Here is a 46,018-nt window from a genome sequence, read left to right on the forward strand (position 1 = left end):
TTAGTCGCCGCGATAACGATGATACCTTCGTTACCTTCGAAGCCGTCCATCTCAACCAGCATCTGGTTCAGGGTCTGCTCACGTTCATCGTGACCACCGCCCAGGCCTGCGCCACGCTGGCGGCCGACGGCGTCGATTTCATCGATGAAGATGATGCAAGGCGCGGCTTTCTTAGCCTGTTCGAACATGTCACGCACACGAGAAGCGCCCACACCGACGAACATTTCGACGAAGTCAGAACCGGAAATGGTAAAGAACGGTACCTTCGCTTCACCAGCGATCGCTTTCGCCAGCAGCGTTTTACCGGTACCCGGAGGGCCGACCATCAGGACGCCTTTCGGGATTTTACCGCCCAGTTTCTGGAAGCGGCTCGGCTCACGCAGGTATTCTACCAGCTCGCCGACTTCCTCTTTCGCTTCGTCACACCCGGCAACGTCTGCAAAAGTGGTTTTGATCTGGTCTTCCGTCAACATACGGGCTTTGCTTTTGCCGAAGGACATCGCGCCCTTCCCGCCGCCGCCCTGCATTTGCCGCATAAAGAAGATCCAGACGCCGATCAGCAGCAGCATTGGGAACCAGGAGATGAAGATGGAAGCCAGCAGGCTCGGCTCTTCTGGTGGTTCGCCAACAACTTTGACGTTTTTAGTCAACAGGTTATCGAGCAGCTTCGGATCGTTAACCGGAATGTAAGTCGTGTAACGGTTACTATCTTTCTTGGTAACGTTGATCTCACGTCCGTTGATACGCGCTTCGCGAACCTGGTCCTGATTGACCTCTTGCAGGAAGGTAGAATAATCCACCTTGCGGCCATTCGACTCGCTGGGCCCAAAGCTCTGGAATACTGACATCAGCACAACGGCAATGACCAGCCAGAGTATTAGGTTTTTCGCCATGTCACTCAAGGGATTAACCTCTTATTACAACTGTGTTAAAAACAGCGTCAGGATACTCTATATCCAGTTTCTTTCAAACTTTCGTTTGAAATCTGCCGGTTATGGTTTACGCCCGGTCGCTACAATATACACTTCACGCGAACGAGCGCGGGAAGAGTCCGGCTTACGAACTTTGACCTTCGTAAACAGGGAGCGAATTTCTCGAAGATACTCATCGAAGCCTTCGCCCTGGAACACCTTCACTACAAAACTACCACCTGGCGCTAATACATCACGAGACATTTCAAGCGCCAGTTCTACCAGATACATAGCCCGGGGAATATCCACCGCCGGTGTTCCGCACATATTCGGCGCCATATCGGACATGACAACTTGGACTTTACTGTCGCCCACTCGCTCAAGTAACGCTTTCAGGACTAATTCATCACGAAAATCGCCCTGAAGGAAGTCCACACCAACGATTGGATCCATTGGTAAAAGATCGCAAGCGATGATGCGGCCGCTGTTGCCGATCTGCGTGACCGCATACTGCGACCAGCCACCGGGAGCAGCACCGAGGTCGACTACCGTCATCCCCGGCTTAAAAATTTTGTCACTTTGCTGTATTTCATCAAGTTTAAACCAGGCACGGGAACGTAACCCCTTTTTCTGTGCCTGTTGAACATATTTATCGCTAAAGTGTTCCTGAAGCCAGCGGCTTGAGCTGGCAGAACGCTTTTTACCTGTCATTTAACATTCCCGTTCGGGTTCATCGTACTTTACTGCGTAAAAATCGACGCGGTAGTTTGGCGATATATGGGAGATGGCGGTAGAATGACCCGTTTTCAATCCCAACGTAAGCAAAAAAATACGATGAATCTGAGTACTAAACAAAAACAGCACCTGAAAGGTCTGGCACATCCGCTCAAGCCGGTAGTTATGCTTGGCAACAATGGTTTGACCGAAGGGGTACTGGCCGAGATCGAACAAGCGTTAGGGCACCATGAACTCATCAAGGTGAAGATCGCCTCAGAAGATCGCGAAACAAAAGCCTTGATCGTGGAAGCCATCGTACGCGAAACCGGCGCCTGTAACGTACAGGTCATCGGTAAAACGCTGGTTCTGTACCGCCCAACGCCAGAGCGTAAAATCTCGCTGCCACGCTAAGAATATCCTGAATCTCGACACAACTTTGTGTAAAACGAGGGATTTCTGCGGCCAGGCGAGCAAAATGCCATGCTCCTGACGTTGATAAAAGGCCGCTATGCGGCCTTTTTCCTTTCTTTACAATCTATAAACATCGTAGCGGGAAATACGCCTTACAGGTATTCAACCTTGGTAATTTCGTATTCCACTTCCCCACCCGGGGTACGGATAGTCACGACGTCATCCTGCTCTTTGCCGATCAGACCGCGGGCGATCGGCGAGTTCACGGAGATCAGATTCTGCTTAAAATCAGCTTCGTCATCGCCCACGATGCGGTAGGTCTGTTCCTCGTCGGTATCGAGGTTCAGCACGCTGACGGTAGAACCAAAAATCACCCGGCCGTTGTTCGGCATTTTGGTGATATCGATAACCTGCGCGTTAGACAGCTTCGCTTCGATATCCTTGATACGCCCCTCGCAGAAACCCTGCTGCTCACGCGCGGCGTGATACTCGGCATTCTCTTTCAGATCGCCGTGTTCACGGGCCTCAGCAATAGCGGCAATGATTTCAGGACGACGCACAGACTTCAGATAATCCAGTTCTTCGCGCAGTTTTTCAGCGCCACGTAAGGTCATCGGAATCGCTTGCATTAGTTATACCTCTTTATCATTCCTTCAGGGAACGGATAGCTCCGCTCCGCCACCTGTCCTGCCCACGGGCAGGACACGAGCAAAAAGAAACCGACCCGGGAAACACTCCCCAGGTCAGCAGCAATTTTTCATTTGATGGGTATTTTACCCCGAAGTTCATTATGGGTCATCGTTTACTTTACTGGGCGTTGCACCGTAGTATGACGGCCTGGCTTCAGGTTGTTAGCGCGAGATTATGCGATTTCCCAGATTTATCATCGGATTGACCGCCGGTATAGCGCTTAGCGCTCAGGCGGCGAATATTGACGAGTACATCAACCAGCTTCCCGCCGGTGCGAACCTTGCCTTTATGGCGCAAAAGGTCGGCGCATCGACGCCGGAAATCGACTATCACAGCCAGCAAATGGCGCTCCCGGCCAGTACGCAAAAGGTCATCACCGCGCTGGCGGCTCTGCTGCAACTGGGGCCCGATTTTCGCTTTACCACCACGCTGGAAACCAAAGGTTCCCTTGACGGCGGCGTGCTGAAAGGCGACCTGATTGCACGCTTCGGCGGCGATCCGACGCTTAAACGGCAGGATATTCGCAATATGGTGGCGACGCTGAAAAAAGCCGGCGTGCAGCGTATCGAAGGCAATGTGCTCATCGATACCTCGGTCTTCGCCAGCCATGACAAAGCGCCCGGCTGGCCGTGGAACGACCTTACGCAGTGCTTCAGCGCCCCGCCGGCGGCGGCGATTGTCGACCGTAACTGCTTCTCTGTCTCGCTGTATAGCGCGCAGAAACCGGGCGATGTCGCCTTCATTCGCGTTGCATCCTATTATCCGGTCACCATGTTCAGCCAGGTGCGAACGCTAGCGCGTGGCTCATCGGAAGCGCAGTATTGCGAGCTCGACGTGGTGCCGGGCGATCTCAATCGCTATACTCTCACCGGCTGCCTGCCGCAGCGTAGCGAGCCGCTGCCTCTGGCCTTCGCCATTCAGGATGGCGCCAGCTACGCCGGAGCGATCCTCAAAGCCGAGCTGGCCCAGGCGGGGATCACCTACAGCGGCACGCTGCTGCGCCAGACGCTGGCCAATGAGCCCGGCACCGTGCTGGCAACCAGCCAGTCGGCTCCGCTGCACGATCTGCTGCGGATCATGCTGAAGAAGTCAGACAACATGATTGCCGACACCGTCTTTCGCACCATCGGCCACGCCCGGTTCGGCGTACCTGGCACCTGGCGGGCGGGCTCCGATGCCGTACGGCAGATCCTGCGTCAACAGGCTGGGGTCGATCTCGGCAACACTATCATCGCCGACGGCTCTGGCCTGTCGCGCCACAACCTGATCGCCCCGGCGACCATGATGCAGGTGCTGCAGTATATCGCCCAGCACGATACCGAGCTCAACTTCATCTCCATGCTGCCGCTGGCGGGCCATGACGGATCGCTGCAGTATCGCGCCGGTCTTCATCAGGCGGGCGTCGATGGTAAAGTCTCGGCGAAAACCGGGTCGCTCCAGGGGGTTTACAACCTCGCAGGCTTCATCACTACCGCCAGCGGACAAAAGGTGGCCTTCGTGCAATATCTCTCCGGATACGCCGTGGAGCCAGCTGATCAGCGCAATCGCCGCATCCCACTGGTCCGCTTTGAAAGCCGCTTGTATAAAGATTTGTACCAGAACAATTAAAACAAAAGGGCCGCATCAGATGCGGCCCTTTTTGATCCAGAGAAGTCAGGATTAGCGTTTGTAGATGAATTCGACGCCTTCTTCGTCGTCCTCATCCCAGTCGTCATCCCAGTCTTCGTCATCTTCTGCTTCGGCTTCGGCCTCTTCAAGCTGCTGACGGTGATAGTCGTCCCACATAAACTCGACTTTCTCCGGCTTCTGCTCTTCTTCCGCCTGCACGATCGGGTTTTCGATGATGAAGGTCATCACGTCCCAGCACAGCTCTTTCACGCCCTGCTGGCTGGCCGCGGAGATCAGGTAGAATTTCTCTTCCCAACCCAGCGCTTCAGCAATCGCTTTGGCTTTGGCTTCGGCTTCGGCCTTGTCCATCAGGTCAATCTTGTTGAAAACTAACCAGCGTGGTTTGGAGGCTAGCTTCTCGCTGTATTTCTCCAGCTCGCCGATGATAATGCGCGCATTCTCAACCGGATCGGAGCCGTCGATCGGATCGATATCGATGAGGTGCAGCAGTACGCGGCAGCGCTCGAGGTGCTTGAGGAAGCGGATACCGAGGCCTGCCCCTTCCGCTGCGCCTTCAATCAGCCCCGGGATATCGGCAACTACGAAGCTCTTTTCATTGTCCATACGCACCACGCCCAGGCTTGGCACCAGGGTGGTAAACGGATAGTCAGCCACTTTCGGCTTGGCGGCGGAGACCGCACGGATGAAGGTGGATTTGCCGGCGTTCGGCATGCCCAGCATCCCGACATCGGCCAACAGCATCAGCTCCAGCTGCAGGTCGCGTTTATCACCCGGGGTACCCATGGTTTTCTGACGCGGCGTACGGTTAACGGATGATTTGAAACGGGTGTTGCCCAAACCGTGCCAGCCGCCTTTCGCCACCATCAGACGCTGACCGTGTTTGGTCATATCGCCCATGGTCTCGCCGGTGCCCTGATCGATAACCCGGGTGCCGACCGGCACTTTTACCGTCACGTCTTTACCGCGCTTACCGGTACAGTCGCGGCTTTGACCATTCTGCCCACGTTCGGCGCGGAACGATTTTTCAAAACGGTAGTCGATCAGGGTGTTCAGGTTCTCGTCCGCTTCCAGCCAGACATCGCCGCCATCGCCGCCATCGCCGCCGTCCGGACCGCCTTTCGGAATATACTTTTCGCGGCGGAAGCTTACGCAACCATTGCCGCCGTCACCTGCTACGACCAGGATCGTTGCTTCATCTACAAACTTCATTTTACTCTCCGTAAATCATTCGCCTGAGCGGGGCAGCGGTACTACCGCCTCTCGCTTACGCCAACGTCCCCAAAGACGATGACCGATGGCGGAATACATCGCGCCCGCAACCACGACAAACGCACCGAGATAACCAATCAGGTTTAACATCGGTCTGGCGAAAACATCGGGCCAGGCCATTGATAATAAATCAGAAAACAGTAGCGTAAACAGTGGCGTCAAGGTGATTAACGCGCTGACCTGCGCCGCCTGCCAGCGCGCCATGGCTTCCGCCAGCGCCCCGTAGCCGACCAGGGTATTCAGCCCGCAAAAAATCAGGCATGCCAGTTGCCAACTGCTTAACCGGGAAATCACTCCGGGCTCAGCAAGCGGCAGTAATGCAATCGTACACAAAGTGTACAGCAAAAATAGTATCTGCTGTGATGCCAGACGGCGCAATAACACCTTTTGCGCGACGCCGTAGCTTACCCACACCGTAGCGGCAGCAACGCCGAAAATTACCCCCCACGTGTAGTCCGTCAGGCGGGTAAAGATTTCAATCAGACTGGTATTGAAGAACATCACCAGCCCGCTGAGCAGCATCAACGCGCCCACCACCTGGGTGCCGCGCATGCGCTCTTTCAGAATTACGACGCTAGCCACCATCATCCCCACCGGCGATAGCTGGCCGATGACCTGAGAAGCCGTGGGGCTGAGGTATTGCAGGGAAGAACTAAACAGGATGAAGTTACCGAACAGACCGCCGGTGGCAATCGCTAATAACACCAGCCAGCGCGGCTTGCGAAAAATTCGCATCGGCGGCAGTTTGCCTTTGATCGCGAGGATCGCGCCAAGCCCAATGCTGGCCATCAGGAAGCGATAAAAGACCACCGTAGGCGGCGCCATCACCTCGAGAACCTGTTTCATTGCAATCGGCAACGCTCCCCAACACATCGCGGTGGTAAGCGCCAGAATAATGCCAATCCCAGCCTGCTGCTTCATGCCTGTTTCCCTGCAAAAATTTTCCGGTAGACGAATGTAAAAAGCCCCGCAACGTGTTGCGGGGCTTTCATCCGTTACCGGGACGCGAAAAACTTATTCAGCAACGATGCTGATGAATTTACGGTTTTTCGGGCCTTTAACTTCGAACTTGACTTTACCGTCAGTCAAAGCGAACAGAGTGTGGTCACGGCCGCAACCAACGTTGGTACCAGCGTGGAATTTAGTACCACGTTGACGAACGATGATGCTACCTGCCAGAACTGCTTCACCGCCGAAACGTTTTACGCCCAGACGTTTAGCTTCTGAATCGCGACCGTTACGAGTCGAGCCGCCAGCCTTTTTATGTGCCATTTAAATCTACTCCTCAGGTCTTAGGCGCTGATGCCAGTGATTTTCACATCAGTGAACCACTGACGATGGCCCTGCTGCTTACGATAGTGTTTACGACGACGAAACTTAACGATTTTAACTTTCTCGCCACGACCGTGAGCAACAACTTCAGCTTTGATTACGCCGCCCTCAACGAAAGGAACGCCGATCTTGATTTCTTCACCGTTTGCGATCATCAGCACTTCAGCGAATTCAACAGCTTCGCCAGTTGCGATGTCCAGCTTTTCCAGGCGAACGGTCTGACCTTCGCTTACTCGGTGTTGTTTACCACCACTTTGGAAAACCGCGTACATATAAAACTCCGCTTCCGCGCACCTCTTTATGTGATTCAGAGTGCGCTATAAATATTCACAATAGGGCGCGAATATTACGCAAAACGCGAGCCTTTGACAAGAGCGATTAGCGATCAATGCAGAAAAAAAACACAACTTTCACGACAACGTTTATCTACGGCAATTTTTCAGTACAATCATATCTTCTTTTAATTCTGTCTTAATCCTTCTGTGATCCCACCTGGATTCATGGTAACAGGACATTTGGCCCGGCTTTTGCGATGAATTTAGAAAAAATCAATGAGTTAACCGCGCAAGATATGGCGGGTGTCAATGCGACGATTCTTGAGCAACTCAACTCCGATGTTCAGCTTATCAATCAGTTAGGCTATTACATCGTCAGCGGCGGCGGCAAACGCATTCGCCCGATGATTGCTGTGCTCGCCGCACGCGCGGTGGGCTATCAGGGGAGCGCGCATGTCACCATTGCCGCGCTGATTGAATTTATTCATACCGCCACCCTGCTGCATGACGACGTCGTCGATGAGTCTGATATGCGTCGCGGCAAAGCCACGGCCAATGCGGCGTTTGGCAATGCCGCCAGCGTGCTGGTCGGCGATTTTATCTATACCCGCGCCTTTCAGATGATGACCCAGCTGGGCTCACTGAAGATCCTTGAGGTCATGTCGGAAGCGGTGAACGTCATTGCCGAAGGCGAAGTGCTGCAGCTGATGAACGTCAATGACCCGGATATCACCGAAGAGAACTACATGCGCGTTATCTACAGCAAGACGGCGCGCCTGTTTGAAGCTGCCTCGCAGTGTGCGGGACTGCTGGCCGACTGCACTGCGGAAGAAGAGCGCGCGTTGCAGGATTATGGCCGCTATCTCGGCACCGCTTTCCAGCTAATCGACGATTTACTCGATTATAGCTCTGACGGCGAGCGGCTCGGTAAAAACGTCGGTGACGACCTGAACGAAGGTAAACCCACGCTACCGCTGCTGCACGCCATGCACCATGGCACACCCGATCAATCAGCGATGATCCGCGGTGCGATCGAGCAAGGCAACGGCCGCCATCTACTGGATGCTGTGCTGGAAACGATGGCGACCTGCGGTTCGCTGGAATGGACGCAGAAGCGTGCCGAAGAAGAAGCTGACAAAGCCATTGCCGCGCTGCAGATCCTCCCGGACACGCCCTGGCGCGAAGCCTTGATTGGGCTGGCGCATATTGCAGTCCAGCGCGATCATTAATCCCCCCCTCCTTTCCCGCGCGACGCGCGGGAAAGTTCCAGTAAAATGCCATTTCTCTCCCTAAACTTCCGAATATCTTGATAGATTCTGAATATTCCGGCGCTTTAACAGAACTTGTTAGAACCCTACATAGTACGCGGGTATAGTGTCTCTATCGCCCATGTGGGACGATCTGGACCTTTAACACCAGGAGAATTTATGGATAAGTTCATCGACTGGCATCCCGCAGATATTGTTGCGGGATTACGTAAACGGGGAACATCGCTGGCGGCAGAGTCGCGACGGCACGGACTAAGTTCTTCAACGCTGGCGAACGCCCTGACCCGCCCCTGGCCGAAAGGCGAATTGATTATCGCCACAGCGCTGGAAACGCAGCCGTGGGTCATCTGGCCGTCACGCTACCACGACCCGGTGACTCATGAGTTTATCGACAGAACGCAGATGATGCGTCAGAAGAAGATCGACAAGTGATGTGATTGCTCGACAGCGCCCCGGAACAACGTCCCGGGGCGCTGTCAGGACGCGGTTACTCGCCCTTCACGCGTTGAATATTGGCGCCCAAGGCCTGCAGTTTATCTTCGATACGCTCATAGCCGCGATCGATATGATAGATGCGATCGACGATGGTGGTCCCTTCAGCGATACAGCCGGCCAGCACCAGGCTCGCCGACGCGCGCAAATCGGTCGCCATCACCTGCGCGCCAGAAAGCTGCTTCACGCCGTGACAGATAGCGGTATTGCTCTCGATCTCCGCGTGCGCGCCCATACGGATCAGCTCCGGAATGTGCATGAAGCGGTTTTCAAAGATCGTTTCGGTGATCACGCCGGTCCCTTCCGCTACCAGGTTAAGCAGCGTGAACTGGGCCTGCATATCGGTCGGGAAGCCCGGGTGCGGCGCGGTACGCACGTTGACCGCTTTCGGACGGTTGCCGTGCATATCGAGGCTGATCCAGTCTTCGCCCGTTTCGATGTCAGCCCCGGCGTCGCGCAGCTTCGCCAGTACGGCATCCAGGGTATCCGGCTGCGCGTTACGGCAGAGGATCTTGCCGCCGGAAATCGCCGCGGCCACCAGGAAAGTCCCGGTTTCAATACGGTCAGGCAGCACACGGTAGACGCCGCCGCCCAGGCGCTGCACGCCTTCGATGGTAATGCGATCGCTACCCTGGCCTGTGATTTTTGCGCCCAGCGCGTTCAGGAAGTTGGCGGTATCGACAATCTCCGGCTCGCGAGCGGCGTTTTCAATAATCGTCGTTCCCTCCGCAAGCGTCGCTGCGCTCATGATGGTTACGGTGGCGCCGACGCTCACCTTATCCATCACAATATGCGCGCCTTTCAGGCGACCGCTGACCGAGGCTTTGACATAACCTTCTTCCAGTTTGATCTCGGCGCCCAGCTGCTCCAGACCGCTAATATGCAGATCGACCGGACGCGCGCCGATAGCGCAGCCGCCAGGCAGAGAAACTTGCCCCTGACCGAAACGTGCCACCAACGGGCCCAGCGCCCAGATAGAGGCGCGCATGGTTTTCACCAGATCGTACGGAGCACAGAATACATCGACCGGGCCGGCGTCAATCCATACCGAACCATTGCGCTCGACCTTCGCGCCCAGCTGGCTCAGCAGCTTCATGGTGGTATCGATGTCTTTCAGCTTAGGTACGTTTTGGATCTCTACCGGCTCTTCGGCAAGCAGCGCGGAAAAGAGGATTGGCAGGGCGGCGTTTTTTGCCCCGGAGATGGTGACTTCACCCTGAAGGCGAGTCGGCCCCTGAACACGGAATTTATCCATTGATTCTGTTCTCTATTAAAAATTCACATACGCTGCAGGGGATCCCCCACAGCTTAGAAGCCATTGAGTTTGCGGTCTCGCGCCCACTCCTGCGGAGTAAAGGCCTTGATCAACAGCGCATGGATGCGGTTGTCGGCAATATATTCCATCAGCGGCGCGTAGACGCTCTGCTGCTTTTTCACCCGACTCATGCCATCGAACATCTCACCCACAGCAATAACCTGAAAGTGGCTGCCATCGCCAGAGACGTGGACTTCCTGGAGGGGGAGTGCGTTCATCAGCACGGTCTGAATTTCATGATTTTCCATGGGCTCAAATTTATCTGATAGTGAAAACAGCCCAACATCTTAGAGGAAAGTGGCGCGGTCTTAAACAAGCAAAAAGCCCCGGCGAAAAGATTGCCAGGGCTTTCGGAATAGCTTCAGTGCTAAGGCACTGAAAAGATTATCAGATCAGATCGGCAGGCAGGTTGTAAAGACCGATCAGCGTTTGCAGGTTTTCGCTCTTGCCGACCAGCTGCGCTTCCCGGCCCTGACGGCGAATCAGCGCCATAAAATGCACTAACAGCGCCAGGCCCGCGGTGTCCACGCGCGTGGTCTGACTGAGATCGATGATCGCCGTTCCCGCCGTCGCCTGGGCGCGCGCCTCCCAGAGCGGGACCAGCAGATCCTGATCCAGCTCCCCGTGCAGCGCCAGCGTCTCGCCCTCGCGAGTCCAGCTCAGCTGCCCGCTCATTATTTTTTCTGTTCCAGGGTGATCGGCTGCGCAGAGATCGCTTTCAGCTGCGCGGTCAGGCCATCAACGCCCTTGGTGCGCAGCAGATCGCTCCACTCATTCTGTTTGGTGGTGATCATGCTCACCCCTTCCGCGATCATATCGTAGGCCTGCCAGTTGCCGGTCTGGGTATTTTTACGCCACTGGAAGTCAAGACGTACCGGCGGACGACCGTTCGGGTCGATGATAGTGACGCGGATCGGAACGATGGTTGCGCTGCCCAGCGGCTGCTCCGGAGCAATCTGGTAAGTCTGCCCATGGTACATCGCCAGCGCCTGACCGTAGGCCTGCTTCAGGTATTCACGGAAGGCGGCAAAATAGGCCTCACGCTGCGCAGGGGTCGCTTCTTTGTAATAGCGGCCCAGCACCAGCGCGCCGGCATATTTCACCTGTACATACGGCAATAACTCCTGGTCGACGATGTCGCGCAGATAGTTAGGATTAGCTTTAATCTTCGGCTGTTCATTCTTCAGGCGATCGAAGGTTTTCTGCGCCGCTTCATTCATCAGCTTATACGGATTGGACTGATCTGCAGCCTGGACGGCGGTCAGCGGGGCAATCACCAGCATGGCGACCATGAGTAAGCGTTTAAACATATCGTATTTCTCCTGAAATTAATGCGTCGTGCCGGCTGCCGGCGTCGCGTCAGTATGACCTTCTGCCTCGGCCTTATCATTGCCAGAATTCTGATTGTCGCCGCCCTTACTGTTATAAAGGAACTGACCAATCAGATCTTCCAGCACCATGGCGGACTTGGTGTCCTGGATAGTGCCGCCGTCTTTAAGGATAGTCGTCCCGAGGTCCGGGTCTTCAAAACCGACGTTCAGCGCCAGGTACTGCTCGCCCAGCAGGCCAGAGGTGCGGATCGCCAACGAACTGGTATCCGGGATATGGTTGTAGCGCTCATCGATATCGAGCTCCACGCGTGGCAGATAGGTTTTCGGATCGAGCGTAATGTCCGCTACCCGCCCCACTACCACGCCGCCGATGCGCACCGGCGAGCGCGCCTTCAGGCCGCCGATGTTATCGAAAGTCGCATAAAGGCGATAAGTCGGCTCGGTGCGTAGCGAGGTGACGTTCGCCGCCTTCAGGCAGACAAACAGCGCCGCCAGCAGCGCCACCAGTAAGAACACCCCTACCCAGATTTCAGTTTTTTTCGTTTGCATGAACTCAATTCCCAAACATCAGCGCAGTCAGCACAAAATCCAGCCCCAGAACCGCCAGCGACGCATGCACCACGGTACGCGTTGTCGCCCGGCTAATCCCGGCGGAAGTGGGGATAGCGTCATAACCATTAAATAACGCAATCCAGGTTACCGTAATAGCGAACACCAGACTCTTAATCAGGCAGTTCACCAGATCCATTCGCCAGTCGACGGCATTTTGCATCGCGGTCCAGAAAAAACCACCGTCAATGCCTTTCCAGCTCACACCCACCAGCGCACCGCCCCAGATCCCTACCGCGACGAAGATAATCGTCAGCAGCGGCAGCGAAATGACACCGGCCCAGAAGCGTGGGGAAATGACGCGACGCAGCGGATCCACCGCCATCATCTCCATACTGGAGAGCTGTTCCGTGGCCCGCATCAGGCCAATCTCGGCGGTCAGCGCCGACCCGGCGCGGCCGGCAAACAGCAGCGCGGCGACCACCGGCCCCAGCTCACGCAGCAGCGACAGCGCCACCAGCATGCCAAGACTGGTCTCTGCGCTGTAGGTGGTTAACACCAGATACCCCTGCAGCCCGAGCACCATACCGATAAACAAGCCCGATACAATGATAATCAGCATCGACAGGACGCCGACGTTATAGAGTTGACGAACCAGCAGCGGCGCGTGCTTGCGAAACTCTGGTTTGCCGACAACGGCGTTGAAAAGCATTAATCCGGCGCGTCCAAACGTCGCGGTGGTTTTAATACCGCGATGACCTAGCGCGGCCAGCGCATTAAACAGCATGAGTCGCTCAACTCCCTATGCCTAATAAATCATGGTGATAGTCGCCAGCAGGATAACGGAACGGCACCGGACCGTCGGCAATACCATCAATGAACTGACGAACCCGAGGATCGGTATTCTCCCGTAGCGACTGGGCGCTACCGTGGGCGACAATCTTTTTATCCGCCACGATATACGCGTAGTCCGCAATACTAAGCACCTCGGGCACATCGTGCGAAACCACGATGCAAGTGACACCCAGCGTGCTGTTGAGTTCAGAAATCAGCTTCACCAGCACGCCCATAGTGATGGGATCCTGCCCGACGAACGGTTCGTCGAACATAATCAGATCCGGCTCCAGGGCAATGGCTCTCGCCAGGGCGGCGCGGCGCGCCATCCCACCGGAAAGCTCAGAAGGCATTAACTTCGCCGCACCGCGTAGCCCCACCGCTTCCAGCTTCATCATCACCGTCGTATGCAGCAGCGCAGGCGGCAAATGCGTATGTTCGCGCAGCGGATAGGCAACGTTGTCAAAGACATTGAGATCGGTGAACAGCGCGCCGGACTGGAACAGCATGCTCATCCGCTTACGCACCGTATAAAGACGCGAACGCGTCATCTGCGGCACGTTCTCGCCATCAAACAGGATCTCTCCCCTGTCCGGCGGGATCTGGCCGCCGATCAGGCGTAACAGGGTAGTCTTGCCGATCCCCGAAGGTCCCATGATCGCAGTAATTTTACCGCGCGGCACCGACAGCGAGATGTCGTCGAAGATCACACGATCGCCGCGTGAAAAGCGGATACCGCGCACTTCAACTAAATTCGCCTGAGTTTGGCTCATAAAATCATCCTTACTAAACACCTGACGGGCAAGCATGGCCCTTTCTTGCGCCACAATCACAACATTTTTACAGAATCTTACCTGCACAGGTTAGCGAAAGCTGGCATTTGTTTTACTTTTGGCACACATAAAGTCAAAATTAAGAATTCGTTACGCTGCGTAGGGATAACCCAGCGAGGCGACGATTATACCTGAAGAAAGGACTTTAGATGCTCTTAGCGACGGCTCTGTTAATTATTGGTTTATTGCTGGTTGTCTACAGCGCCGATCGTCTGGTCTATGCCGCCTCCATCCTGTGTCGTATGTTGGGGATCCCGCCCCTGATCATCGGCATGACAGTGGTCAGTATCGGCACCAGCCTGCCTGAGATCATGGTCGCCACCACGGCCTCGCTGCACGGGCAGACCGATCTGGCGGTCGGCACCGCGCTCGGATCTAATATCACCAATATCTTATTGATCCTCGGTCTCGCCGCCTTACTCAGGCCATTTACCGTGCATTCTGATATTCTGCGCCGCGAATTACCGCTAATGTTGCTGGTCAGCGTGCTGGCGGGACTGGTGCTCTACGATGGACAACTGACCCGTCTCGACGGGCTATTTTTACTGGCGTTAGCGCTTCTGTGGCTGCTGTTCACCATCAAAATCGCTCGCCTGGCGGAGCGCCAGGGAAGCGATAGCCTGACCCGCGAACAGCTGGCGGAGCTGCCACGCGAAGGGTCGCTGCCGGTCGCCCTGCTCTGGTTAGGGGTAGCGATGATCGTCATGCCGATGGCGACCCGCATGGTGGTGGATAACAGTACAGTGCTGGCAAACTATTTCGCCATCAGCGAACTGACCGTCGGCCTGACGGTGGTGGCGATAGGCACCAGCCTGCCGGAGCTGGCCACCGCCATCGCCGGGGCGCGGAAAGGGGAAGATGATATTGCCATCGGCAATATCATCGGCGCCAATATCCTTAATATCGCACTGGTGCTGGGTTTACCGGCGCTGATCGCGCCGGGGAGCTTTGCGACCGAAGCCTTCACTCGCGATTATGGCGTGATGCTGCTGGTCAGCCTGATCTTCGCAGTGCTGTGCTGGCGCCGTCAGCAGCAGCCGGGACGACTGGTTGGCGCGCTGCTGGTCGGCGGCTTTGTGGTTTGGTTGGCGATGCTGTTTTGGACAGCACCGCTCTTCGTTGAATGATTCGGGATAACATCATGTCGCAAATAGATTTGCCCACGGATTTTGACTTTCAACAGGCAGGCCGTCAGGTGCTGGAAATTGAACGTGAAGGTCTGGCCCAGCTCGATCAATACATAAATGAAGACTTTACCCATGCCTGCGAAACGATTTTCCGCTGCGGCGGGAAAGTCGTGGTGATGGGGATGGGCAAATCCGGCCACATCGGCCGCAAAATGGCGGCAACCTTCGCCAGTACCGGCACCTCGGCATTTTTTGTGCACCCCGGCGAAGCGGCGCACGGTGATTTAGGTATGGTCACCCCACAGGATGTGGTAATTGCGCTGTCGAACTCCGGCGAATCGAATGAAATCCTCGCGCTGATCCCGGTCCTCAAGCGCCAGCAGGTGAAGCTTATCTGTATCACCAGCCGGCCGGAGAGCAGCATGGCGCGCGCGGCGGATATCCATCTGTGCGTGAAAGTGCCGAAGGAGGCCTGCCCGTTAGGACTGGCGCCCACGTCGAGCACCACCGCCGCGCTGGTGATGGGTGATGCCCTCGCCGTCGCCCTGCTGGAAGCCCGCGGCTTTACCGCTGAGGATTTCGCCCTGTCGCATCCGGGCGGCGCACTCGGCCGTAAGCTGTTGCTGCGGGTCAATGATATTATGCATACCGGTGATGAAATCCCGCACGTCGGCCTGCAGGCGACCCTGCGCGATGCGCTGCTGGAAATCACGCGTAAAAATTTAGGCATGACCGCTATCTGCGATGACGATATGAACATCATCGGTATTTTTACCGACGGTGACCTGCGCCGGGTCTTCGATACCGGCGTTGATATGCGCGATGCCAGCATTGCCGACGTCATGACCCGGGGAGGTATCCGCATCCGCCCCGGCACTCTGGCGGTGGATGCGCTAAACCTGATGCAATCCCGTCATATCACCTGCGTGCTGGTTGCCGATGGCGACCATCTGCTGGGTGTGGTACATATGCACGATCTGCTGCGCGCGGGCGTAGTGTAAGTAAGGAAAAAATAATGAATAATGCTGATGCTCAGTTAGCGACCTGCTACGGGCCGGTAAGCCAGGCGTTTGTCGATCGCGCGGCGAAGATCCGTCTACTGATCCTTGATGTCGACGGTGTATTATCCGACGGGCTTATCTATATGGGTAATCACGGCGAGGAGCTGAAAGCGTTTAACGTCCGCGATGGCTATGGTATCCGCTGCGCGCTGACCTCGGGTATTGAAGTGGCGATTATTACCGGGCGAAAAGCTAAACTGGTAGAAGATCGCTGTCAGACGCTGGGCATTACGCATTTGTACCAGGGGCAGTCGGACAAGCTGCTGGCGTTCCGCGATCTGACGGACAAACTGCACGTGCGGCCGGAAGAAGTCGCCTACATCGGCGACGATCTTATTGACTGGCCGGTGATGGCCGAAGTGGGCCTTAGCGTCGCCGTCGCCGATGCGCATCCGCTGCTGCTACCGCGGGCGAATTATGTCACGCGAATTAACGGCGGACGCGGCGCGGTACGCGAAGTCTGCGATTTGTTACTATTGGCGCAGGGCAAGTTGGATGAGGCCAAAGGGCAATCAATATGAGTAAAACCAGACGTTGGGTTATCATTTTACTGTCGCTGCTCGCGCTGATCCTTATCGGCCTGAATCTGGCGAATACGGACGACACGGCCCAGCCGGAGGTCAATCCTAACGACCCTACGTATAAAAGCGAACATACCGACACCGTGGTATACAGTCCGGAAGGCGCCCTGAGCTATCGGCTGATTGCCGAGCACGTGGAATATTTTTCCGATCAGGAGGTCTCCTGGTTTACCAAACCGGTGATGACCACCTTTGATACTAACAAGGTGCCTACCTGGTCGGTCAGAGCAGACAAAGCGAAGCTGACGAATGACCGGATGCTCTATCTTTACGGGCACGTTGAGGTGAATGCGCTCGCGCCAGATTCTCAACTGCGCAAAATTACGACGGATAACGCCCAGATAAATCTGGTAACGCAGGACGTTACCTCCGATGACATGGTGACGTTATACGGCACCACATTTAATTCCAGCGGCCTGAAAATGCGTGGAAACCTTCGCAGCAAAAATGCCGAGCTGATTGAAAAGGTGAGAACCTCTTATGAAATTCAGAACAAACAAACTCAGCCTTAAGATTGCGCTCGCCGGCGCGTTACTGGCCGCCAGCCTGCCGGCCCTCGCCAAGACGGGCGATACCGATCAGCCGATCCATATCGAGTCCGATCAGCAGTCGCTGGACATGCAGGGCAATGTCGTCACCTTCACCGGTAACGTGGTCGTGACCCAGGGGACGATCAAGATTAACGCTGATAAAGTGGTGGTCACCCGTCCAGGCAACGAGAAAGGCAAAGAGGTGATCGAAGGTTTCGGTAACCCGGCTACTTTCTATCAGATGCAGGATAACGGCAAGCCGGTAAAAGGCCGGGCGTCGAAAATGCGCTACGAGCTGCAGAACGATTACGTCGTGCTGACGGGCAACGCTTATCTGGAACAGCTCGACAGCAACATCAAGGGCGACAAGATCACCTATCTGGTGAAAGAGCAAAAAATGCAGGCCTTCAGCGATAAAGGTCGACGCGTCACCACCGTTCTGGTGCCGTCCGAGCTGCAAGACAAAAGCGGCAACCAGCAAAAGAAGAGTAACTAATCCGTTATGGCAACCTTAACTGCGAAGAATCTCGCTAAAGCGTATAAAGGCCGCCGCGTGGTGGAAGATGTCAGTCTCACCGTTAACTCGGGCGAGATTGTCGGCTTGCTCGGCCCGAACGGCGCCGGTAAAACGACCACCTTCTACATGGTGGTCGGGATTGTGCCCCGCGACGCAGGCAATATCATCATCGATGACGAAGACATCAGCCTGCTGCCGCTGCACGCGCGCGCGCGACGGGGCATCGGCTATCTGCCGCAGGAAGCGTCGATTTTCCGTCGCCTCAGCGTCTATGACAACCTGATGGCGGTCCTGCAGATCCGTGACGATTTAACCAGCGAGCAACGGGAAGATCGCGCTAAAGAGCTGATGGAAGAGTTTCATATTGAGCACCTGCGCGACAGCCTCGGTCAGGCGCTCTCCGGTGGTGAACGCCGCCGCGTCGAAATCGCCCGCGCGCTGGCGGCGAATCCGAAATTTATTCTTCTGGATGAACCCTTTGCCGGCGTGGATCCGATCTCCGTTATCGATATTAAACGCATCATTGAGCACCTGCGCGACAGCGGTCTCGGCGTTCTGATTACCGACCATAACGTCCGTGAGACCCTCGCGGTCTGCGAACGCGCGTATATTGTCAGTCAGGGACACCTTATCGCTCATGGTACACCGCAGCAGATCCTCGAAGATGAGCAGGTTAAGCGCGTGTATCTTGGGGAAGACTTCAGACTCTGATAGGGTAGAGATTACAGACGTTTTAGCCGGAGATATTTACCCTGAACATGAAGCAAGGTTTGCAATTAAGGCTTAGCCAACAGCTTGCCATGACGCCGCAGCTGCAGCAGGCGATTCGTTTGCTGCAGTTGTCCACGTTAGAACTCCAGCAAGAGCTCCAGCAAGCGCTGGAAAGTAACCCGTTGCTTGAGCAAACCGATCTTCACGACGAGGTAGAGGCAAAAGAGGTGGAGGACCGCGAGTCCCTCGATACCGTCGATGCGCTTGAGCAAAAAGAGATGCCCGACGAACTGCCTCTCGATGCCAGCTGGGATGAAATCTATACCGCTGGCACGCCGTCGGGTAACGGCGTCGACTATCAGGACGACGAGCTTCCCGTCTATCAAGGCGAGACCACCCAGACGCTGCAGGACTATCTGATGTGGCAGGTTGAGCTGACGCCTTTCACCGACACCGACCGCGCTATTGCCACCTCTATCGTCGACGCCGTCGACGATACGGGCTACCTCACGATTCAGATTGAAGATATTGTCGACAGCATCGGCGATGACGAGATCGGCCTGGAGGAGGTGGAAGCGGTCCTCAAGCGAATCCAGCGTTTTGATCCGGTTGGCGTCGCAGCGAAAGATCTGCGCGACTGCCTGCTGATCCAGCTGTCGCAATTTGCTAAAGAGACGCCGTGGCTGGAAGAGGCCCGGCTGATTATCAGCGACCATCTTGATCTGCTGGCCAACCATGATTTCCGCACTCTAATGCGAGTCACCCGCCTGAAAGAAGAGGTGCTTAAAGAGGCGGTCAATCTGATCCAGTCCCTGGATCCTCGCCCTGGCCAGTCCATTCAGACCAGCGAACCGGAATATGTCATCCCGGATGTGCTGGTGCGCAAGGTGAGCGGCCGCTGGACCGTCGAGCTCAACGCCGACAGCATTCCACGGTTGAAAATAAATCAGCAGTATGCGGCAATGGGCAACAGCGCCCGCAATGACGCCGACGGCCAGTACATTCGCAGCAATCTGCAGGAAGCCCGCTGGCTGATTAAAAGTCTGGAAAGCCGCAACGATACCCTGCTGCGCGTCAGCCGCTGCATCGTAGAGCAGCAGCAGGCTTTTTTCGAACAGGGTGAAGAGTATATGAAGCCGATGGTGCTGGCCGATATCGCCCAGGCCGTCGAGATGCATGAATCGACGATTTCCCGTGTCACCACGCAAAAATATCTGCACAGTCCGCGCGGTATTTTTGAACTGAAGTATTTCTTCTCCAGCCATGTGAATACCGAAGGCGGAGGCGAAGCCTCGTCGACGGCGATTCGCGCGCTGGTGAAGAAGCTCATCGCCGCGGAAAACCCCGCGAAACCGTTGAGCGACAGTAAGCTCACCTCCATGCTGTCCGAGCAGGGTATTATGGTGGCGCGCCGCACTGTCGCGAAGTACAGAGAGTCTTTATCCATCCCGCCGTCAAACCAGCGTAAACAACTGGTCTGACATAACCGATAAGGAAGACACTATGCAGCTCAACATTACAGGACACAACGTCGAAATTACGCCTGCGATGCGCGAATTCGTTACGGCGAAGTTCAGCAAGCTGGAGCAATTTTTCGACCGGATCAATCAGGTCTATATTGTGTTAAAAGTAGAGAAAGTGACGCAAATTGCGGACGCGAATCTGCATGTCAACGGTGGCGAAATCCATGCCAGTGCGGAAGGGCAGGATATGTATGCGGCTGTCGATGGTCTTATCGACAAGCTGGCAAGACAGTTAACGAAGCACAAAGATAAACTAAAACAACACTAATTGTCCGGGCCCCCTTGCGCCCGCCGCTGGATATCATCGGCGACGGGCGCGGGGGCGCTCAGGTGAAATTATGATGAACAACGATTCGGCTCTACAACTGAGCAACGTCCTGAACCAGGAATGTACCCGTAGCCAGGTGCACTGCCAGAGCAAGAAGCGTGCTCTGGAAATCATCAGCGAACTGGCCGCCAAACAGTTAAGTTTGCCGCCGCAGGTGGTGTTCGAAGCGATCCTCACCCGCGAAAAAATGGGCAGTACCGGGATCGGCAATGGTATTGCCATTCCCCACGGAAAACTGGAAGAGGATACGCTGCGTGCTGTCGGCGTTTTTGTCCAGCTGGAAACCCCCATCGCCTTCGACGCGATCGACAATCAGCCTGTCGACCTGCTGTTCGCGCTGCTGGTGCCGGCCGACCAGACAAAAACTCACCTGCATACGCTCTCCCTGGTGGCCAAACGGCTGGCGGACAAAGCGATTTGTCGTCGCCTGCGCGCGGCGCAGAGCGATGAAGAGTTGTATGAGATCATTACCGAAGCAGGAAGCAGCGATGACGCATAACGGCAGTCGCACCTTATCCTTTATCGTACTGAGGAGAAACGGTACATGGTACTGATGATCGTCAGCGGCCGCTCGGGCTCGGGGAAATCCGTCGCTCTGCGAGCGCTGGAAGATATGGGCTTTTACTGCGTGGATAACCTGCCGGTCGTGCTGCTGCCCGACCTGGCGCGGTCGCTGGCTGACCGTAATATCTCCGCGGCCGTCAGCATCGACGTGCGTAACATGCCGGAATCCCCGGAGATCTTCGAGCAGGCGATGCAGAATCTGCCGGAATGTTTTTCTCCGCAGCTGCTGTTCCTTGATGCCGACCGCAATACCCTGATCCGCCGGTACAGCGATACCCGTCGCCTGCACCCGCTCTCCAGCAAGAATCTTTCGCTGGAAAGCGCCATCGACGAAGAGAGCGATCTGCTGGAGCCCCTGCGCTCCCGCGCCGATCTGATCGTCGATACGTCGGAAATGTCGGTGCATGAGCTGGCCGAGATGCTGCGTACCCGACTGCTGGGTAAACGCGAGCGTGAACTGACGATGGTCTTCGAATCCTTCGGCTTCAAGCACGGTATTCCGATCGATGCCGATTACGTCTTTGACGTGCGCTTTCTGCCCAACCCGCACTGGGATCCGAAACTGCGTCCAATGACCGGCCTGGATAAACCAGTGGCCGCCTTCCTCGATCGGCACACTGAAGTGCACAACTTTATTTATCAGACCCGAAGCTATCTTGAGCTATGGTTACCGATGCTGGAGACCAACAATCGCAGCTATCTGACGGTGGCCATTGGCTGTACCGGCGGTAAACATCGTTCGGTTTATATTGCTGAACAACTGGCTGACTACTTCCGCTCGCGCGGCAAGAACGTGCAGTCTCGTCATCGGACGCTGGAAAAACGTAAATCATGACCGTAAAGCAGACCGTTGAAATCACCAATAAGCTGGGCATGCACGCCCGCCCGGCGATGAAGCTGTTCGAACTGATGCAGAATTTCGATGCCGAAGTACTGCTGCGCAACGATGAAGGCACGGAGGCGGAAGCCAACAGCGTGATTGCCCTGCTGATGCTGGACTCGGCGAAAGGGCGACAGATAGAGGTGGAGGCCAGCGGTCCGCAGGAAGTTGAAGCCCTCGCCGCGGTGATTGCCCTGTTTAACGCTGGCTTTGACGAAGACTAAACGTGACGCTTCCCGGCGACGGACGACTGACGACTGTACCAGCCCCGGCGCCGGAGTAACCTGCTAATAGAGCTTATGCTCGCGCATGAACCCTTTCCCGCCCAGCTGTCGCATCTGGCGTAAGATCCAGGCCTGACGACTGCGCACATAGCCTGACGGCGCATCGGCGCGATAGCGGATCGGGTTCGGCAGCACCGCGGCCAGCAGAGCCGCTTCCCCCGGCGTCAGCTGACTGGCGGGTTTATGAAAATAGCGCTGGGCGGCCGCTTCCACACCAAATATCCCATCGCCGAACTCGGCAATATTCAGGTAGACGGTCAGGATCCGCTTTTTACTCCACACGGTTTCGATCCCGACTGTCAGCCCGGCTTCCAGCCCCTTACGCAGCCAGCTGCGGCCATCCCATAAAAACAGGTTTTTCGCCGTCTGCTGCGACAGCGTTGACGCGCCGCGGATGCGGGTCTCGTGACGTTCATTGTGCGCCAGCGCTTTCTCAATCGCCGACACGTCGAACCCCCAGTGTTCCGGGAACTTCTGATCTTCGGCGGCAATCACCGCCAGCCCCATCCATGGGGAGATCTTATCCATGGCAACCCAGTCGGAATGCGCCAGATAATGGAAATCGCCGGACAGCCAGGCGCTCACCTGCCGCTCAAGCATCACCGCCGAAAACGGCACCGGCAGCACGCTAAACAGCGCGATCCCCCCGCCCCAGAGGACGGCGGCGATCAGCAGCAGACGCAATGCCAGACGTTTCAGCAGCGCAAGGGGCGCAACGCGGAGCCTCATGCGCTCAGCGCCAGCACGCGGGCCACCAGCTTCTCAATTCCGGTGGCGGCTTGCGCAATGTCCTCCGCCAGCATATACGCCGGAGTGGTGACCACTTTGTTGTCTTCATCCACCACGATGTCGTCGACCGGGCAAGGCACGTGCTCTGCCCCCATCTCTTCCACCACATCGGCGGTATCAAGATCGGTCCCAATGGTTATCCGCAGCGGAAACGCAAAGATCTTCGGTAGCATCGCCGGGGCAATGCACATAAAGCCCAGCGGCTTGCCGGTCTGATGCATCGCCAGCGCCAGGGCCCGCAGATCGGGATCCACCTGGCATTCGCTGCCCTCGGCGGCGAAGCTGCTTAGATTTTTCGCCGCGCCGAAGCCGCCAGGGACGATCAGCGCGTCCAGCGTCTCCGCACGCGCCTGCACCAGCGGCAGGATGTCGCCGCGGGCGATACGCGCTGCTTCCACCAGCACATTGCGCTGCTCTGGCATCGCCTCCCCGGTCAGATGGTTGATGACATCGCGCTGCGGTTTATCGGGCGCAAAGCACACTGCCTGCGCGCCGTTGCGCGCGATCGCCAGCAGGGTAATCACCGCCTCATGGATTTCACTGCCGTCGTACACGCCGCAGCCGCCCAGTACCACACCAATTTTTTTCATCGCTTTCGCTCCTCCATGCAACTCGCTGAAACCAGTCAAAAATGTCGATTAACTCGCTATGCTTCACATATTTTACTGATTCATGTAACAAATTAGTTAAGCTTTGCTATCTTAATGAGCGAGCAATCCACTTCTTCGGTTGCGCCACGTAACAACATCACTCAAACAACACTGGCTCAACCACCAGTTCCCTGGTGTTGGCGCAGTATTCGCGCACCCCGGTCTGTCCGGGGTCATTTTTTGCTGGCTTTCGCCACCCACGCCTTCAGTACCGCTACATCGTTTTGCCACTCGGATTTCATCTCTTCAACCCATTCAGCGACATTATCAGACCAGGCAGGCAGATCCGGAGTCTGGATCTGCTGGCCCAGCTGCTGGATGTGGCGCAGTCCGATAGAACCGGCCGCCCCTTTGATCTTATGCCCCTCTTCGACAATCCCTTTTTGGTCGCGGGCGGTCAGATTAGACTCCAGAACGGACATGTAGCCCGGCATCATCTTCTCAAACACCGCGAGACCATCGTTGATAAGCTTCGGTCCCACCAGCTCGATATATTGCTCCAGCATATCGGTATCCAGCACCGCGTCGGCTTTATGCAGATCGGCCGCCGGCGCTTCCTGCGCTTCCTCATCCGGTGCATCCCAGAATTTCTTGATCATGGCCGTTAGCGCTGGCACCGATAGCGGCTTACTCAATACATCGTCCATCCCGGCGTCGAGATACTCTTTTTTATTCTTCAGCACGTTGGCGGTCAGGGCGACCAGCGGCGGTAGCTCGTCAGCGGCAAAGCGCTGTTTCAGTTCCCGGGAAATATCCAGTCCGGTCATGTCCGGTAACTGAATATCCAACAGCACAAGGTCATATTCGCCTGGCTCAAACATCTCCAGCGCGGCTTTCCCGGTCATCGCCACATCAACGCTGTTACCCAGTTTTTCCAGCACTGAACGGGCCACAATAACGTTGAGCTCAATGTCCTCAACCAGCAGCACGTTGAGCGCCGGTAATGGCATGTCGTCTTCCGCCAGCGTATCTTCCACTTCTTCCGCAATGGCAGGCGCATGGACGGTAAGCGTAAAGGTCGCCCCTTTACCCGGCTGGCTGGTAACGCTGATATCACCGCCCATATTACGCGCCAGGCGACGCGAGACGGCGAGACCAATCCCGGTTCCGGTGGCCGGTTTGCCGCCGTGGCTGTCTTTGACCTGGTAATACATGGCGAAAATTTTGTCCTGTTCCGCTTCAGGAATACCAATTCCGGAGTCTTCCACTTCGAAGTGCAGGATATCGCCTTCGTCATAGCGCACGCGGACGTTTACCCCTCCGCCCTGCGGGGTAAACTTCACGGCGTTACTGATAAGATTCCACAGGATCTGCCGCAGGCGGGTCCCATCCGTGATTACCTTATGCGGCAGCGGCAGGCTCGGCTCCAGCACAAAGCGCAGCCCCTTCTGCTGTGCCTGCAGGCCGGATAGGTTTTCAAGGTCGGCAAGGAAGCTGGTGAAGTCCACCGGCTGGTTATCGAGCTGCACCTTGCGGCGCTCCATTTTGTCCATGTCGATAATATCATTGAAGATATTCCCCAGCGTCACCGCCGAGACATGGATAGTTTTCAGGTATTTTTCCTGCTCGCTGGTCAGTTCGGTATCCAGCAAAATTCGGCTCAGCCCGACGATCCCGTTTAGCGGGGTACGCAGCTCATGACTGATGGTGGAAATAAAGGTGGTTTTATCCCGGCTGGCGCGCTCAAGAGCGTCCTGATAGCGTTTACGTTCGGTGATATCGCGGCCGAAGCCCATCAGGCCGCGACGCTTACCGACGCGATCGTAGTAGGGGACCTTGCGGATTTCAAAGCACGCTTTGCGGCCATCGGGATAGTCCAGCCACTGCTCATAGGTCAGCGATACATTATGGCGGAACACCTTCTCGTCGGTCTCCAGTACCTTTTCCGCCGCCTCTTCGCTATAGACGTCCTGCGGTTTGAGGTGGATCAGCTGTTTTTCGCTTTTGCCGGTCAGCAGCTCCATCGCCCGGTTACAGCCTGAAAACTCCTTATCCTCATTGCGATAGAAGACCAGGTCCGGGGAAGCATCAAGGAAAGAGCGCAGAAAGGAGGATTGCTGTTCGAGCTGGATCTGCGTCTCTTCACGCTCTTTCATCTCAATCTTCAACTGCTCGAGGGTGGTCTCGCGCTCGGCTTCCGCTTTTTCACGTTCGCCAATCTCCTGATTCAACTGCGCGATGTTATCTTTCAGTTGGACGTTCAGCTTTAGATCGCGCTCACGCATCTCCTCCAGCTTGTCCACCAGCCGCGAAAGACGCTGACGGGACTCTTCGAGCTGCTCCACCACCACCGAGAGAAAGTAGACCGCCCAAGGCGTGATCAGCAGGCCAAAGAAGATAGAGCGGATAACGTCGATACTTTCAACCTGGCCATGCAGCACCATGGTAACCGCCATCTGTACCACGATGGCCAGTACCACCAGCGCAAGAGCCAACAGCATCGAAAAGCGGACCAGACCCAGCTTCATCATCAGGTCGACATAATACTGCGCCAGCATACGAATTTGCTTCATAGGGGATTCCTTCACGACAACTCCGCACAATAATACTCAATTCTGAGCAATGCGCTGTAAGTTGTGCAAAAAATGCGGGCAGGAGTCGATACGGCGGCCGGCCGCTGAGGCGAACCAGCCGCAAAAGAGGGGGATCAGGAGAGGGATTAACGCTTGCTTAACGCCTCCCAGAGTCCTTTCAGGTAGGTCACGCCGAGGGCGCGGTCGAACAAGCCATAGCCCGGCCGTCCGGTCTCTCCCCAGATAAAGCGACCATGATCCGGGCGAATATAGCCGTCGAATCCGTTGTCATACAGCGCTTGCATCACTTTGTACATATCCAGGGAGCCGTACTCTGACGGATGGGCGCACTCGTAAAAGTCTTTATCCTGCATCAGCTTTATATTGCGGACGTGGGCAAAATGAATTCGCTTACGCCGCGTAAATTCGGCCAGGATGGCGTACACGTCATTATCAGGATCTTCGGCAATCGAGCCGGTGCAGAGCGTAATGCCGTTGGCGGGTGAATCGACGGCCCGGCAGATCCAGTCCAGATCGTCGCGGTTTTTGACCACCCGCGGCAGGCCAAAAATGGAGTACGGCGGGTCGTCCGGGTGGATCGCCATTTTCACCCCAACCTCTTCGCAAACCGGGATCACCGCCTGCAGAAAATAAACCAGGTTCTCCCGCAGCTTCTGATCATCCACCGCGCTATATTTGGCAAACAGGGTCTGCACCTCCGCCAGCCGTTCCGGCTCCCAGCCCGGCAAGGCGAAGCCGTTTGAATTCTCAAGCACCTCCTTCACCACGTCTTCCAGCCGCTTATCGATATCTTTCTTCTCAAACGCCATCGTCAGCGAGCCATCCGGCAGGACGTAGTTCATATCCGTCTTCATCCAGTCGAAAACCGGCATGAAGTTATAGCAGATGACTTTAACGCCAAAGCGGGCAAGGTTGCGGATGGTCTGCTGGTAGTTGGCAATATAGCGGTCACGGGTAGGTAGGCCGATTTTGATGTCGTCATGGATGTTGACGCTCTCGATCACCTCCATTTTCAGGCCTGCGGCATGGGCCTGACCGACCAGACGCTCAATTTTATCCACCGGCCATACTTCGCCCACCGCGACGTCGTAGAGCGCGCCGACCACCCCCTCAACGCCAGGCACCTGGCGAATATGTTCTAATGAAATCTTGTCTTCCTCTGGTCCAAACCAGCGCATTGTCATCTGCATTGTCTTCACCTGCTCAACTTAGTTTAATTTACCCTACTACCATACCAGTAATCATAGATGATTGAGCGTTGGCTGTCGTGATAGCGATCACATTCCTGCCGACCGGCTCGCCAGCGGTGAATGCGTCGGTGCATTCATAATTTTTTTCAATTTATTTCAATAGATTAATCATGCCATGGCTTTTTCTGCCGAGCTTTCTCAAATGTGATCCAGGCCTGATTATGATCTTTTGCATACTTGTATGGTAATAAAAGTAGCGTAATTTGTTCAGAAAAAAGACAATGGAAGGAATCAAAATGAGAAGCGTCGTCGTCAAAGAGCCAGGCCAACTGAACATTGAATCACGTCCGGTTCCAGTTCCGGGCGCCCATGAAGTACGGGTGAAAATTGCTTTTGCCGGGATCTGTGGTTCCGATGTACACATCTATCACGGCCACAACCCTTTCGCGAAATATCCCCGCGTCATCGGCCATGAATTCTATGGCATCATCGACGCCGTCGGCGAGCAGGTATCTCCGGCACGCATCGGCGAGCGTGTCGCGGTGGACCCCGTTGTCAGCTGCGGCCATTGTTATCCTTGCTCGGTAGGAAGGCCGAATGTCTGTACGCAGCTCCAGGTCATAGGAGTTCACCGCGACGGGGGATTTAGCGACTATGCCTGCGTGCCGGCGAAAAATGCCTGGCGCATCCCCGAGGCTATCAGCGACCGTCAGGCAACGATGGTTGAGCCTTTTACCATCGCGGCAAATATTACCGCCCAGCTGCAGCCCACGGCGCAAGATATTGCCCTGGTTTACGGCGCTGGCCCGATGGGGCTGACAATCATTCAGGCGCTAAAGGGGGTATATGGCGTTAAGCAGGTGATCGTCGTGGATCGCATTGCCGAACGTCTGCAGATGGCCCGGGAAAACGGCGCCGATCTGACGCTCGATAACACTGACCAGCCGCTCGCGGAACAGCTGGCGCAGCGGCAGCTTGCCCCCACGCTGGTCATTGATGCCGCCTGCCACCCGGCGATCCTGCAGGAAGCCATTCTCCTCGCCTCCCCCGCCGCCCGCATCGGTATACTCGGTTTCTCCGGCGAGGCCTCGACCCTCACTCAGCAAAGCATCACCAGTAAAGAAATTTCTATTTTCTCCTCCCGGCTGAACAGCGGGCGTTTTCCGCTGGTCATCGACTGGATGGAGAAAGGCCTTATTCGTCCGGAGGCGTTAATCACCCATTGTATGCCGCTGGAGCAGGTGAAAGAGGCCATGGAGATTTTTGCTAACGACCGTAAGACCTGCTGCAAAGTGCTGCTGCAGCTGGGTTAAACCGGCATCGTATAGAATAACGGCCGACGGATATCTGCGTATCCGCCGCGCCTGATATAAATAATATAATGAGCATGGTGTTATCATGGGAAAAAATATCCGCTGGATTATCGTCCTGTTATTATTTTTAGTATATATGATAAATTATCTTGACCGGGTGGCATTATCCATTACGGTCCCGATGATTGAAAAGGACCTTGCACTTAACGCTGAACAATTCGGCATTATTTTCGGCAGCTTTTTCTTCGGCTACGCGGTATTTAATTTTATTGGCGGTTTGGCCGTGGATAAGTTTGGCGCAACGCTGGTAATGGGCCTGGCGGTCGGTCTGTGGTCGCTGTTTTGCGGCTTAACCGCGGTAGCCACCGGCTTTTATTCCATGCTGGTGCTGCGGGTGCTTTTCGGGATGGCGGAAGGCCCGATCTGCGCATCGGCGAACAAGATGATCAACGGCTGGTTTCCTAAAAAGCAAGCGGCTACCGCCGTCGGCTTTCTCAGCGCAGGCTCTCCGCTGGGCGGCGCGGTCGCCGGCCCCATCGTCGGTTACCTGGCCCTGGCATTCGGCTGGCGCCCGGCTTTTATGATTATTTTCGCTATCGGTATTGTATGGATGATAGCGTGGTTTTTCATTGCCGCTAATTCGCCCGAAAAGCACAAAAAAGTCAGCCAGGAAGAACTTAAGCTGATTAATAAAATGAAAGAAGAAGAAGTCGCGCTGGAAACAATAGAAAATCAAACAGCTCACTCGCTGGGTTATTATTTGAAACAGCCAATTATTCTGGTAACGGCATTTGCCTTCTTCTGCTACAACTATATTCTGTTTTTCTTTCTCAGCTGGTTCCCGTCCTATCTGGTACAACAGCACCATCTGGATATTAAACAGATGAGCCTTACCACTATGATCCCATGGATAGTCGGCTTTGTCGGTCTGGCGCTTGGGGGCTATATTTCCGATAAAATTTTTAAACTCACCGGGCGCCTGCTGCTGTCGCGCAAAATTGTGCTGGTGGTATGCCTGCTGATGGCCGCTATCTGCGTGGGACTGGCGGGTACCGTCAGCAGCGTCGTGCCTGCCGTTCTGCTGATGTCGGTCTCCATCTTTTTCCTCTATGTAACCGGGGCGATCTACTGGGCGATTATCCAGGACGTGGTGCATAAATCCCGCGTCGGCGGCGCCAGCGGCTTTATCCATCTTATCGGCAGCGTCTCCGGCATCGTGGGGCCGATTGTTACCGGCTATATCGTGCAGTCTACTGGTAAATTTGACAGCGCTTTCGTACTCGCCGGCACTATCGCCGCGCTTGGCGCCCTGCTGGTGCTGTTCGTGATCAAAACTCCGCGTGTGACGATGAAAGCCAGCCAGGCATAAATGGCAGGAGCGCGATGTCCGGCATTGTTCCGGACATCACGCTCGTACTTCTCACTCAGCCTGGGGAGCAACCCAGCTACGGCCCAGCGCCGAGCCCTGAGCGCCCTGCTGATTCAGATAACGATCCAGTTCAACCATGCCGGTCCAGCGATTTTCACACCACAGCGGCGCCAACAGCGTGGGCCGACGGGCGCTGGCGGAAATACGGTGGTAGATCACCTCCGGCGGCGTATGGCGGATCATCTCTCCAGCGGTGACGGTATACGCCTCCAGCTCAATGCCATCGAGACGCCCGGCCTGCCACGCTTTGGCCATAATGCTGCCTTTCACAATATGCAGTGGATGCAATTTGATCCCATCCACGCCGGTCGCCACTACCTGCTCCAGCGTCTGCAGACAATGCCCCTGGCTCTCTCCGGGCAGACCGACGATCAGATGCGCACAGACTTTCAGCCCCCGCTCTCGCGCCAGGCGCGCGGTACGCTGATAACAGGCGAAATCGTGTCCACGGTTAATGCGATGCAGGGTCTTGTCATGAGCAGTTTGCAGCCCCAGCTCCAGCCATACCTCATACCCTTGCTGATGGTATTCACTCAGCAGGTCAAGGACCGCCTGCGGAACGCAGTCCGGGCGGGTGCCGACGCACAGGCCAACGATATTTGCGGCACTGACGGCCTGACGATACATTGAACGGAGCACCTGCACTTCAGCGAAGGTGCTGGTGTAGGCCTGAAAATAGGCCAGATAGCGCTTCGCACGGTTGACGAGCTGCGCCTGATGAGCGAGCTGTTCGGCGATAGAGCGATGCTGCTGCGCCTCATCGGCAAACGATGCCACGTTACAGAAAGTGCAACCGCCGCGGCCCAGCGTGCCGTCGCGGTTTGGGCAGCTAAAACCGCCGTGCAGCGTTAGCTTATGGACCTTTTCGCCATAGCGACGCATAAGATCCCCACCAAACATATTGACTAATTTCTGTAACTGCATAATCTGATAGACCGCCCTCAACAAAGGGGGCCAAGCCTGCCACTTTTCGTCACCGACGGCGATGACCTGGATCAATCGTCAGCGCGGCGACCAACCCTATTGCATAAACAATCAAGATTACTGCAATTTCATTCAACCACCAGGTGATGAGTTTTCCTTATATTTTATCTTCGCATTGCCCTAATCTGCTTTCTGGTAAAAAACGGTATTAATGTCCAGTAGTTAAAAATATTGCAGTCAAATATGCTAATAATGAAATATATTTCAGCGCATATTGGTAATGCAAAGCCGCGTGCACAGTGAGACAGATCACACTAGCCGCACCACCAGCAGGCGTATTCAAAGCGTAAAAATTGCCATTATTTTCTTTAATAACAATTAGTTAACTTGTGTATAGCACATTTTTGTATTAATAAGATTGCCATTTGACGTAAGTGTGGATTCCCGATAAGTTGGGAATCCGCTGGAAGCTTTCTGGATGAGCACTCTGCTCATCATATTTATGCAGTAATTGAGATTCCCTCTTAACAGCAAGTCCTCAAACTTGTGTACCGATGCGAAAAGGATTTAAAGAGGGCGAATGCGAGGTGTAAACCCCGTCGCCATGCTCTTTCTGTGCCTGTGCGCAATCGGTATCGGAGGGTGTCCGTAGAGCCTGGGGAGGTTCACTGATATGTTGTACGACAAATCCCTTGAGAGGGATAACTGTGGTTTCGGCCTGATCGCCCACATAGAAGGCGAACCTAGCCACAAGGTAGTGCGAACCGCAATACACGCACTGGCCCGCATGCAGCACCGTGGCGCAATCCTTGCCGATGGTAAAACCGGCGACGGTTGCGGTCTGCTGCTGCAAAAACCCGATCGTTTCTTCCGCATCGTTGCCGAAGAGCGCGGCTGGCGTTTAGCCAAAAACTACGCCGTTGGGATGCTGTTCCTGAATAAAGATCCTGAGCTGGCTAAAGCGGCGCGCCGCATCGTTGAAGAAGAACTTCAGCTTGAGACCCTGTCGATTGTCGGCTGGCGCGATGTGCCGACCAACGAAGGCGTGCTCGGTGAAATCGCCCTCTCCTCGCTGCCCCGTATTGAGCAAATCTTTGTCAACGCCCCGGCTGGCTGGCGCCCGCGCGATATGGAGCGCCGTCTGTTTATTGCGCGTCGTCGCATTGAAAAACGTCTGCAGGAAGACAAAGATTTCTACGTTTGTAGCTTGTCCAATCTGGTCAACATCTATAAAGGTCTGTGTATGCCGGCGGATTTGCCGCGCTTCTACCTGGACCTCGCGGACCTGCGCCTGGAGTCGGCTATCTGCCTGTTCCACCAGCGCTTCTCCACCAACACCGTACCACGCTGGCCGTTGGCGCAGCCGTTCCGCTACCTGGCGCACAACGGTGAAATTAACACCATTACCGGCAACCGCCAGTGGGCCCGCGCCCGTACCTATAAGTTCCAGACCCCGCTGATCCCTGACCTGCACGACGCCGCGCCGTTCGTTAACGAAACCGGCTCCGACTCCAGTTCCATGGACAACATGCTGGAGCTGCTGCTGGCCGGCGGGATGGACATCGTGCGCGCCATGCGTCTGCTGGTGCCGCCAGCCTGGCAGAACAACCCGGATATGGATCCGGAGCTGCGTTCGTTCTTCGACTTTAACTCCATGCATATGGAGCCGTGGGACGGCCCGGCGGGCATCGTCATGTCCGATGGCCGCTACGCGGCCTGTAACCTCGACCGTAACGGTCTGCGCCCGGCGCGCTACGTCATTACCAAAGATAAGCTCATCACCTGCGCCTCCGAAGTCGGCATCTGGGATTACCAGCCTGACGAAGTGGTCGAGAAAGGCCGCGTGGGCCCGGGCGAGCTGATGGTTATCGATACCCGTGCCGGACGCATTCTGCACTCAGCGGAAACCGATGACGATCTGAAGAGCCGCCACCCGTATAAAGAGTGGATGGAGAAAAACGTTCGTCGCCTGGTGCCGTTCGAAGATCTGCCGGACGAAGAGGTTGGCAGTCGCCAGCTGGATGACGACACGCTCGCCAGCTACCAGAAACAGTTTAACTACAGCGCGGAAGAGCTGGACTCCGTCCTGCGCGTGCTCGGCGAAAATGGCCAGGAAGCAGTCGGTTCGATGGGCGATGACACGCCTTTCGCCGTGCTCTCCAGCCAGCCGCGCATTATCTACGATTACTTCCGTCAGCAGTTCGCCCAGGTGACTAACCCGCCGATCGACCCGCTGCGCGAAGCGCACGTCATGTCGCTGGCTACCAGCATCGGCCGCGAAATGAACGTCTTCTGCGAAGCGGAAGGCCAGGCGCATCGTCTGAGCTTCAAATCGCCGATCCTGCTGTACTCCGATTTTAAACAGCTGACGACGATGGAAGAAGAGCACTATCGCGCCGACGTCCTCGATATCACGTTCAACCCGGCAGAGGCCTCCCTCAGCGAGACGGTGAAAGCGCTGTGCGATAAAGCGGAGCAAATGGTGCGCGACGGCACCGTGCTGCTGGTGCTCTCTGACCGCAACATCGCCAAAGACCGTCTGCCGGTACCGGCGCCGATGGCCGTTGGCGCGATCCAGACCCGTCTGGTCGATAAAAGCCTGCGCTGCGATGCCAACATCATCGTTGAAACCGCCAGCGCCCGCGATCCGCACCACTTCGCCGTGCTGCTCGGCTTTGGGGCGACGGCTATCTATCCATACCTCGCCTACGAAACGCTGGCGAAGCTGGTCGACAGCAAAGCCATCGATAAACCGTACCGTGCGGTGATGCTGAACTATCGCAACGGTATCAATAAAGGTCTGTATAAGATCATGTCCAAGATGGGGATCTCGACCATCGCCTCCTACCGCTGCTCGAAGCTGTTCGAAGCGGTCGGTCTGCATCGCGATGTCTCCGAGCTCTGCTTCCAGGGCGTGGTCAGCCGCATCGGCGGCGCCAGCTTCGACGACTTCCAGCAGGATCTGCTGAATCTGTCGAAACGCGCCTGGCTGGCGCGTAAGCCACTGGCCCAGGGCGGTTTGCTGAAATATGTGCACGGCGGCGAATATCATGCCTACAACCCGGACGTGGTGCGCACCCTGCAGCAGGCCGTGCAGAGCGGCGAATACAGCGATTATCAACAATACGCGAAACTGGTTAACGAACGTCCAGCGGCCACGCTGCGCGACCTGCTGGCGCTCAACCCAGGCGAAGACGCCATCAGCATCGACGAAGTAGAGCCGGCGAAGGAGCTGTTTAAACGCTTCGATACCGCGGCGATGTCGATCGGCGCCCTGAGCCCGGAAGCGCACGAGTCGCTGGCGGAAGCGATGAACAGCATCGGCGGCTTCTCCAACTCCGGTGAAGGCGGTGAAGACCCGGCGCGCTACGGCACTAATAAAGTGTCGCGCATCAAGCAGGTCGCTTCCGGCCGCTTCGGCGTCACGCCAGCCTACCTGGTCAATGCCGACGTCATCCAGATCAAAGTCGCCCAGGGGGCGAAACCGGGTGAAGGTGGCCAGCTGCCGGGTGATAAAGTCACCCCGTACATCGCCAAACTGCGCTATTCGGTACCGGGCGTCACGCTGATTTCCCCGCCGCCGCACCACGATATCTACTCTATCGAGGATCTGGCGCAGCTGATTTTCGACCTCAAGCAGGTCAATCCGAAAGCGATGATTTCGGTCAAACTGGTTTCTGAGCCCGGCGTTGGCACCATCGCCACCGGCGTGGCCAAAGCCTATGCCGACCTGATCACCATCGCCGGCTACGACGGCGGCACCGGGGCGAGCCCGCTCTCTTCGGTGAAATATGCCGGCTGTCCGTGGGAGCTCGGCCTGGTGGAAACCCAGCAGGCGCTGGTTGCCAACGGTCTGCGTCATAAGATCCGTCTGCAGGTGGATGGCGGCCTGAAAACCGGTCTTGATATCATCAAAGCGGCGATCCTCGGCGCGGAGAGCTTCGGTTTCGGTACCGGCCCGATGGTCGCGCTGGGCTGTAAATACCTGCGTATTTGCCACCTGAACAACTGCGCTACCGGCGTGGCGACCCAGGATGACAAACTGCGTAAGAATCACTATCACGGTCTGCCGTCCAAAGTGACCAACTACTTTGAATTTATCGCCCGTGAGACCCGCGAGCTGATGGCCCAGCTGGGCGTCAAGCGTCTGGTGGATCTGATTGGCCGCACCGATCTGCTCAAAGAGCTGGATGGGTTCACCGCCAAGCAGCAGAAACTGGATCTGGGTAAACTGCTGGAGACCGCAGAGCCGCATCCGGGCAAAGCGCTGTACTGCACCGAGAACAACCCACCGTTCGATAACGGCGTGCTCAACGCCCAGCTGCTGCAGCAGGCGAAACCGTACGTGGATGAAAAGCAGAGCAAGACGTTCTGGTTTGATATCCGTAACACCGACCGCTCCGTGGGGGCCTCGCTGTCCGGGTATATCGCCCAGACCCATGGCGACCAGGGACTGGCGGGCGACCCGATCGTCGCTCACTTTAGCGGCACCGCGGGCCAGAGCTTCGGCGTGTGGAACGCCGGCGGCGTGGAACTGCATCTGACTGGCGACGCCAACGACTACGTCGGGAAAGGCATGGCGGGCGGTCTGCTGGCCATTCGTCCGCCGGTGGGCTCTGCGTTCCGCAGCCATGAAGCCAGTATTATCGGCAACACCTGCCTGTACGGCGCGACCGGTGGTCGTCTGTACGCCGCAGGCCGCGCGGGCGAGCGTTTCGCCGTGCGTAACTCCGGCGCCATCACCGTGGTGGAAGGCATCGGCGACAACGGCTGCGAATATATGACCGGCGGCATCGTCTGCGTGCTCGGAAAAACCGGCGTCAACTTTGGCGCAGGGATGACCGGCGGCTTTGCCTATGTCCTGGATGAAGATGGCGACTTCCGCAAACGCGTGAACCCGGAGCTGGTGGAAGTGCTGGACGTTGATTCTCTGGCCATCCATGAAGAGCACCTGCGCGGTTTAATCACCGAGCACGTACAGCTTACCGGTTCGCAACGCGGCGAAGAGATCCTCGCCAACTGGCCGGCCTTCTCCGCGAAGTTTGCGCTGGTTAAACCAAAGTCCAGCGATGTTAAAGCACTGTTGGGTCACCGTAGTCGTTCCGCAGCTGAGCTGCGGGTGCAGGCGCAGTAAGGGGTTAAGATGAGTCAGAACGTTTATCAATTTATCGACCTGCAGCGCGTTGATCCGCCAAAGAAACCGCTGAAGATCCGTAAAATTGAGTTTGTGGAAATTTACGAGCCGTTTTCAGAAGGCCAGGCCAAGGCGCAGGCGGATCGCTGCCTCTCCTGTGGCAACCCGTACTGCGAATGGAAGTGCCCGGTGCATAACTACATCCCGAACTGGCTGAAGCTGGCCAACGAGGGGCGTATTTTTGAAGCGGCCGAGCTGTCGCATCAAACCAACACTCTGCCGGAAGTCTGCGGGCGCGTCTGCCCGCAGGACCGCCTGTGTGAAGGCTCCTGTACGCTGAACGATGAGTTCGGCGCGGTGACCATCGGCAACATCGAACGCTATATCAACGATAAGGCATTCGAGATGGGCTGGCGTCCGGATCTCTCCGACGTGAAGCCGACCGGTAAAACCGTCGCGATCATCGGCGCTGGCCCGGCGGGCCTCGCCTGCGCCGACGTGCTGACCCGTAACGGCGTCAAGGCGGTGGTATTTGACCGCCATCCGGAAATCGGCGGCTTGCTGACCTTCGGTATCCCGGCGTTCAAGCTGGAAAAAGAGGTGATGACCCGCCGCCGGGAGATCTTCACCGGCATGGGCATTGAGTTCAAACTCAATACCGAAGTGGGCCGCGACGTGCAGCTCGACGACCTGCTGAAGGAGTACGATGCGGTGTTCCTCGGCGTCGGGACCTATCAGTCTATGCGCGGTGGACTGGACAACGAAGACGCTCCGGGTGTTTACGACGCGCTGCCGTTCCTGATCGCTAACACTAAGCAGATCATGGGCTTTGGTGAAACCGCCGATGAGCCCTATGTCAGCATGGAAGGCAAACGCGTGGTGGTGCTCGGCGGTGGCGATACCGCGATGGACTGCGTACGCACCTCCGTCCGTCAGAATGCGGCGCACGTGATCTGCGCCTATCGCCGTGACGAAGAGAACATGCCCGGCTCAAAACGCGAAGTGAAAAACGCGCGCGAAGAAGGCGTTGAGTTCCAGTTTAACGTCCAGCCGCTGGGCGTGGAAGTGAATGCCAACGGTAAGGTTTGCGGCGTGAAGATGGCGCGCACCGAAATGGGCCAGCCGGATGCGAAGGGCCGCCGCCGCGCGGAGATCGTCCCCGGCTCTGAGCACGTGGTGCCGGCTGACGCCGTAGTCATGGCGTTTGGCTTCCGTCCGCACAGCATGGAGTGGCTGGCGAAGCACAGCGTCGAACTGGACTCCCAGGGCCGTATTATCGCCCCGGAAGGCAGCGAAAACGCCTTCCAGACCAGCAACCCGAAAATCTTCGCCGGTGGCGATATCGTTCGCGGTTCCGATCTGGTGGTCACCGCGATTGCCGAAGGCCGTAAAGCGGCGGACGGGATCCTCAACTACCTTGAAGTCTGATTAGGTCCGGAACCTCACGCATAAAAGCCCGATGGTTAACGTCATCGGGCTTTTTTATTGCTCATTCGCCGGGCAAACCGCCGCTTTCAGCGCCGTATTATACCAGCCGCAGATATGCTCCAGGCGGGTAATCGCCGAGCCGACGGTCACCGCCCACGCGCCGCAGCGCATCGCCTCCGCCGCCTGGGCAGGCGTGTTATAGCGCCCTTCGGCAATCACTCTGCAGCCCGCCGCGCTCAGGCATTGCACCAGCGCCAGATCCGGCTCATCCGGCGTCTCTTCTGCGGTATAGCCGGAGAGAGTCGTGCCGACAATCTCAGCCCCCAACTGCCAGCACTCGAGAGCATCGTCGAGAGATGAGCAATCGGCCATCGCCACTTTCCCCAGCCGATGAATTTCTGCTAATAGCGCCGACACTGACGCCGGACGCTGACGCTGGGTGCCGTCAATAGCAATAATATCCGCTCCGCCCTGCGCCAGCGCGTCGATATCTTCCAGCCATGGCGTAATACGCACCGGGCTATCGGGCAAATCGCGTTTGATCAACCCAATAACGGGCACTGTCACTAACGGACGAACGGCCTGCAGGTTGGCCAGGCCTTCGATGCGCAGCGCTACCGCTCCCGCCTGCTCAGCCGCCAGCGCCATTGCCGCGACGATAGCGGGATTATCCAGCGGACTGCCCGGCACCGGCTGGCAGGAGACAATTAATCCGCCATGATGACGGATACGCTGGTCCAGTTGTGCGAGTAAAGACATGTCTGCTCCCTAAAAACTACCTGTGGCGATGACGATACCAGCCATGGGACGCCTCGTTTGTGGCAGAGTTAACAAAGCGGACAGACAAAAAAACAGGCCCCGCAGGGCCTGTCAGAGAAGGGATTTACTTCACCACGCGCAGCGCCGGGCGACCACCGCGCGGCGGCGGCGTGTCGTCAGGATCGTCGTCGTGATTATCCGGCTTATCGCCATCGATCACCGACATCACCGTTTCGCTTTCACTCTCCGGCGCGACGTCATCATCGTTGAGGCTGCTGACGTCTTCGTCATAGGCCGCTTCCGGTTCGAACATCGTACCAGCGCCGTTCTCACGGGCGTAGATGGCGAGTACCGCAGCCAGCGGGACAGACACGTTGCGTGGTACCCCGCCAAAGCGCGCGTTGAAGCGCACTTCGTCGTTCGCCAGCTCGAGATTGCCTACCGCACGCGGGGCAATATTGAGAACGATTTGCCCATCGCGCGCGTACTCCATCGGCACGAGCACGCCCGGCAGCGTCACATCCACCACCAGGTGCGGCGTCAGCTGGTTATCCAGCAGCCAGTCATAAAACGCCCGTAACAGATACGGGCGACGCGGCGTCAGCTGTGATACATCCATTATTTAGCCCCGACCGAGGCGCATTTCACGCTCGGCTTCAGTTAAAGAAGCGAGGAAGGAATCACGCTCAAATACGCGAGTCATATAGCCTTTGAGCTCTTTCGCACCAGCGCCAACCAGCTCCACACCAAGAACCGGCAGACGCCACAGCAGCGGCGCCAGGTAGCAGTCCACCAGGCTGAACTCATCGCTCAGGAAGTAAGGTTTCTGGGTGAAGACCGGCGCGATGGCCAGCAATTCTTCACGCAGCTGCTTACGCGCAGCATCAGCTTGCGCTGCGGTACCGCTCTGGATGGTGTTCATCAGCGAATACCAGTCCTTCTCGATACGTTGCATATACAGGCGGCTTTCACCACGCGCCACCGGATAAACCGGCATTAACGGCGGGTGCGGGAAACGCTCATCCAGATACTCCATAATGATGCGGGATTCCCACAGAGTGAGCTCACGATCCACCAGCGTCGGTACGCTTTGATTCGGGTTGAGGTCAATCAGATCCTGAGGCGGGTTATCCTTCTCCACGTGCTCTATCTCAAAACTGACACCCTTCTCGGCCAGCACAATGCGGACCTGATGGCTATAGATGTCAGTAGGACCAGAAAACAGCGTCATTACCGAACGTTTGTTGGCAGCGACAGCCATGAAAACCTCCAGGTATATTCAGAATTTTGTACTGCTGCCGGCCACTCATGACCAGCCAGATGTAAAAACCCCATTAGCGCGATGTCACCTTCGTTCACGAATAAAACAAAAAATGAACAATCACCAGCATTTGGGCAGAAAATTGGATGATAGTTTACCAGATTTTGAAGACGTTGTGGTGAGGGGATTCTGGAAATGCTGAAAAAGTGGCGAGAACCGGCGCTATGCTTGTGGATAACAGCCGTTTTATCCATAAAAAAACCCGCCGAAGCGGGTTTTTTCGCAAATTGTTCTGCGTGAGCAGAAAACAATTAACGTTTGGAGAACTGCGGACGACGACGTGCTTTACGCAGACCGACTTTCTTACGTTCAACCTGACGAGCGTCACGAGTAACGAAGCCAGCTTTACGCAGTTCGGAACGCAGGGACTCGTCGTACTCCATCAGAGCGCGGGTGATACCGTGACGGATCGCACCAGCCTGACCAGAGATACCACCACCTTTAACAGTGATGTACAGATCCAGTTTCTCAACCATGTCGACCAGTTCCAGCGGCTGACGAACTACCATGCGGGCAGTTTCACGACCGAAGTACTGTTCCAGAGAACGCTGGTTGATAACGATTTTACCGTTGCCCGGTTTGATGAAAACGCGAGCTGCGGAACTTTTGCGGCGACCAGTGCCGTAGTATTGATTTTCAGCCATTGCCTATAATCCCGATTAGATGTCAAGAACTTGCGGTTGCTGTGCCGCGTGGTTGTGCTCGTTACCCGCGTAAACTTTCAGTTTACGGTACATAGCACGACCCAGCGGGCCTTTTGGCAGCATGCCTTTAACCGCGATTTCAATCACACGCTCAGGACGGCGGGCAATCATCTCTTCAAAGGTCGCTTCTTTGATACCACCGATGTGGCCGGTGTGGTGGTAGTACATTTTGTCTTCGCGCTTGTTGCCGGTAACAGCAACTTTTTCTGCGTTCAGAACGATGATGTAATCACCGGTATCAACGTGCGGAGTGTATTCCGCTTTGTGCTTACCGCGCAGGCGACGAGCCAGTTCAGTAGCCAGACGGCCCAGAGTTTTACCGGTCGCGTCAACAACATACCAGTCGCGTTTTACGGTTTCTGGTTTAGCTGTAAAAGTTTTCATTAAAAGCTTACCCAAATAATAAGTTACACGTTGGTGAACACCCAAACGTTTAGTCAGTTGAGGTTCACACGACATTGTCCAGCAAACCTACCCCTTCGAATAGCCTATGCCGGCGCATAGAAAGTTTCGGGAAAAAAACCTTCTCGTAACGTGGGGTCGCAAGATTATAGAGAAGTCGGGGTCAAAGATCGACCCCTTTATGAGATTTTTCAGGCCGCGCCCGGGGCGGCCTTACGGCCCTGAATCCGCCTGAAAAAGTCCCCTGTCAGGGCATATGCGGACGTTTGAGGTACTCTTCGCTCTGCATCTCCTGCAGACGAGAGAGACAGCGCTGGAACTCAAACTTCAGCCGCTCGCCCTGGTAAATGTCGTACAGCGGCACTGCCGCGCTGACCACCAGCTTTACATGGCGCTCGTAAAACTCATCCACCAGAGCGATAAAGCGGCGGGCCTCGCTCTCCAGCTGCGCGGTCATCACCGGCACGTCGAACAGCATCACCATATGGAACAGTCGGGAGAGCGCGATATAGTCATGCTGGCTGCGCGCATCCACGCATAGCGTGGCGAATGACGCCGCCAGCGTCTGGTTTTCTACGCCGAGGGTAGGCAGCTCGCGATGGTTAATCTCCAGCGTCGGCCCGGCAGCGCGCGGCGCGCCCGCCAGCGCGAGCCACAGTTTATCCATCTGTTCGCGGGTGTCGTTATTCAGCGGCGACAGCCACAGGTGCGCCTGCGTCAGGGTACGCAGTCGATAATCGATGCCGGCATCGACGTTCATAATATCGCAATGCTGCTTGATGGCGTCGATCGCCGGCAGAAAACGGGCCCGCTGCAGGCCATTGCGATAGAGTTCATCCGGCGGAATATTGGAGGTCGCCACCAGGGTGATGCCGCGGGCGAACAGGGCTTTCATCAGCCCGCCCAACAGCATGGCGTCGGTAATATCGGAGACAAAAAACTCGTCGAAACAGAGCACGTCGGTTTCCGCTTTAAAGCGGTCGGCGACGATCTCCAGCGGGTCGCTATGTCCCTGCAGGGTGGTCAGCTCTTCGTGTACGCGCAGCATGAAACGATGGAAATGCAGGCGCTGTTTACGCTCGCCCGGCAGGCTCTGGTAAAACAGGTCCATCAGCCAGGTTTTGCCTCGCCCCACGCCGCCCCACATATACAGGCCGCGGACAGGTGCCGTCCCGGCAGCCGGCTCGCGCTTACCCAGCAGTTTGCCGAATTTCGCGCGCAAACCGCCGCCTGACGCGACCGGCGCGGGCTGCGTCTGCAGTTCCTGGTAAATGGTATCAAGGCGGCTCACCGCTTCTTGCTGGACGTCGTCGGGTTGATGGCTGCCCTCTTTCAGGGCTAAAAGGTAACGCGATGTTGGAGACAGGCTTTGCATGATCTAATTGTTATTCCTTGAAAACCGTAATGCCGAAGCTCACGATTGACGAAAAAAAGGCCGTTCTACACTACGCGATGATACGCCAGGATTCCACTTCTGTGGAATTAGCGGTTATAGTGGCACTATCGGGCGCAGGCGGAGAGCCTAAGAGCCACCCTACGGAACCACAATACAACGGGAGATGTTCATGACCTGGGAATACGCGCTAATTGGGTTAGTCGTCGGTATCATCATTGGTGCCGTCGCCATGCGTTTCGGCAACCGCAAACTGCGCCAACAGCAGGCGCTGCAGTACGAACTGGAAAAGAATAAAGCCGAGCTTGAAGAGTACCGTGAAGAGCTGGTGAGCCACTTTGCGCGTAGCGCCGAACTGCTGGATAACATGGCGCACGACTATCGTCAGCTATATCAGCATATGGCGAAAAGCTCTAACAACCTGCTGCCGGACTCGATGGCAGACGCCAACCCGTTCCGCAACCGTCTGGAAGAGTCTGAAGCCAGCAACGATCAGGCGCCGGTCCAGATGCCGCGCGACTACTCCGAGGGCGCATCCGGTTTACTGCGCGGAGGCGCAAAACGCGATTAAGCCTCGCTGCGATTAAAATATTCTCCGGGCGCGCCCGTCGCGCCCGCTCCTTCCCCCACTTCCCGGCTACAATTTAAACCAGTCCCCACGTTGTTACCTGTGCAAAAATTCAATAACATCAGGTTATTCAGGACATTTTTCCATACACCTCAGGTTACGAGAGCCAGCATCTAATGAAGAAACAGACTTTGCTGTTGAGTGCGTTAGCGTTAAGCATTGGGTTATCGTTGTCGGTCCTGCCTCCGGCAGCGGCATCCTTACCGACTCAGGTGCCCGGCCAGGGCGCGTTACCAAGCCTGGCGCCGATGCTGGAAAAGGTTCTGCCGGCGGTGGTTAGCGTACAGGTGGAAGGCACTGCCTCGCCGACGCTCAATATGCCGGAAGAGCTGAAAAAATATTTTGGCGATAACGCCCCGCAGGAGCAGGCGCAGCCGTTTGAAGGGCTCGGCTCCGGCGTTATCATCGACGCGGCGAAAGGCTATGTGCTGACCAATAACCACGTCATCAATCAGGCGCAGAAGATCAGCGTCCAGCTGAACGATGGCCGTGAGTTCGATGCCAAACTGGTCGGGAGCGATGAACAGAGCGATATCGCTCTGCTGCAGCTGATTAAGCCAGACCACCTGACGCAAATCGCCATTGCTGACTCTGATAAACTTCGCGTCGGCGACTTCGCCGTCGCCGTCGGCAACCCGTTCGGCCTTGGCCAGACCGCCACATCCGGCATTATCTCTGCCCTTGGCCGCAGCGGCTTGAACCTTGAAGGGCTGGAGAATTTCATTCAGACCGACGCCTCGATTAACCGCGGCAACTCCGGCGGCGCGCTGCTGAACCTCAACGGCGAGCTTATCGGGATCAACACCGCGATCCTCGCGCCGGGCGGCGGCAGTATCGGCATCGGCTTTGCCATTCCAAGCAATATGGCGAAAACCCTCGCCGACCAGCTTATTCAGTTTGGCGAAATCAAGCGCGGCCTGTTGGGCATTAAAGGCATGGAAATGAGCGCCGACATCGCCAAAGCGATGAATCTCAACGTTCAGCGCGGCGCCTTCGTCAGTGAAGTCCTGCCAAACTCCGGCTCCGCCAAAGCGGGGATTAAATCCGGGGACGTCATCGTGAGTCTGAACGGCAAACCGCTGAACAGTTTCGCCGAACTGCGTTCGCGGATCGCCACCACCGAGCCGGGTACCAAGGTCAAACTGGGCCTGCTGCGCGACGGAAAGCCGGTCGATGTCGAAGTGACCCTGGATAAGAGCACCTCCTCAACCGCCAGCGCGGAACTGATTATCCCGGCGCTGCAGGGGGCCTCGTTCAGCGACGGCCAGATGAAAGATGGCACCAAAGGAGTGGTGATCGATAATGTGGATAAAGGCAGCGCCGCCGCCCAGGTCGGTCTGCATAAGGATGACATTATCATTGGCCTTAACCGGCAGCGTATTCACTCAATTGCCGAACTGCGCAAAGCGCTCGAAGGCAAACCGCCGGTCATCGCCCTGAACGTGATCCGCGGCAACGAAAGCATCTATCTGCTGCTGCGCTGATTGTCTCTCCGGGCATCGCCGCCATGTGCGATGTCCGGACAACTCATGCTATGCTGCGCCTGACCATTCATTAACGATATCTGCATCATGCCTGGAAAGTTATTACGTTCAGTACTCATCGGTTTGCTTGTCGGGGGTCTGCTGCTGGCCCTGATGCCCTCGCTGCGCCAGTGGCAGTTGGCGCCGACTACCCAGAACGATACGGCAGACGACTCCCCGGCGAGCTATAACGCCGCGGTGCGCCGCGCGGCGCCCGCCGTGGTGAACGTCTATAACCGCGCCCTTAACAGCACCAGCCATAATCAGCTGACGCTTGGCTCAGGGGTGATTATGGATCAGCGCGGCTATATCCTGACCAACAAGCATGTTATCAACGATGCCGATCAGATTATCGTCGCCCTGCAGGACGGCCGCGTCTTCGAAGCGCTGCTGGTAGGATCCGATTCCCTCACCGATCTCGCCGTGCTCAAGATCAATGCTACCGGCGGGCTGCCGGTGATCCCGATCAATCCGAAACGCACGCCGCACATCGGCGACGTGGTGCTGGCGATTGGCAACCCTTATAACCTGGGGCAGACCATCACCCAGGGGATTATCAGCGCCACAGGGCGCATTGGCCTCAATCCGACCGGCCGCCAGAACTTCCTGCAGACTGACGCCTCGATCAACCACGGTAACTCCGGCGGGGCGCTGGTGAACTCCCTCGGCGAGCTGATGGGGATTAACACCCTCTCCTTTGACAAGAGCAATGACGGCGAAACGCCGGAAGGCATTGGCTTTGCGATCCCGTTCCAGTTAGCGACCAAAATTATGGATAAACTGATCCGCGATGGCCGGGTGATCCGCGGCTATATCGGCATTAGCGGCCGGGAGATCGCCCCGCTGCACGCGCAGGGCGGAGGGATCGATCAGATTCAGGGGATCGTCGTTAACGATGTGGCCCCGGACGGTCCAGCGGCGCAAGCCGGGATCCGCGCCAACGACGTGATCATCTCCGTGAATGACAAACCCGCCGTCTCGGCGCTGGAGACGATGGATCAGGTGGCCGAGATCCGCCCGGGATCGGAAATTCCGGTGGTCATCATGCGTGATGATAAGAAAATCACGCTCCATATCGCCGTCCAGGAATACCCGGCCACCAACTAAACGGCTCCCCGTTTGGGGAGCCACGTTAATCGCTAAATACCGGACCGGCCGGGAATCTGACCAGAAACCCGGTCACCGCCAGCAGCGATCTCAGCGCGGGCCAGACTATCTGTCGCTCGCGAAGCTCATCATCCAGCGTCAGTAGCGCAAATTCCCCCTTCTCACCCAGCACGCCACCCTGCCAGAGCAGACGCTGCGCCTGCTGCCGCGCCCAGGGCGACTCACTCTTCCAGGCCAGCAAATGCAGCAGCGCCTGCTGTAGACAGACGCTGTGAGAATGGTTATCCCGCCGCAGCCGCCGGTAGACGGGCAGGGACACGCTGCGCACGGTATAAAATCCACTGCCCGCCTCTTCATCGCCTTCAGGGATAGCGCGGGCGAACTGCCCCGCCACGTCACACAGCCGGTTGTGCGTCAGTGGAAGTTGCCGGGCGCTGAGCGCCCCGGCCGCCATGCACAGCAGACCGCTGCGCTGCAGCGAGGGCGTCGCAGAGCGCACGACCGCCGCCGGTAAGGCGCTCACCGCCCGTGTTGCCTCGTCAGCGTTGTGGTCAGCGCCGGCCTCATAACAGCTGGCCAGCAGCGCTTCACCAGGCGTGGCGTTCAGCGGGGGCGAAAGCAGGTTCAGCGCCGGCTGCAGTTGTGCAAGTTCATCGCCTGACGCCAGCATGGCGTCAACCACCGCCTCCCGTGTTGATGTCCGGTTTTCCGGACAGCATGCTATGCCTTCATTCATCACCGTCTCCTTATGAGAAATCTCCGCGGCCGGCTTGCCAGCCGCGGGAACAGGCTGGCTTACATCGCCAGCACGTACTTGAGCATCACCCC

At 56.5% G+C, this 46,018-nt stretch carries 49 protein-coding genes (1 of these 49 cut by a window edge); 22 read left to right on the forward strand and 27 right to left on the reverse strand.

Annotation, left to right across the window (positions count from 1 at the left end):
• Positions 1-893, reverse strand: partial view of an ATP-dependent zinc metalloprotease FtsH gene (gene ftsH, locus HMPREF3140_RS03745; RefSeq protein WP_002918372.1) — the 5' end (the start) only. It extends 1,042 nt beyond the left edge of the window; the window shows 893 of its 1,935 coding nt (coding positions 1-893); it begins with the start codon at positions 891-893; the stop codon falls past the left edge of the window.
• Positions 894-992: 99 nt separating this feature from the next.
• Entirely contained in the window at positions 993-1,622 is a 630-nt protein-coding gene (gene rlmE / locus HMPREF3140_RS03750; RefSeq protein ID WP_002918373.1) for a 23S rRNA (uridine(2552)-2'-O)-methyltransferase RlmE, read from the reverse strand.
• Positions 1,623-1,745: 123 nt separating this feature from the next.
• On the opposite strand from rlmE, the gene yhbY reads away from it, so the two are divergent.
• Complete coding sequence (gene yhbY / locus HMPREF3140_RS03755) at positions 1,746-2,039, forward strand: ribosome assembly RNA-binding protein YhbY (protein WP_002918374.1); 294 nt, start codon at positions 1,746-1,748, stop codon at positions 2,037-2,039.
• Positions 2,040-2,191: 152 nt separating this feature from the next.
• On the opposite strand, the gene greA is transcribed toward yhbY, so the two are convergent.
• Positions 2,192-2,668, reverse strand: a complete 477-nt coding sequence (gene greA, locus HMPREF3140_RS03760) for a transcription elongation factor GreA (protein ID WP_002918375.1) — start codon at positions 2,666-2,668, stop codon at positions 2,192-2,194.
• A 235-nt stretch (positions 2,669-2,903) separates the two neighbouring features.
• Between greA and dacB the strand changes: the two genes are divergently transcribed.
• Positions 2,904-4,337 (forward strand): serine-type D-Ala-D-Ala carboxypeptidase, encoded by a 1,434-nt coding sequence (gene dacB / locus HMPREF3140_RS03765; RefSeq protein WP_004149937.1) that lies wholly within the window; start codon positions 2,904-2,906, stop codon positions 4,335-4,337.
• A 51-nt stretch (positions 4,338-4,388) separates the two neighbouring features.
• Here dacB and cgtA read toward each other — a convergent pair whose 3' ends face one another.
• The 4 genes from cgtA to rplU all read right to left on the reverse strand — a co-directional run bounded on the left by cgtA (position 4,389) and on the right by rplU (position 7,231).
• Positions 4,389-5,567, reverse strand: a complete 1,179-nt coding sequence (cgtA, locus tag HMPREF3140_RS03770; protein ID WP_002918377.1) for an Obg family GTPase CgtA — start codon at positions 5,565-5,567, stop codon at positions 4,389-4,391.
• A 15-nt stretch (positions 5,568-5,582) separates the two neighbouring features.
• Positions 5,583-6,548, reverse strand: a complete 966-nt coding sequence (locus HMPREF3140_RS03775) for a DMT family transporter (protein ID WP_004149938.1) — start codon at positions 6,546-6,548, stop codon at positions 5,583-5,585.
• Positions 6,549-6,641: 93 nt separating this feature from the next.
• A complete protein-coding gene (gene rpmA / locus HMPREF3140_RS03780) occupies positions 6,642-6,899 on the reverse strand; it encodes a 50S ribosomal protein L27 (protein ID WP_002434222.1) in 258 nt (85 codons plus the stop codon).
• A gap of 20 nt (positions 6,900-6,919) precedes the next feature.
• Entirely contained in the window at positions 6,920-7,231 is a 312-nt protein-coding gene (gene rplU / locus HMPREF3140_RS03785; RefSeq protein WP_002918379.1) for a 50S ribosomal protein L21, read from the reverse strand.
• Positions 7,232-7,491: 260 nt separating this feature from the next.
• Between rplU and ispB the strand changes: the two genes are divergently transcribed.
• The gene (gene ispB / locus HMPREF3140_RS03790) at positions 7,492-8,463 is read left to right on the forward strand and encodes an octaprenyl diphosphate synthase (protein ID WP_004144907.1); all 972 of its coding nucleotides are present in this window, start codon (positions 7,492-7,494) and stop codon (positions 8,461-8,463) included.
• A 198-nt stretch (positions 8,464-8,661) separates the two neighbouring features.
• Positions 8,662-8,934, forward strand: a complete 273-nt coding sequence (gene sfsB, locus HMPREF3140_RS03795) for a DNA-binding transcriptional regulator SfsB (protein ID WP_002918381.1) — start codon at positions 8,662-8,664, stop codon at positions 8,932-8,934.
• Between the two features lie 55 nt (positions 8,935-8,989).
• Here sfsB and murA read toward each other — a convergent pair whose 3' ends face one another.
• The 7 genes from murA to mlaF form a co-directional block, all read right to left on the reverse strand.
• The gene (murA, locus tag HMPREF3140_RS03800; RefSeq protein WP_002918382.1) at positions 8,990-10,249 is read right to left on the reverse strand and encodes a UDP-N-acetylglucosamine 1-carboxyvinyltransferase; all 1,260 of its coding nucleotides are present in this window, start codon (positions 10,247-10,249) and stop codon (positions 8,990-8,992) included.
• Positions 10,250-10,302: 53 nt separating this feature from the next.
• Positions 10,303-10,557 carry a BolA family iron metabolism protein IbaG gene (gene ibaG / locus HMPREF3140_RS03805; RefSeq protein ID WP_070552851.1) on the reverse strand — a complete coding sequence of 85 codons (255 nt, stop codon included), beginning with the start codon at positions 10,555-10,557 and terminating at the stop codon, positions 10,303-10,305.
• 139 nt (positions 10,558-10,696) lie between these two features.
• Positions 10,697-10,984 (reverse strand): lipid asymmetry maintenance protein MlaB, encoded by a 288-nt coding sequence (gene mlaB / locus HMPREF3140_RS03810; RefSeq protein ID WP_004185850.1) that lies wholly within the window; start codon positions 10,982-10,984, stop codon positions 10,697-10,699.
• Entirely contained in the window at positions 10,984-11,619 is a 636-nt protein-coding gene (gene mlaC, locus HMPREF3140_RS03815) for a phospholipid-binding protein MlaC (protein ID WP_002918386.1), read from the reverse strand. Before mlaC ends, mlaB begins: the two co-directional genes overlap by 1 nt.
• Positions 11,620-11,637: 18 nt before the next feature.
• Positions 11,638-12,189 carry an outer membrane lipid asymmetry maintenance protein MlaD gene (mlaD, locus tag HMPREF3140_RS03820; RefSeq protein ID WP_002918387.1) on the reverse strand — a complete coding sequence of 184 codons (552 nt, stop codon included), beginning with the start codon at positions 12,187-12,189 and terminating at the stop codon, positions 11,638-11,640.
• 4 nt (positions 12,190-12,193) lie between these two features.
• On the reverse strand, positions 12,194-12,976 hold the full coding sequence (gene mlaE / locus HMPREF3140_RS03825; protein WP_004150949.1) for a lipid asymmetry maintenance ABC transporter permease subunit MlaE: 783 nt from the start codon (positions 12,974-12,976) through the stop codon (positions 12,194-12,196).
• Between the two features lie 7 nt (positions 12,977-12,983).
• Positions 12,984-13,796, reverse strand: coding sequence for a phospholipid ABC transporter ATP-binding protein MlaF (gene mlaF / locus HMPREF3140_RS03830; protein WP_004150950.1), 813 nt, complete (start codon positions 13,794-13,796; stop codon positions 12,984-12,986).
• Between the two features lie 209 nt (positions 13,797-14,005).
• Here mlaF and HMPREF3140_RS03835 point away from each other — a divergent pair, with 209 nt between their 5' ends.
• From HMPREF3140_RS03835 to npr, 11 genes are all read left to right on the forward strand, one after another.
• On the forward strand, positions 14,006-14,983 hold the full coding sequence (locus HMPREF3140_RS03835; protein WP_004149949.1) for a calcium/sodium antiporter: 978 nt from the start codon (positions 14,006-14,008) through the stop codon (positions 14,981-14,983).
• The gene (gene kdsD, locus HMPREF3140_RS03840) at positions 14,980-15,984 is read left to right on the forward strand and encodes an arabinose-5-phosphate isomerase KdsD (protein WP_004144922.1); all 1,005 of its coding nucleotides are present in this window, start codon (positions 14,980-14,982) and stop codon (positions 15,982-15,984) included. The genes HMPREF3140_RS03835 and kdsD overlap by 4 nt, the downstream gene beginning before the upstream one ends.
• 14 nt (positions 15,985-15,998) lie before the next feature.
• Positions 15,999-16,565, forward strand: coding sequence for a 3-deoxy-manno-octulosonate-8-phosphatase KdsC (gene kdsC / locus HMPREF3140_RS03845; protein WP_002918405.1), 567 nt, complete (start codon positions 15,999-16,001; stop codon positions 16,563-16,565).
• The gene (gene lptC, locus HMPREF3140_RS03850; protein ID WP_002918413.1) at positions 16,562-17,137 is read left to right on the forward strand and encodes an LPS export ABC transporter periplasmic protein LptC; all 576 of its coding nucleotides are present in this window, start codon (positions 16,562-16,564) and stop codon (positions 17,135-17,137) included. The genes kdsC and lptC overlap by 4 nt, the downstream gene beginning before the upstream one ends.
• Positions 17,106-17,651 (forward strand): lipopolysaccharide ABC transporter substrate-binding protein LptA, encoded by a 546-nt coding sequence (gene lptA, locus HMPREF3140_RS03855; RefSeq protein WP_002918415.1) that lies wholly within the window; start codon positions 17,106-17,108, stop codon positions 17,649-17,651. Before lptC ends, lptA begins: the two co-directional genes overlap by 32 nt.
• Positions 17,652-17,657: 6 nt before the next feature.
• On the forward strand, positions 17,658-18,383 hold the full coding sequence (lptB, locus tag HMPREF3140_RS03860) for an LPS export ABC transporter ATP-binding protein (RefSeq protein WP_002918417.1): 726 nt from the start codon (positions 17,658-17,660) through the stop codon (positions 18,381-18,383).
• Positions 18,384-18,430: 47 nt separating this feature from the next.
• Complete coding sequence (gene rpoN / locus HMPREF3140_RS03865) at positions 18,431-19,864, forward strand: RNA polymerase factor sigma-54 (RefSeq protein WP_004149952.1); 1,434 nt, start codon at positions 18,431-18,433, stop codon at positions 19,862-19,864.
• Between the two features lie 22 nt (positions 19,865-19,886).
• Positions 19,887-20,174, forward strand: a complete 288-nt coding sequence (gene hpf / locus HMPREF3140_RS03870; RefSeq protein WP_002918423.1) for a ribosome hibernation promoting factor — start codon at positions 19,887-19,889, stop codon at positions 20,172-20,174.
• Positions 20,175-20,244: 70 nt separating this feature from the next.
• Positions 20,245-20,733 (forward strand): PTS IIA-like nitrogen regulatory protein PtsN, encoded by a 489-nt coding sequence (gene ptsN, locus HMPREF3140_RS03875; protein WP_004144926.1) that lies wholly within the window; start codon positions 20,245-20,247, stop codon positions 20,731-20,733.
• Positions 20,734-20,778: 45 nt separating this feature from the next.
• Positions 20,779-21,633, forward strand: coding sequence for an RNase adapter RapZ (gene rapZ / locus HMPREF3140_RS03880; RefSeq protein ID WP_002918428.1), 855 nt, complete (start codon positions 20,779-20,781; stop codon positions 21,631-21,633).
• Positions 21,630-21,902, forward strand: a complete 273-nt coding sequence (gene npr, locus HMPREF3140_RS03885) for a PTS phosphocarrier protein NPr (protein WP_002918431.1) — start codon at positions 21,630-21,632, stop codon at positions 21,900-21,902. The genes rapZ and npr overlap by 4 nt, the downstream gene beginning before the upstream one ends.
• Before the next feature lie 63 nt (positions 21,903-21,965).
• Here the strand turns inward: npr and mtgA are convergent, their stop codons facing one another.
• The 4 genes from mtgA to uxuA all read right to left on the reverse strand — a co-directional run bounded on the left by mtgA (position 21,966) and on the right by uxuA (position 27,125).
• Positions 21,966-22,691 carry a monofunctional biosynthetic peptidoglycan transglycosylase gene (gene mtgA / locus HMPREF3140_RS03890; RefSeq protein ID WP_070552852.1) on the reverse strand — a complete coding sequence of 242 codons (726 nt, stop codon included), beginning with the start codon at positions 22,689-22,691 and terminating at the stop codon, positions 21,966-21,968.
• Entirely contained in the window at positions 22,688-23,341 is a 654-nt protein-coding gene (elbB, locus tag HMPREF3140_RS03895; RefSeq protein WP_004185856.1) for an isoprenoid biosynthesis glyoxalase ElbB, read from the reverse strand. Before elbB ends, mtgA begins: the two co-directional genes overlap by 4 nt.
• A gap of 233 nt (positions 23,342-23,574) precedes the next feature.
• Entirely contained in the window at positions 23,575-25,914 is a 2,340-nt protein-coding gene (gene arcB, locus HMPREF3140_RS03900; RefSeq protein ID WP_002918444.1) for an aerobic respiration two-component sensor histidine kinase ArcB, read from the reverse strand.
• A 146-nt stretch (positions 25,915-26,060) separates the two neighbouring features.
• The gene (gene uxuA / locus HMPREF3140_RS03905; protein WP_004174133.1) at positions 26,061-27,125 is read right to left on the reverse strand and encodes a mannonate dehydratase; all 1,065 of its coding nucleotides are present in this window, start codon (positions 27,123-27,125) and stop codon (positions 26,061-26,063) included.
• A gap of 296 nt (positions 27,126-27,421) precedes the next feature.
• Between uxuA and HMPREF3140_RS03915 the strand changes: the two genes are divergently transcribed.
• Both HMPREF3140_RS03915 and HMPREF3140_RS03920 read left to right on the forward strand, forming a co-directional pair.
• Positions 27,422-28,438: a Zn-dependent oxidoreductase gene (locus HMPREF3140_RS03915; protein WP_002918451.1), complete on the forward strand. Its 1,017-nt coding sequence runs from the start codon at positions 27,422-27,424 to the stop codon at positions 28,436-28,438.
• Positions 28,439-28,523: 85 nt separating this feature from the next.
• Positions 28,524-29,807, forward strand: a complete 1,284-nt coding sequence (locus HMPREF3140_RS03920) for an MFS transporter (RefSeq protein ID WP_002918453.1) — start codon at positions 28,524-28,526, stop codon at positions 29,805-29,807.
• Positions 29,808-29,858: 51 nt separating this feature from the next.
• Here HMPREF3140_RS03920 and HMPREF3140_RS03925 read toward each other — a convergent pair whose 3' ends face one another.
• A complete protein-coding gene (locus tag HMPREF3140_RS03925) occupies positions 29,859-30,791 on the reverse strand; it encodes a tRNA modification radical SAM protein MnmL/YtqA (protein ID WP_002918455.1) in 933 nt (310 codons plus the stop codon).
• 673 nt (positions 30,792-31,464) lie between these two features.
• Between HMPREF3140_RS03925 and gltB the strand changes: the two genes are divergently transcribed.
• Together gltB and HMPREF3140_RS03935 are read left to right on the forward strand one after the other, a co-directional pair.
• Positions 31,465-35,925 (forward strand): glutamate synthase large subunit, encoded by a 4,461-nt coding sequence (gene gltB / locus HMPREF3140_RS03930; protein WP_070552853.1) that lies wholly within the window; start codon positions 31,465-31,467, stop codon positions 35,923-35,925.
• A gap of 9 nt (positions 35,926-35,934) precedes the next feature.
• Complete coding sequence (locus HMPREF3140_RS03935; protein ID WP_002918461.1) at positions 35,935-37,353, forward strand: glutamate synthase small subunit; 1,419 nt, start codon at positions 35,935-35,937, stop codon at positions 37,351-37,353.
• 54 nt (positions 37,354-37,407) lie between these two features.
• Here the strand turns inward: HMPREF3140_RS03935 and HMPREF3140_RS03940 are convergent, their stop codons facing one another.
• From HMPREF3140_RS03940 to zapE, 7 genes are all read right to left on the reverse strand, one after another.
• Entirely contained in the window at positions 37,408-38,112 is a 705-nt protein-coding gene (locus HMPREF3140_RS03940) for an N-acetylmannosamine-6-phosphate 2-epimerase (protein ID WP_004185859.1), read from the reverse strand.
• Positions 38,113-38,236: 124 nt separating this feature from the next.
• Positions 38,237-38,731 carry a ClpXP protease specificity-enhancing factor gene (gene sspB / locus HMPREF3140_RS03945; protein ID WP_002918465.1) on the reverse strand — a complete coding sequence of 165 codons (495 nt, stop codon included), beginning with the start codon at positions 38,729-38,731 and terminating at the stop codon, positions 38,237-38,239.
• A 3-nt stretch (positions 38,732-38,734) separates the two neighbouring features.
• Positions 38,735-39,373, reverse strand: coding sequence for a stringent starvation protein SspA (gene sspA / locus HMPREF3140_RS03950; RefSeq protein WP_002918467.1), 639 nt, complete (start codon positions 39,371-39,373; stop codon positions 38,735-38,737).
• The gene (locus HMPREF3140_RS28585; protein WP_135801240.1) at positions 39,343-39,627 is read right to left on the reverse strand and encodes a hypothetical protein; all 285 of its coding nucleotides are present in this window, start codon (positions 39,625-39,627) and stop codon (positions 39,343-39,345) included. The genes sspA and HMPREF3140_RS28585 overlap by 31 nt, the downstream gene beginning before the upstream one ends.
• Before the next feature lie 57 nt (positions 39,628-39,684).
• Positions 39,685-40,077, reverse strand: a complete 393-nt coding sequence (gene rpsI / locus HMPREF3140_RS03955) for a 30S ribosomal protein S9 (RefSeq protein ID WP_000829818.1) — start codon at positions 40,075-40,077, stop codon at positions 39,685-39,687.
• A gap of 15 nt (positions 40,078-40,092) precedes the next feature.
• Entirely contained in the window at positions 40,093-40,521 is a 429-nt protein-coding gene (rplM, locus tag HMPREF3140_RS03960; RefSeq protein WP_002918559.1) for a 50S ribosomal protein L13, read from the reverse strand.
• A 265-nt stretch (positions 40,522-40,786) separates the two neighbouring features.
• Positions 40,787-41,914, reverse strand: a complete 1,128-nt coding sequence (zapE, locus tag HMPREF3140_RS03965) for a cell division protein ZapE (protein WP_032412478.1) — start codon at positions 41,912-41,914, stop codon at positions 40,787-40,789.
• 190 nt (positions 41,915-42,104) lie between these two features.
• On the opposite strand from zapE, the gene zapG reads away from it, so the two are divergent.
• The 3 genes from zapG to degS all read left to right on the forward strand — a co-directional run bounded on the left by zapG (position 42,105) and on the right by degS (position 45,190).
• The gene (gene zapG, locus HMPREF3140_RS03970) at positions 42,105-42,503 is read left to right on the forward strand and encodes a Z-ring associated protein ZapG (protein ID WP_002918565.1); all 399 of its coding nucleotides are present in this window, start codon (positions 42,105-42,107) and stop codon (positions 42,501-42,503) included.
• Between the two features lie 173 nt (positions 42,504-42,676).
• Positions 42,677-44,044 carry a serine endoprotease DegQ gene (degQ, locus tag HMPREF3140_RS03975; protein WP_004174125.1) on the forward strand — a complete coding sequence of 456 codons (1,368 nt, stop codon included), beginning with the start codon at positions 42,677-42,679 and terminating at the stop codon, positions 44,042-44,044.
• An 87-nt stretch (positions 44,045-44,131) separates the two neighbouring features.
• Positions 44,132-45,190, forward strand: a complete 1,059-nt coding sequence (degS, locus tag HMPREF3140_RS03980; RefSeq protein ID WP_002918568.1) for an outer membrane-stress sensor serine endopeptidase DegS — start codon at positions 44,132-44,134, stop codon at positions 45,188-45,190.
• 25 nt (positions 45,191-45,215) lie between these two features.
• Here the strand turns inward: degS and HMPREF3140_RS03985 are convergent, their stop codons facing one another.
• The gene (locus HMPREF3140_RS03985) at positions 45,216-45,926 is read right to left on the reverse strand and encodes a hypothetical protein (protein ID WP_004181422.1); all 711 of its coding nucleotides are present in this window, start codon (positions 45,924-45,926) and stop codon (positions 45,216-45,218) included.
• Between the last annotated feature and the right edge of the window lie 92 nt (positions 45,927-46,018).

This window comes from Klebsiella sp. HMSC16A12 (assembly GCF_001808265.1).
GTDB classification, from domain to species: Bacteria; Pseudomonadota; Gammaproteobacteria; order Enterobacterales; family Enterobacteriaceae; genus Klebsiella; species Klebsiella pneumoniae.

Excerpts from the sequence above, each read along its gene's own strand:
- yhbY (WP_002918374.1), top strand. The coding sequence starts at position 1,746 with ATGAATCTGAGTACTAAACAAAAACAGCACCTGAAAGGTCTGGCACAT.
- hpf (WP_002918423.1), top strand. The coding sequence starts at position 19,887 with ATGCAGCTCAACATTACAGGACACAACGTCGAAATTACGCCTGCGATG.
- rplM (WP_002918559.1), bottom strand. The coding sequence starts at position 40,521 with ATGAAAACTTTTACAGCTAAACCAGAAACCGTAAAACGCGACTGGTAT.
- sfsB (WP_002918381.1), top strand. The coding sequence starts at position 8,662 with ATGGATAAGTTCATCGACTGGCATCCCGCAGATATTGTTGCGGGATTA.
- HMPREF3140_RS03925 (WP_002918455.1), bottom strand. The coding sequence starts at position 30,791 with ATGCAGTTACAGAAATTAGTCAATATGTTTGGTGGGGATCTTATGCGT.
- arcB (WP_002918444.1), bottom strand. The coding sequence starts at position 25,914 with ATGAAGCAAATTCGTATGCTGGCGCAGTATTATGTCGACCTGATGATG.
- HMPREF3140_RS03985 (WP_004181422.1), bottom strand. The coding sequence starts at position 45,926 with ATGAATGAAGGCATAGCATGCTGTCCGGAAAACCGGACATCAACACGG.
- degS (WP_002918568.1), top strand. The coding sequence starts at position 44,132 with ATGCCTGGAAAGTTATTACGTTCAGTACTCATCGGTTTGCTTGTCGGG.
- HMPREF3140_RS03835 (WP_004149949.1), top strand. The coding sequence starts at position 14,006 with ATGCTCTTAGCGACGGCTCTGTTAATTATTGGTTTATTGCTGGTTGTC.
- npr (WP_002918431.1), top strand. The coding sequence starts at position 21,630 with ATGACCGTAAAGCAGACCGTTGAAATCACCAATAAGCTGGGCATGCAC.
- HMPREF3140_RS03920 (WP_002918453.1), top strand. The coding sequence starts at position 28,524 with ATGGGAAAAAATATCCGCTGGATTATCGTCCTGTTATTATTTTTAGTA.
- lptA (WP_002918415.1), top strand. The coding sequence starts at position 17,106 with ATGAAATTCAGAACAAACAAACTCAGCCTTAAGATTGCGCTCGCCGGC.
- lptC (WP_002918413.1), top strand. The coding sequence starts at position 16,562 with ATGAGTAAAACCAGACGTTGGGTTATCATTTTACTGTCGCTGCTCGCG.
- kdsC (WP_002918405.1), top strand. The coding sequence starts at position 15,999 with ATGAATAATGCTGATGCTCAGTTAGCGACCTGCTACGGGCCGGTAAGC.
- mlaB (WP_004185850.1), bottom strand. The coding sequence starts at position 10,984 with ATGAGCGGGCAGCTGAGCTGGACTCGCGAGGGCGAGACGCTGGCGCTG.
- mlaD (WP_002918387.1), bottom strand. The coding sequence starts at position 12,189 with ATGCAAACGAAAAAAACTGAAATCTGGGTAGGGGTGTTCTTACTGGTG.
- degQ (WP_004174125.1), top strand. The coding sequence starts at position 42,677 with ATGAAGAAACAGACTTTGCTGTTGAGTGCGTTAGCGTTAAGCATTGGG.
- rapZ (WP_002918428.1), top strand. The coding sequence starts at position 20,779 with ATGGTACTGATGATCGTCAGCGGCCGCTCGGGCTCGGGGAAATCCGTC.
- zapG (WP_002918565.1), top strand. The coding sequence starts at position 42,105 with ATGACCTGGGAATACGCGCTAATTGGGTTAGTCGTCGGTATCATCATT.
- ispB (WP_004144907.1), top strand. The coding sequence starts at position 7,492 with ATGAATTTAGAAAAAATCAATGAGTTAACCGCGCAAGATATGGCGGGT.
- cgtA (WP_002918377.1), bottom strand. The coding sequence starts at position 5,567 with ATGAAGTTTGTAGATGAAGCAACGATCCTGGTCGTAGCAGGTGACGGC.
- ibaG (WP_070552851.1), bottom strand. The coding sequence starts at position 10,557 with ATGGAAAATCATGAAATTCAGACCGTGCTGATGAACGCACTCCCCCTC.
- HMPREF3140_RS28585 (WP_135801240.1), bottom strand. The coding sequence starts at position 39,627 with ATGGATAAAACGGCTGTTATCCACAAGCATAGCGCCGGTTCTCGCCAC.
- uxuA (WP_004174133.1), bottom strand. The coding sequence starts at position 27,125 with ATGCAGATGACAATGCGCTGGTTTGGACCAGAGGAAGACAAGATTTCA.
- rpmA (WP_002434222.1), bottom strand. The coding sequence starts at position 6,899 with ATGGCACATAAAAAGGCTGGCGGCTCGACTCGTAACGGTCGCGATTCA.
- rpsI (WP_000829818.1), bottom strand. The coding sequence starts at position 40,077 with ATGGCTGAAAATCAATACTACGGCACTGGTCGCCGCAAAAGTTCCGCA.
- murA (WP_002918382.1), bottom strand. The coding sequence starts at position 10,249 with ATGGATAAATTCCGTGTTCAGGGGCCGACTCGCCTTCAGGGTGAAGTC.
- sspB (WP_002918465.1), bottom strand. The coding sequence starts at position 38,731 with ATGGATGTATCACAGCTGACGCCGCGTCGCCCGTATCTGTTACGGGCG.
- mtgA (WP_070552852.1), bottom strand. The coding sequence starts at position 22,691 with ATGAGGCTCCGCGTTGCGCCCCTTGCGCTGCTGAAACGTCTGGCATTG.
- lptB (WP_002918417.1), top strand. The coding sequence starts at position 17,658 with ATGGCAACCTTAACTGCGAAGAATCTCGCTAAAGCGTATAAAGGCCGC.
- HMPREF3140_RS03935 (WP_002918461.1), top strand. The coding sequence starts at position 35,935 with ATGAGTCAGAACGTTTATCAATTTATCGACCTGCAGCGCGTTGATCCG.
- elbB (WP_004185856.1), bottom strand. The coding sequence starts at position 23,341 with ATGAAAAAAATTGGTGTGGTACTGGGCGGCTGCGGCGTGTACGACGGC.
- kdsD (WP_004144922.1), top strand. The coding sequence starts at position 14,980 with ATGATTCGGGATAACATCATGTCGCAAATAGATTTGCCCACGGATTTT.
- dacB (WP_004149937.1), top strand. The coding sequence starts at position 2,904 with ATGCGATTTCCCAGATTTATCATCGGATTGACCGCCGGTATAGCGCTT.
- HMPREF3140_RS03940 (WP_004185859.1), bottom strand. The coding sequence starts at position 38,112 with ATGTCTTTACTCGCACAACTGGACCAGCGTATCCGTCATCATGGCGGA.
- mlaE (WP_004150949.1), bottom strand. The coding sequence starts at position 12,976 with ATGCTGTTTAATGCGCTGGCCGCGCTAGGTCATCGCGGTATTAAAACC.
- rlmE (WP_002918373.1), bottom strand. The coding sequence starts at position 1,622 with ATGACAGGTAAAAAGCGTTCTGCCAGCTCAAGCCGCTGGCTTCAGGAA.
- ptsN (WP_004144926.1), top strand. The coding sequence starts at position 20,245 with ATGATGAACAACGATTCGGCTCTACAACTGAGCAACGTCCTGAACCAG.
- HMPREF3140_RS03915 (WP_002918451.1), top strand. The coding sequence starts at position 27,422 with ATGAGAAGCGTCGTCGTCAAAGAGCCAGGCCAACTGAACATTGAATCA.
- gltB (WP_070552853.1), top strand. The coding sequence starts at position 31,465 with ATGTTGTACGACAAATCCCTTGAGAGGGATAACTGTGGTTTCGGCCTG.
- sspA (WP_002918467.1), bottom strand. The coding sequence starts at position 39,373 with ATGGCTGTCGCTGCCAACAAACGTTCGGTAATGACGCTGTTTTCTGGT.
- HMPREF3140_RS03775 (WP_004149938.1), bottom strand. The coding sequence starts at position 6,548 with ATGAAGCAGCAGGCTGGGATTGGCATTATTCTGGCGCTTACCACCGCG.
- rpoN (WP_004149952.1), top strand. The coding sequence starts at position 18,431 with ATGAAGCAAGGTTTGCAATTAAGGCTTAGCCAACAGCTTGCCATGACG.
- mlaF (WP_004150950.1), bottom strand. The coding sequence starts at position 13,796 with ATGAGCCAAACTCAGGCGAATTTAGTTGAAGTGCGCGGTATCCGCTTT.
- mlaC (WP_002918386.1), bottom strand. The coding sequence starts at position 11,619 with ATGTTTAAACGCTTACTCATGGTCGCCATGCTGGTGATTGCCCCGCTG.
- rplU (WP_002918379.1), bottom strand. The coding sequence starts at position 7,231 with ATGTACGCGGTTTTCCAAAGTGGTGGTAAACAACACCGAGTAAGCGAA.
- zapE (WP_032412478.1), bottom strand. The coding sequence starts at position 41,914 with ATGCAAAGCCTGTCTCCAACATCGCGTTACCTTTTAGCCCTGAAAGAG.
- greA (WP_002918375.1), bottom strand. The coding sequence starts at position 2,668 with ATGCAAGCGATTCCGATGACCTTACGTGGCGCTGAAAAACTGCGCGAA.